Below are 44,769 nucleotides of genomic sequence, written 5' to 3' on the forward strand. Positions count from 1 at the left end.
TGACGCGGATGCCGTATCCACCCAGTTCGACCGCCAACGAGTTCGTCAGCCCGACCACGCCGAACTTGCTGGCGCAGTAGTGACCGCATCCCGGTACGGCCTTGATGCCCGCCGCCGAGCTGATGGTGATGATCGAGCCCCCGTTGCCCGCCTGAATCATCGCCGGCACGGTCGCTTTGATGGTGTTCCAAACTCCGGTCAGGTTGGTGTCGAGGACCTCTTGCCATTGCTGCGCCGAAATCTCCCACAGCCGGCCCCAATTGAGCACGCCGGCGTTGGCGACGACGATGTCCAGGCGGCCGAATTGGGTGATCGCGTCGTCGACGAGCCGTTGTTGGCCCGCGGCGTCGCGGACGTCGACCTGCGCGGCCAGCATCTTGCGGCCTTCGCTTTCCACCAGGCTCGTCGTTTCGGCCAGGTCCTCCGGCGTCGCGGCCGGGTAGCCGTTGTTCGCCGCCACCGGGCCGCACACGTCGATGGCCACGACGTCCGCCCCGGCCCGGGCCAGCCGCACGCAATGCGAACGGCCCTGTCCGCGCGCGGCGCCCGTGACGAATGCGACCCGGCCGGCCAACGGTTTGTCGTTGTCGCTCATGCTATCTGGGCCTTCCGGGTCGGGGCCGCCTCGCACGGCGCGGCGGCGCGGGAAAACTCGTAGTCGGACAGTGCCGACTTGCGCGCGAAGCGCCGCGAGGCGGCGATCGTTTGTGGCCGGTGATAGACGGTGTCGCGCTGGGAGTTGATGAAATACGTGGACAACCCCGGATTGCACTCGGTGAAGTACAGGTGGGCCGTTTTTGCGCGGCGCCGCATCAGCGCGTTCCACCGCTGGAACGCTTGGGGTTTGACGCGCACGACCTCGGTGCCCTGCCGGCGCGCGACGTCGATGATCCGGACCGCGTGGGCGGCCATCGTCTCGACGAAGTCCGGCCACGCGAAGCCGACGAAGCCCAGCGGCCCGACGATCTCCCACCGGTTGGGCAACTGCGGGTGCGCCGTGCCGGCATAGGCGTGCAGGCCGTGCGTGCGGTAATGCTCGCCGAGGTCGAATCCGGCTGTGCCCACCACGGTTCCGGGTCGATAGGTCTCCGGGTCCGTCCACAGCTCGTAACCGGTTGCCGCGACGATGAGGTCGGCGGGATGTTCGACTCCGTCGACGGTACGGATGCCGGTGGCGGTGATTCGATCGATGGCGGTGGTGATCAGGTGGGTGTTCGGATTGTTCAGTGCCGGCAGGAAGCTGCTGGAGATCACCGGCCGCTTGGCGAGGATCCCGTATCGCGGGACGAGCGCGGCGCGGGTGGCCGGGTCGTGCACCACCGCCCGCAGCAGCAGCCGGTACAAGGCGCGGCAGTACGCGTCGTACAACGGCATCGTGCGAACCAGGACGCGCTGCGGCAGCCGCGACAGCAGGTGGACGATGGGCGCGATCATCGCGATGTCCATTGCCCATCGTCCCGCCGAGTTGATGGCGCCGACCACGCCGGGCACCCGCAGGAACCGACGCATCAGCGGGGGAATGTCGAAGTCGATCTTCGGCAGCACCCAGGCCGGTGTGCGTTGGTACACCTCGAGATTGGCAGCCTGACCCGATAGGGCGGCGGCGATCTGCACACCGCTGGAGCCGGTGCCGATCACCGCGACGCGCTTGCCGCGCGGGTCGTAGCCGTCGTCCCAGGCGTTGGGCCGCAGGATGGTGCCGGCGAAGTCGTCGATTCCGTCGATGTCGACGCGCTGCTTGGCGTTGACATAGCCACCCACCGAGCTGATGACGAAACGCGCTGTGACGCAGGGCTTTCCATCGATGTCGAGGTGCCAACGCTGCGTCGTGTCATCCCAGGACTGGCGCAGCACGTTGCAGCCGGTCTGCAAATGGTCGTACAGATGCAGCGACCGGGCGGTGTCGCGGAAATAGTCGTAGAGTTCGCGGCCCGGGGCGAAGAAGCGTGACCAGTTGGGGTTCGGCGCGAACGAGAGCTGATACCACAGGCTGGGGATGTCCACGGCCAGGCCGGGGTAGTGGTTGTCGCGCCAGGTGCCGCCGACGTCGTCGCCGCGCTCCAGGATGACGAAGTCGAAAATCCCCTTCTGACGCAACAGGTGCCCGGCGGCGATGCCGCCCGGGCCGGCTCCGATGACGGCGACGTCGTAGTCAGCCATCTCGTCTCCTCTCGCTTCCGGTGAGTCCGGCCACGATGTGGTCGGAGACGAATTTGCCGACGGCGCGGGGGCTTTCCAGATTGACCACCATCGGCGGCAGCAGTTCGAAGCTGAGCAGCACGCGCACGATCCATTCCGCGGCGTGCCGGGGATTGACCGACTTGCCGACTTCGCCCCGGCGCTGGGCGGCCCGGACCAGCGGCGCCCAGAGTTCGATGGAGCGCTGCATGAGGTCCTCGCCCAGGTTGTCGAGCAGCAGGACGATGAGGCTCTGATTGAACCCCTTCGGGCCCAGCGGGTCTGAGGTCTGCCGGTGCTTGCAGATCACGTTGGCGGCCGCGGCCACCTGGCCGGCGAGGTTGTCTTGCCGCTGCACTTCGGCCGCCATGGTGGTGATGAAACCGGTGGCGAGTTCGTCGAGCGCGGTTTTCAGTGCGGTTTCGCGGTTTCCGAACGCGTTGTGCACGGTCCCGCGCGACACACCGGCGATCTCGGCGACGGCGGTCAGGTTGAACTGGCGGGGGCCCAGCCGGCGCAGCGTGCTGGTGGTGGCCGACAGCAGCGACGGTGAGACGGCGCGGATCGTCTCACGCGGCGTCGTCGTCGACATGTGAACACATTAACGAGATGTGTTCAATCCGGTCAACGATTCGTCAGATCCGCATCAATGCTGTGGCAGCGGACGGGGGCGTACCAGCGTCGGCCACCAGAACCACGGCCCCAGGATCCGCAGGATGGAGGGCACGACGAACGAGCGCACGATCAACGTGTCCAGCAGCAGGCCGATGCACACGGTCGATCCCACCTGACCGATGGTCCTCAGATCGCTGGTGAGCATGGCCAGCATGGTGAAGGCGAACACCAAACCGGCGGAGGTCACCACGCCGCCGGTGCTGCCCAGCGCGCGGATCAGGCCGGTGTGGATCCCGCCGTGCAGCTCCTCTTTGACCCGGTTGATCAGCAGCAGGTTGTAGTCCGATCCGACGGCCACCAGGATGATGAACGTCAACGGCAGCACGAGCCAGTGCAGGTGCAGGCCGACCAGGTGCTGCCAGAAAAGGATGGACAGGCCGAACGCCCCGGCGTAGGAGAAGGCCACGGTGCCGGGAATCACCAAGGCCGCCACCAGGCTTCGCGTGATGAACAACATGATCAGGAAGATCAGCACGAAGGCCGCGATCGCCGCGATCAACAGATCCGACATCGCGTATTGCTTGATGTCCTTGTCGTTGGATCCCGAGCCCCCGATATAGACCCGGGCGCCGGCCAGCGACGTCTCTTTGAGGATCGTCTTTATCGCGTCGGGGAACTGCTCGACGTGCTCGACCCCTTCGGGGCCCATCGCATCACCCTCGTGGGTGACGATGAAACGGGCGGCTTTGCCGTCCGGCGACATCATCAGCTTCATGCCTGCCTTGAGGTCCTCGTTGTCGAAGGCCTCGTGCGGGATATAGAAGTAGTCGTCGCTGCGGGACCTGTCGAAGTCGTTGCCGACGTTGATCGAATCGTCGAAGGTCTGCTCGGTCTGGATGGACTGCAGGTCGGCCGAGCCGTAACTGTTGACCAACTTCAGCTGCAGCGCCTCGGTGTCATCTGCGGTGGCCTTCAGTTGGGCGATGATCTGCGGGAAGGCCTTGTCCACCTCCGCGAGGGAGATTTCGGCCTTGTCGATATCTTCGGCCAAGTGGTCGATGTGATCGATGGTGTCCCACAGCGATCGGAACGCCCAGCAGATCGGGATGTCGAAACAGTGTTTCTCCCAATAGAAGTAGCTCTTGATGGGCCGGAAGAAATCGTCGAGGTTCGAGACTTCCTCGTTCATTTCGTTGCTGACCCGTTTGAGGTCCTCGACGGTGAGCACCGTCTGGTGCAGTTCGTCGGACACCTTCTGGAAGAAGCCGATCTCTTTGCGTAGCACCGCCACGGAGTGCGCCTGGATCTCGGCCTGCGCATCGGTGTTGGAGTTCTGCTCCCTGTTGAACGGGAGTTGTTGACCGTTGCCGCTGCCCTGCGTGGTGAACAGGTAGGGAATGCTGGCGTGTTCGAGCGCCCGGCCTAACGGCCGCGTCATGCCCTGCACCATCGCCACGCCGTGCAGCCGGATCAGCGCCCTGGCGACGCGGTCCAGCGAGATGAAGTCGGCCGAGTTGCGCATGTCGTGATCGGTCTCGACCATCAACATCTCGGAGAACAGCTTGCTCTTGGGGAAGTGCCGATCGGCGGCCTGGAAACCGAGATTCGCAGGCGCACTGGCAGGTTGGTACTGGCGATCGTCGTAGTTCTGCCGGTAGCTCGGCACGAAGATCGCGCCGAGCATGACGACGGCGGAACTGGCCACCAGGATCGGCACCGGCCAGCGCACCACGCTGGCACCGATGCGCCGATAAAGCCGCCCGTGGACGTTGGTTCTCGGGTCGAACATCCCGAACAGGCTGCCCACGGTCAGCACCGCCGGGCCCAGCGTCATCGCCGCCGCGATGGTGAACAGCATGGTGATCGCGACGGCCGGCCCCATGGTATGGAAGTAGTTGAGCCGCGCGAACGTCAGGCAGTAACAGGCGCCGGCGATCGTCAGTCCGGAGCCGATGATGATGGGTGCCACGCCCTTGTAGGCGATGTAGAAACTGTCCTCCCGGCTCTCACCGGCCTGGCGCGCCTCGTGATAGCGGCCCATCAGGAAGATGCCGTAGTCGGTTCCGGCCCCCAGGGTCAGCGCGATGACGATGTTCACCGCGAACGACGACAATTCGATGTATCCGTAATGCCCGAGGGTCGAGACGATGCCCTTGGCGACAAGCATTTCGATGAGGACGCCGAGCAGGGGCACCAGCAGGGTGGACGGGGTGCGGTACACCAGCAGCAACATCACGACGATGAGGATGATCGTCACGATGGTGACGTTGTTCAGGCTGGCGTTGGCGATGGTGAGCGTGTCGGAGGCCAGCGGAGCCGCCCCGCTGACGTAGACCTTGAGGCCCGGCGGAGGCGTGTCCTTCTTGATGATGTCGCGGACGGCGTCCACGGACTGGTTGGCCTGGATCTGGCCGATGTCACCGGCGAGACGAAGGAGCACATAGGTGCACTTGCCGTCGACGGATTGCGCCCCGGCCGCGGTGAACGGTTTGCCCCACAAGTCCATCACGTATTGGACGTGCTTGGTGTCGTTCTGCAGGCGGCGCATCAAATCGTCGTAGTACCGGTGATCCTGGTCGCCCAGTCGCCGGTTCGCCTCGAAGACCACCATGGTCAGGTTCGTGGAGTTGGATTCGTGGAACTTCTCGCCGATGTGCAGCAGCGCCCGCTGCGAGGGCGCGTAATGCGGGACCATCGGCCCGGCGAGCTCTTCGGCGACCCGTTCCACTTGGGGCATAAAGGTATTGGTGGTGACCGCGAGCAGGGCCCAGAACAAGATGATCGGAATCGCCAGGGCGCGCACCATTTTCGGGATGAACGGACGCTTGACCCTGGGATCCTCGAGGCGATGCTCGGTCATGCCGACTTCACCCTGCACTGGACGTCGGCGTCCTGATGATCGCCCGATTGTTCGTCGCGGATGACGCCGTCCACCAGCATTCGGCAACCGACCTGACCGCCGTGGACGTGCACCGAGATGCTGCCGGACGCCACCGTGAGCGTGGTGGTCTCCGTGTGGGACCACGGCAGGGTGGTGATGTCGACCTGATGCGGATGACCGTCGATGTCGACGTAGACCAGTTTCCCGCCCTGGCCGGCGTCGCCGAACACCTCGTAGGTGATCCGCTTGATGTTGAACTCCTCGGGTGCCTGCGGACCGTTGACGGTGATGACCGGCTCCGGTTCGGAGAACTGATGCACCTTGTACATGCAGAGCAGACCCACGCCGACCGCGACCACGGCGACCAACGGCATCCAGGTTCGCGCCAGGACGGTCCGACCGACGAAACGAGGGCTCATTCGATCACCTCTCGCGACCCGGTCCGGACATCGTGTTCGTGCCCCCCGCCCTCGCCCTCGTGCCCGCCAAATAGTAGACGGTCATGTGCTCAATTGACACATCATGGTGCAAAGACTCCGGACAGCGCAACCCGGACACGACCTCGAAGGCCGGCCGGCCCACCCGGGCGCCCGGTGGGCGCCGCACGTCCGGTCTCGTCGTGCGTCAGGCCAGCTTCTTCAGCCGCCGCCGCAACCGCGCGCTGCGGCGAATCTGAATGGCCAGGTTTGTCGAGGTCAACATGGGGATCACCCCGAGGAATGTGCGCTCCGAGGGCGTCGCTCCCTGCAGGTGGTAGAGACTGCCGAAGACGAAGAAGCAGCCGAGCATGAACAACGCGCCCGGGATGCACAGGGTCATCAACGAACCGCGATCGGCAACGACCTGCTTGGCGTAGTCCACCTCGTCGCGCGACATCGGTTCGCCCTTGCGGACCTTGTGCAAAACCGCTTTGGCGCTGCCGATTTCTTCACTGACCGGAGCAGTCGTTCGGCGCTCCAAGCGATTTACGTGCACGGCGGCGACGGCGGCCAGCGCCACGGCCAGGACGAGGGTGACCAGGGTCAGCAGACCGTAGAGATACGTGCTCATTTTCCAGTCCTTGCTCCGCTGTTGGACTTCCGAAGACTATTGCCGGTCCCTGATCACATCCCGGACGACGAGCCCGAGCAGGACGATCAGGCCGAGCGGCACCAGGAGCCTGAAGACGATCGAGGCGTGGCTGTACAGCAAGCAGTAGGCGACCGTCCCGATCACCACCATGGTGAGCAGGATCGCGCGATTGATCTTGTCCGTACTCATTGCAGGAACCTAACTTCTCGACGGCGAGACCTCAAAACCCGAAGTCGCCACCGCCGCCGGAATCGGAACCGCCGCCGCCGAAATCCGATCCGCCCCCGAAATCGGAGCCGCCGGAATCCCAGCCGCCGCCGGAGTCCCAGCCACCGTCGAAGCCCACGTCACCGCCGCCGGAGTAGGTGGCGTCGTTGCCCGCGAATCCGACGTCGGCGCCACCGGAGTCCTGGTAGCCGCCGGTGAACCCCACATCGGCCGGCGGGCTGTCGTAACCGGCTCCCTGTCCGCCGTCATAGCCGTAGCTGTTGGCATCGGCGAACGCGGAGTCGCGGCCGGCCTCGAAGCCGCGCTCGTAGCTGCCGCCCCAATGGTCGTCCAGCAACGCGTCCATCAGCAGCACGTCGGTCAGCGCCCACGTCCAGCCGGGACCCCAGAACGCGTACGGGTAATAGCCGGGGTAGAAGAACATTCCGTTGTGGTAGCCGCCGCCGTAGTAGTGCGGGTAACCCGGCTGCGCGGTGGTGCTGTAGTTGTTGTTGTTGATCGTCACCGTTTCGCCGGTGTCCGGATTCTTGGCCCGCACGGTGGCCTGCTTGCGGTCGTCGGCCGGGACAGAAGTCACGGCCGCGACGTCGGGTTGGCGCGGGTCGAGCTTCCGGTTGGCCTTGGCGACCGTGGACTCGACCACCCGCAGATGCGCCCGCGCGGAGCCGTAATCGCCCTTCTCGTAGGCCTTTCGGGCGTCGTACAGGCTGGCGTTGGCTTTCAGCGACTCGGCGCTGACATCGGCGCCGCCGGTGGTGAGCACCGCGTTGTCCAGGTCGCTGACGTTCGACGTGGCCGCGATCAATTCCTGCTTGATTTCCTCACGTGCCTCGGAGTCCTTGCGGTGCTTACGATTTCGGCCGATCGCGAACCAGAACAGGCCGGCCATGGCCAGCGCGATGCCGAAGATGACCAGCGTGACCTTCAGCCACGCCCACTCGTCGTGCTTTTGGTGCGCGACTTCAGAGGTGGTCGCCGGTCCGGTGGGGCTTGCATTGGCGCTCGCCAGCCTGGCGACGAACGCGCTCGTGGCGCCGTACGGGTCGTTGCGATGATCCCTCGCCGACTGATTCATGAATTGGTCGACGTTGTCGGCGATCGCCTTGGGCACGTTGTAGGCGCGCACGTGGTAGCCGCGAGCGTCGATGACGAGGATGACGCCGCTGAATCCGGCGTTGCGGCCCAGCATGGCGGTGTGTACGGCGTCGGCGGTGGTGACCCCGCTCTGGGCGGGCGACACCGCCGCCACCCAGACCGGTGGGCCCGCGCTCCACCGCCACGAGCTGGTGAGAATCTGCTGGTTCAGCTTGTCGGGATTCTGCAGCGGCGGTCTGGCGCCCGGATCGACCACCACATGCGTCTGGGCGTCGAACCTGCTCACCAGCTGGTCGGTGTAGGTGTCGGCCGAAGCGGTCGGCACCAGCAGCATGGCCAGTGCCACGGTCAACGGGACCAGGACAAGGCTGCGCAAGCGTGTGGTCACATCTCTCCTGCCACGAGTCGTTCTGTCGATCGCGGGGCCGCGACAACGTCCCAGTGCACCCTGCGCGTGAGCGCCCACCCTAGCCCGTTTCGGGCGGCGCTGCCGCGGGGCCGGTCGCGGCGGTGGTCGATGGCCCGCCGGGCGCGGCCGGACTACCCGGCCGGCGCTAGATCTTGACCGTCAGCGGCCAGACGTTCCAGATCTCGTCGCAGTACTCGGTGATGGCGCGATCCGACGAGAACTTGCCGCTGCGCGCGGTGTTGAGGATCGACATCTTGGTCCACGACTCGCGATCCTGCCACGCGGCGCCGACCCGCTCCTGACAGTCCACATACGACGCGTAGTCGGCGCACACCAGGAAGGGGTCGTCGTAACGCAGGTTGTCCACGACGGGCTTGAACACCTCGGTGTCCCCGCGCGAAAACGTCCCCGCGGCAATCAGATCCAGCACAGCGCGCAGCTCGTCGTTGCCGTCGATGTAATCGCCCGGGCGATACCCGTCGGCCTTGACCGCCCCGACTTGCTGCTCGGTGAGCCCGAACAGGAAAAAGTTCTCCGGCCCGACCTCGTCGCGCATCTCGACGTTCGCCCCGTCCAGGGTGCCGATGGTCAGGGCCCCGTTGATCATGAACTTCATGTTCCCGGTGCCCGAGGCCTCCTTGCCCGCGGTGGAGATCTGTTCGGACAGATCGGCCGCCGGGTAGATCAGATGGGCGTTTTGCACGTTGAAGTTCGGCACGAAGGCCACCTTGAGGAACCGGTTCACGTCCGGGTCGGCGTTCACGGTTTCGGCGACCGCGTTGATGAGCTTGATGATCCGCTTGGCCAGGAAGTATCCAGGCGCGGCCTTGCCGCCGAAGATGAAGGCCCGCGGCGGGATCGACAGGCCGGGGTCACACTTCAGGCGGTGATACAGTGCGACGACGTGCAGGACGTTCAGGTGCTGGCGCTTGTACTCGTGGATGCGCTTGACCTGGACGTCGAACATCCAGTCCGGGTTCAGTTCGACGCCGGCCACCGAGTGGACGTATCTGGCCAGGCGGGACTTGTTGTTGCGCTTGATGTCGCGCCACTCGCGCCGGAAGGCCGTGTCCTCGACGAACGGCTCGAGCCCGCGCAGCCGGCCCAGATCGGTCAACCAGCCGTCGCCGACCGTGCGGTCCAGCAGTTCGCGCAGCCCGGGGTTGGCCAGCGCGAGGAAGCGGCGCGGTGTCACGCCGTTCGTCTTGTTGCTGAACCGTTCCGGCCACATCTCGTAAAAGTCCTTCAGCACACTGCTTTTCAGCAGCTCCGAATGGAGGGCTGCGACGCCGTTGACGGCGTGGCTGCCGACGGTGGCCAGGTGCGCCATCCGGACATTCTTGCCGCCGTTCTCCCCGATCAACGACATCCGGGCGACCCGGTCCTCGTCGCCGGGGAAGCGGGCGCGCACCTCGTCGAGGAACCGGCGGTTGATCTCGTAGATGATCTCGAGGTGGCGCGGCAGCGACTCGGCGAACATCTCCAGCGGCCAGGTTTCCAGCGCCTCGGGCAGCAGGGTGTGGTTGGTGTATCCGAACGTCGCGACGGTGATGTCCCACGCCGCGTCCCAGTCCAGCTCGCGCTCGTCGACGAGCAGCCGCATCAGCTCGGCGACCCCGATGGACGGGTGAGTGTCGTTGAGCTGCAGGGCAAACCGCTGCGGAAGCTCCTTGACGGACACGTCGGCGAGATCGTCCATGATGTGCAGCACGTGTTGCAGCGAGCAGGACACGAAGAAGTACTGCTGCAGCAGGCGCAGCCGCTTGCCGGCCTCGGGTTCGTCGTTGGGGTAGAGCACCTTGGTAACGGTCTCGGATGTGACCTCGTCCTCCACCGCCTTGTAGTAGTCGCCGGTGTTGAAGGCCTCCAGGGCAAACGATTTGACGGCGCGCGCGCTCCACAGCGTCAGCACGTTGCAGGTGTTGACGCCGTAGCCCTGGATCGGCGTGTCATAAGCGGTGCCTTTGAGCAACCGGCCCGGCACCCAGCGGACCCGGTCGTGGCCGGCCCCCTTAGCTGGGTCGGTGTAGTGCTCGGCGTAGCCGCCCCACTTCACCAGGAAGCTGACGTCGGGTTTGGCGATCTCCCAGGGGTTTCCGTTGTCCAGCCAGTTGTCGGTCTGCTCGACCTGCCAGCCGTCGTGGATTTCCTGGTCGAAGATGCCGAATTCGTAGCGGATGCCGTAGCCGATCGCCGGGCGCTCCAGGGTGGCCAGCGAGTCCAGGTAGCACGCGGCCAGCCTGCCGAGGCCGCCGTTGCCGAGCCCGGGTTCCTCCTCGCAGGCCAGCACCGTGTCGAGGTTTTGGCCCATCGCCGCCAGCGCCTCGCGAGCCGCCCGCTCCATCTGGAGATTCAGCAGGTTGTTGCCCAATTGCGGGCCCATCAAGAACTCGGCCGACAGGTAGCAGGTCACCTTGCGACCGAGGTCCAGCGAGGTCTGCGTCGAGGCCACCCGGCGGTCCTGCATGCGATCACGGACCGCCAGGGCGAGCGCGCGGTAGTAGTGCTCGGGGCGCAGGGCCGCCGCCGGACGCCCGATCGAATAGCGCAGGTGGTCGTTGATCGCGCGCTGGAGTGCGGCCGCGCTCATCCCGGTGCGCGAGTGCTCGATCAGGTCGGCCCGGGTGGGGTTGCCGGGGGACAGGCCATCGGAGGGCGTCTGATCGACATCGGTCATGGTGAGTCCTACTCGCTAGGGGGTGGCGGGCAGCACCGCCCCGGGCCGCTGCAATGCCCGGTGGCGACAGACCGTCAGTCTTGCAGCGATATTTGCACACCAGGCCCGCAATAGAGGTCGGAAACGTGAACGGGAGTCCACCTGCCGGCGACGAAATGGCCCCGCGGTCAGTGCGCGCCGGCCAGATTCAGCGTGACCACCCCGGCGATGATCAGCCCGACACCGGCGACCTTCGTCAGCGATATCGGCGAACCCAAGAACAGCACCGCGATCAGCACGATCAGGGCCGTACCGATGGCCGACCACAGCGCGTAGGCGACGTCGGTCTGCATGCCGCGCGAGATCGACACCGCCAGCAGCGCGAAGGAGACGGCATAACCGGTAAGGCACACGACGGTCGGCCACAGCCGGCTGAAACCGTCGGTGCTCTTGAGCAGGCTGGTCGCTATCACCTCTGCGAATATGGCGCCGAGGAGAAAGAGATAGGTCAAAACGCCTCCTTGCATACCCCTGTACAGGTACGTGTTTACCTCCCAGGATTACGCCGTATGACCCGCACCCCGCGCTCATTGACGTTCGATGTCGGCGAGGTGGCCGGGCAGCCGGCGTCGCTGGCGGCGACGTACTACCCCGCGCGCGACGTCGCCGACGCGGCCGCGCTGCTGGTATGTCTGCCGGGCGGCACCTACAGCCGCGACTACTGGGACCTCACCATTCCCGGCCACCACGGGTACAGCTTCGCCGGCTTCGCCACCGAGAACGGCTACGCCGTCGTGACCATCGACCCGCTGGGGACCGGCGAAAGCTCGCAGCCCACAGGCGATTTCGGCTTCAGCGATATCGCCGGCGCGCTGGCGCGAGCCGTCAGCGCGTTGCCGGACACCATCGGCATCGAGGCGCCGGCGATCGCGGTCGGGCATTCGCTGGGCGGGTACCTGGCCATCACCCAGCAAGCGCTGTTTCCCGGCTATGCCGGGCTGGCGGTGCTGGGTTGCACCAACCAGCACGTCGCGCCGTTGAACCTGGACGCGGCGTTCATCGCGCGTTGCGCCACCCCGCAAGGCCGCGCCGAAGCGGCCGCCGAAATACTGTCCGCGCTCGACAGGCCGTATTTCGAGGGGCCACGCGAGTACCTGCAGAGCTGGTTCCATCTCCCCGACGTTCCCGCCGACGTCGTCGCGGCCGACGCCAGCGCCGCCAAGTCGGTGGTCCCGCGCGTGTTCGGCACGGCGATGGTCCCCGGCATCGTCGCCGAGCATGCGGCGCGCATCGACGTCCCGGTGCTGGTCGGCTACGGCGTCGTCGACGTCTCGCCGGACCCGCGCGCCGAGGCCGGGCTGTACCGGAGCAGCCCGGACATCACCACCCTGGTGGTGGCCGGCAGCGCGCACTGCCACAACATGGCGTCGAGCCGGCATCGGCTGTGGCGGCGCCTGCTCGCCTGGGCGGCGACCGTAGCCTGTCCCTCGTGAGGAATGGTCTCGACGCTCGCCTGGCCCGGCACGCTCCGGGGGTGCTGAGCCTGTTTCGCCTCGTCTACGGTTTGCTCTTCGCCGCGTACGGTTCGCGCAGTCTGTTCAATTGGCCCGTCCGCTCGCCGGTTGTCGTCGAGTTCGGATCCTGGCCCGGCTGGTATGCCGCACTGATCGAGATCGTCGCGGGCCTGCTGGTGGCCGCCGGGTTGTTCACCCGCGCCGCCGCGTTCGTCGCCTCGGGGGAGATGGCGGTCGCCTACTTCTCGGTCCACCAACCCCAGGCGCTGTGGCCGGTCGCCGATCCGCCGGCCGGCAACGGGGGCGCGTTGGCCGTTCTGTTCTGCTTCGCGTTTTTCCTGCTGGTCTTCACCGGCGGCGGCAGCTACTCCCTGGACGCGCGACGCCGAATGCTTCCCCTCCGCCGGCGATAATGGCATTCTCTGATACGGAGAAGCCATTTCCGCAGGGCCGGCAGGCCGAGGAGGACGACGATGAGCGCGCAGCGGTGCGACGGGATGGTGGCCCTGGTCACCGGCAGCAGCCGGGGCCTGGGCAGGGCGATCGCCACACGGCTGGCCGAGCACGGGGCCACGGTGGCCCTGACCGCCCGCACGATGGACCCCGACCCCCAGTATCAGGGGTCGCTGAGCCAGACCCGCGACGAGATCGTCGCCGCGGGCGGGAAAGCCATTGCGGTCCAGGCGGATCTGTCCCAGACCGAAGACCGTGAACGGCTTTTCGCCGAGGTGGCCGGCGCGGTCGGCGCACCCGACATCCTGGTCAACAACGCCGCGGTGACCTTCCTGCGGCCCCTCGACGGGTTTCCCGAGCGGCGAGCGCGGCTGATGATGGAGATGCATGTGCTCGGGCCCCTGCATCTGTGTCAGCTGGCGATACCCGCGATGCGCGAGCGCGGACGCGGCTGGATCCTGAACCTGACCTCGGTCGGCGGTGACCTGCCACCCGGGCCGCCGTTCTCCGAGTTCGACCGCACGGCGGGCTTCGGCATCTACGGCACGGCCAAGGCCGCCCTCAACCGATTGACGAAAAGCCTTGCGGCCGAGCTGTACGACGACGGAATCGCGGTCAACGCCGCCGCCCCGTCCAATCCCGTGGCCACGCCGGGCGCCGGCACGCTCGACCTGGCCAAGACCGACACCGAGGACATCGCGTTGATCACCGAGACGGCCTTGCGGCTCTGCACCGGCGATCCGAAGACCCTGACCGGGCGCATCGCGCACACCCAGCCCTTCCTCGCCGAGGTCGGCTGGACGAGGACCGGCCCGCTGACGGGATGAGCCGAGCCGAGCTCGATCCGACCGAGCTGCGCCGCCGACTCGACGGCGCGGGCGTCACCGACGTCGCCCCGCTGGCCGGCGGCGCCTCCAGCCTCACCTTCGCGGGCAGCAGGGATGGCCGGCGGGTGGTGATCAAGGTGGCTCCGCCCGGCGTCGCACCCGTCGCGCATCGCGACGTGCTCCGCCAGGCCCGCATCATCAAGGCGCTCAAGACAACTCACGTTCCGGTCCCGGAGGTGCTGTGGGAAGATGCGGGGGACCCGCCCGGCACACCGCCGCTGTATGTGATGAGCCATGTCGAAGGCGATTGTGTGGAACCGTTGTTCGACGGCTGCCCGCATGTCGGCGGGCTGAGCGATCGATACCGGAACGCGTGCCGCGCGATGGCCGCGCTGCACAGGCTCGCGCCGGCGGACCTCGGGCTGGGCGATGAGCGCGTGGTCGACCCGGTCGCCGAAGTCCACCGGTGGTCCGACACGCTGCGGACCGTCGACCCGGCGCTGGCCCCCGACTGGCCGAAAGTGTATGACGCGCTGCTCGATTGCGCGCCGCGTGCGATGGCGCCGCGTGTGGTGCACGGCGACTTCCGGCTGGGCAACCTGCTCGCCGCCGGATCGCGGGTCAACGCGATCATCGACTGGGAGATCTGGTCGATCGGCGATCCGCGCATCGATGCGGGCTGGTTTCTGATCAACTGCGACCCGGACACCTACCGGCGGGTCGACGCACCCGACGGTATGGTACCGCCGATCGACGAACTCACCGAGCTCTATGCATCCGAGTTAGGTTGCGAGATAACCGATTTGGCGTGGTTCACGGCGCTGGCGTGTTTCAAATCGACGGCGACCTGGTCGTTGATCGTCAAACACAATCGCCGCCGGGCGGCGCCGCGAGCCGAATTGGAAGCGATGGCAACGATTTTGCCGAGGCTGCTCGACCGCGCCCTGACGTCGCTAACTTAGTGCCCGCCGGAGCCTTACTGGCAGCGGACCAGAAGATTTTCGCAGATCATTCCGACATCGCCCGTATCGTTCACGGGCTGGCCTTCATTGGACGGATTGATCCAGGTGGTGGGGAACGGACTGTAGACGTCGTCCATGCCCGGCGGCTGGGGACGGGGATCGACGTTCGGGTCCGCGTGGGCCATGCCGGCGCCGCTCGCCAGGGCGATGGCCGTCGTCGCGCAGACCAGCATTGCGCGAGTCCGGGTGGAAACCGTCATCGCCGCCTCCTCGGTTTCTGGCCGAATTGCTGGCTGCTGAAACGCCGATTCTACCGTTGACCGCATATCGCGTAACAGTTACAAACCCACAACGACTTCGGTGGGCCGCCCAGCAAATCTCGTGACTCGAAACGCCGGGTGCGTACGGTGTCGCCCGTGAGGCCGATTGCCGTGGTCGTTCGTCGCGCCCTGGTGGCCGCCGCCTGCCTGGCCGTTTCGCTGCCTACGGCGCCGTCGACATGCGCGGATCCCGACGCCGCCCCGGTTGCTGCGGAAGCGGCGCCGGAGGCCCAGGGAGCGATTCCCTCGAATCCCCCCGCAGTCCTGCACACCCCCGACGGCTGGACCCTCGGTCTGGGCGCCCGCGACGAGCAGCAGGTTCCGGTGGCACCGTTGACCACCGCGGTGTCGTCCCGCGAATACGTCGCCAGCGGGATATTCGTCGGCTCCCTCATCGGGCCGGGACCGCCCCAGGGCGTCCTCGAGGTGGGCTATGAGATCGGCTGTGGCATCGACATGAGCACGTCGGACGGCGTCACGATCGGTGGCAGCGCCGGTATCACCCCGGGTGTGACCGGACCGGTGACCGGAGTGCCGGGAGACGTGCTTCCGTTGGTCGTCGCCCCGATCGCGGGCATCCTCAACGTGGGGCTCAAGCCGGGCCTGGTCGTCGTGGTGCCGGTGGTCAAGAAACAGTTCAGGGCACCGGATCCCTGGGTGATGGTCAGCAACTTCCACGTCAAGATCGACGGTTGCGTGGGTGAGTCGTTCATCCGCTCCTACGCGGTGCTCAATCGAGTGACCGACCAATCCGATGTGGTGCTGTCCTACGTCGGCGTCACCAAGAAAGTCTGAGCGGGCTCGCCGCTCAGCCCCGGGGGATGCCCGCCAGCTTGTCGGCGAACTTGGCCTCGGCGGCCGCCCGCAACCGCAGCAGATGTTCGGAGGGAAACAGATCCGGCGCGGGTTCACGGTCCTTCAGCAACAGCCGGGCCAGCGTGACCTTGTGCACTTCGGTCGGGCCGTCGGCCAGCCCGAGCACGAACGACTCGACCAGATACTGCACGAACGGCATCTCGTGGGTGGTGCCCAACGAGCCGTGCAACTGAAGCGCCCGCGATGACACGTCGTGCAGCACCTTCTGCATCATCGCCTTGACCGCCGAGATGTCGGCCCGGACGGCCTTGTAGTCGTTGAATTGGTCGATCTTCCAAGCTGTTTGGAGCGTCAGCAGCCGGAACGCCTCGATCTCCATCCAGGAGTCGGCGACCATCTCCTGCACCAGCTGCTTGTTGGCCAGCACCTCGCCCTGGGTGTAGCGCGACGCGGCCCGTTCGCAGATCATGTCGAAGATCCGCCGGACCAGTCCCACGGTGCGCATCGCGTGGTGAATCCGCCCGCCGCCCAGGCGGGTCTGCGCGACGACGAACGCCCCGCCGCGCGGCCCCAGCATGTTCTCGGCGGGCACCCGGACGTTGTCGTAGCGCACATAACCCTCACGCCCACCGCCGATCGGCTGGTATCCCAGCCCGACGTCGCGCAGCACGTTGATGCCGGGGGTGTCGCCGGGGACGACGAACATCGAGTAGCGCTCGTAGGGCGGCGCGTCGGGATCGGTCATCGCCATCACGATCAGGAACGACGCCATCGAGGCGAACGACGAAAACCACTTCTCCCCGTTGATGACCCAGTGATCACCGTCTTGTACGGCGGTGGTGCGGAACACCTTCGGGTCGGCGCCGCCCTGTGGCTCGGTCATCGAGAAACAGGAGATGATGCGGTTGTCCAGCAGCGGCTCCAGATAGCGCTCTTTGAGCTCGGGTGTGCCGTAGTGCGCCAGGATTTCGCTGTTGCCCGAATCGGGGGCCTGTGACCCGAAGACGATCGGCGCGCATTCCGAGCGCCCCAGAATCTCGTTGAGCAGCGCCAATTTCACCTGCCCATAGCCCGGACCGCCCAGGTGCGGGCCCAGGTGGGTCGCCCACAGCCCGCGCTTTTTCACGATGTCCTGCAGCGGCGGGATCAGCGCCTGACGCACCGGGTCATTGAGGTCGTGGGATTCGGTGACAATCAAGTCGATCGGCTCGCACTCCTCGCGCACGAAGCCTTCGACCCACTGCAGTTGTTCGGCCCACTCCGGGTCGGTGGAGAAGTCCCACGACATGTGTCGTCCTCTCTGGATCGGTCACTTTGCACTGCTCTGGGCCACCACGCCGGCATCCTCCAGCGCGGTGATGTCGTTGGCGGCCAGGCCCAGCTCGCGCAGCACCGCGCGGGTGTGATCGCCGGGTAGCGACGGAGGCGCGGGCGTGGCCGGACGGGTCCGGGAGAAGCGCGGGGCCGGTGCGGGCTGGGTGAGGCCGTCAAGCTCGACGAACGTGCGCCGCGCGACGTTGTGTGGATGCCGCGGCGCCTCGGTCAGCGAAAGCACCGGTGTCGCACAGCATCCCGGCGTGCCCAGCAGGCGCTCCCATTCGGCGCGGGACTTCTCGGCAAAGCGCGCGGCCAGTGCGGCCCGGTGGTCGGCCCACGCCGTCGGATCGTCGTCGTCGTGCGGCACGTTCACGCCGAGCCGATCGCACAGTTCGGCGTAGAACTTCGGCTCCATGGCGCCGACGGCCATGTGGCCCCCGTCGGCCGTGGCGTAGGTGCCGTAGAAGTGCGCGGCGCCGTCGAGCAGATTGTCCTGACGCCGGTCGCGCCACGTGCCCGCCGACAGCATGCCGAAATACGGTGCCAGCAGCGCGGCGACGCCGTCGACCATCGCCACGTCGAGGACCTGCCCCTGACCCGACTGGCGGGCCTCCAGGATCGCGCTGAGCAGACCGACCGCCAATAGCATTGCGCCGCCGCCGTAATCGCCGACGAGATTCAAGGGCGGCACCGGTGATTCGGCGGTGCCGATGGCGTGCAGGGCGCCCGTGAGCGCAAGGTAATTGATGTCATGCCCGGCGTGACCGGCCAAGGGCCCGTCCTGTCCGTAGCCGGTCATGCGGGCATAGACCAGCCGGGGGTTGCGCGTCCGCAACGCATCCGGGCCGATGCCCAGGCGCTCGGCCACCCCAGGCCGGTACACGTCCACGAAGGCATCGGCGTCGGCGGTCAGGCGGTGGACGAGGTCGCGCCCGCGTGGGTCCTTCACATCGGCGGCCAGTGACCGCTGGCTGCGGCGGACCGTGTGGTCGACGGGCGGCGGACCGTCGACACCGGCCAGCGCGTCGATGCGGATGACTTCGGCGCCCAAGTCGCCCAACAGCATTCCGCACAGCGGTGCGGGCCCCAGGCCGCCCATCATGACGATGCGCACACCGCGCAGCGGACCGGTCATGACGACCACTTCTTGCGGCGCTGCGCCGCCTCGTCGGTGGCGTGGGAAATCACCTGGTTGCGGTTTTCCAGTTCCATCGCCGACGCCAGGCTCGCGGCGTCGGTGTTGATTTGAAGGGCGCGCTTGGTCAGTTGCGCGCCCAGCGGGGCGTGGCCGGCGATCAGCGACGCCAGCTCGACCGCGCGGTCGGCCAGTCGGTCCGGCTCGACGACCTCACTGACCAGCCCGCGACGGTCGGCCTCGGTGGCCGAAACGGTGCGACCGGACAGCATCCAGTCGGCGGCCACGCTGGTGCCGACGATGCGCGGCAGGTGGTAGCTCATGCCCATCTCGGCACCCGAGAGCCCGAGCAGGATGGCGGCATTGGCGAAAGATGCTGCCGTCGAACAGATTCGGATGTCGGCGGCCAGGCACAGCGCGAGTCCGGCGCCAACGCAGGGGCCATTGACCGCGGCGATGACGGGCTGCGGCAACGCGCGCACCGCTTCGGCGAGGGCGGCCATCCTTTCCTGGAAGCGCATCCGGTCCAACGCGGGTGCGCTCGCTTCGAGCATCGAGGGGCCGAAGTCGCGCACGTCGATGCCCGCGCAGAACCCGCGTCCGGCGCCGGTCAGCACCACGGCGTGTACGGCCGGGTCGGCGGCCAGATCGCCGAGCCCGTTGCGCAATTCGGTCTGCATCGCCTCGTTGATGGCGTTGAGCCGCTGCGGGCGATTCAGCCGCAGGACGGCGACCCCGTCGCAGGGCCGTTCGAGGGACACGGTGTCCGCCATGTTCACACCCGCTCGATGATCGTCGCCGTGCCCATCCCGCCGCCGGTGCACATGGTGACCAGACCCGTTGTCAGGTCACGACGTTCGAGCTCGTCCAGGACGGTGCCGATCAGCATGGCGCCGGTGGCGCCGATGGGGTGCCCGAGCGCGATCGCCCCGCCGTTGACGTTGACCACCTCGGGGTCGATGTCGAGGTCGCGCATCGTCTTGAGCGGGACGGCGGCGAAGGCCTCGTTGATCTCCCACAGATCGATGTCGGCCACGGTCATGCCCGCCCGCTGAAGACATCGCTGGGCCGCGGGGCCGGGGGCGGTGAGCATGATGATGGGTTCGCTGCCGATGGCCGCGGTGGCCCTGATCTGCGCGCGCGGTGTGACCCGATGGGTGTGCAGCCAGTTCGACGAGGCCAGCGCAACCGCCGCGGCGCCATCGACGACACCGGACGAGTTGCCCGCATGGTGCACGTGATCGATGCGGTCGATGTCGGGGTAGCGCTGCAGGCAGATCTCGTCGAACGTGCGTTGCTCGCCGTCGGCGCACGCGGCGCCCAGCGCGGCGAAGGCCGGTTTGAGGCGGGCCAGCGACTCGGTGGTGGTACCGGGGCGGGGATGCTCGTCGCGTTCGACGCGACCGTGCGGAGTCGGCACGTCGATCAGCGACCGCTCGAAGCGGCCCTGCTCGATGGCCGCGCCGGCGCGGCACTGGCTCTGCGCGGCGTAGGCGTCGACGGTCTCCCGGTCGAATCCCTCCAGGGTGGCGATCAGGTCGGCCGAAATACCCTGCGGGACGGTCGGATACAGCGCACGAAGATCCGGGTTGTTGCCGTCGATGGTCGGGACTCCCGCGGTGATGTCCCAGCGTGACATGGATTCGACGCCGCCGGCGATCATCAGATTCTCGCTGCCGGCGGCGATGGCCGAGGCCGCCACGGTCACCGCCTGCTGACCCGACCCGCAGAATCGGCTCAGCGTCATCCCGGGCACGCTCTGCGGCCAGCCGGCCAGCAGCACCGACAGGCGGGCGATGTCGTCGCCGTGGTCTCCGGACAGGATGCCGTTGCCCGCGATCACGTCGTCGACGTCGGCCGGGTCGAAGCCGACCCGCTCGGCCAGTGCGGTCAGGCACCGCGCGAGCAGGGCCTGCGGGTGCACGCCGTGCAGTCCGCCGTCGGGGCGGCCGCGCCCGCGGGGCGTGCGGACCGCGTCGAGAATCCAGGCGTCGATGAGGGACTCCGATCGTTGTGGTTCGGACGAGACCGGCACAGGTCACCAGCGATCGTAATCCGTCTCTCGGCAGTGGAGAACCGCCTTCTCAAAATTAGCGAAGCTGTTCTCGTTCGGGGCCCCAGGTCGTCACGACTCCAGGTCGAGCGCCGCCCCGATCAACGCGAGGTGGCTGAGGCCCTGCGGCAGGTTGCCCATGAACGAGCGGTCGTCGGCATCGATCATTTCGGGCAACACGCCGACGTCGTTGGTCAGCTCGACGAGTTCGGCCATCAGGTCACGGGCCTCTGACGTGCGACCTACATGGTGCAGCGCCGAGACGGCCCAGAACGAGCATGCGACGAACGCCCCTTCGCGTTCCTCGTCACGCGCGCCACTGAACCGGAAAAGCAAAGGCCCGCAGCCTAACTCGCGACGTAGTGCGTCGATCGTGGCGGACATCCGTTCGCCACGGTCAAACCCGCTGCCGGCGTGCAGCAGAATCGACGCGTCCAGCTGACCGCTGCCCGGAAACCATTCGTAGCTGCCCAGCTCGTCATTCCAGCAGTGGCGCTGCACCCAATCGCTGATCCGCTCGGCCTCGCCGGCCCAGCGGCCGGGGTCGCCGGGAATCTGGCCCTGGTCGGCCAGGTAGACCGCGCACCGCAGCGCCTGCCAACAGCCGAGCTTGGACGTCGTGTAGTGCTCTTGCCGCGGCAATTCCCACATGCCGGCGTCGCGGTGGCGCCAGGCGTCGCACGCCCGATCTGCGAAATCCGCCAGCAGATGGCCGGTTTCGGTATCCAGGACGTGGCCGCTGTCAACGTAGAGCCGCACTGTGTCAAAGAGGTCGGCGAAGATGCTCAGCTGCAGCTGCCCGTCGGCGCGGTTACCGGTCACCACCGGGCCGATTCCGCGCCAGCCGGCCGCCTCGAACCGGCTCACCGGGGGAGGCGGTGAACCGTCGAGGCAGTAGAAGACACCCACATCGGGAATGTGCCGGCGGACGGTTCGCAGCAGCCAAGCCACGGCGGCGTGCGTCTCCTCGCGAATCCCGAAGCGGCGCAAGGCGGACAGCGTGTATGCGGTATCGCGGATCCATGCGAAGCGGTAGTCCCAATTCTTTCCGCCCGACATCCGTTCGGGCAGCGAGGTGGTCGCGGCCGCCGCGATGGCGCCGGTCGGACTGAAGATGAGCAGCTTGAGCAGCAACACACTGCGACGCACCGCCTCGGCCCACGACTCGGGGCATTCGAACTGCCCGGACCAGTTCCGCCAGAACGCGATGGTCTTGTCCAGCCCCTCGTCGATGTCGGACGCCGACGACAGCATCAGCGGTTCGGACTCCGAGGCGACCAGGCCGATCAGCCTCCGCAGGCCGGCCGTCGCGGTGAACGTTCCGGACGCCGTCTGGTCGGTCCACTCGACGTCGAGCTGCTCCGAGACACACACGCCCACGTTGAGCGACCCGGCTCGCAGCACCGCGCCGTGCGGGGTGCGCCGCGCCCACGGCGAGGAATGGTCGAAGCAGGTCCCCGGCGCGACCCGCCAGCGCATCGGCACCGTCCCGTCGAGGCCCTCCACGCGGCGGGCGAGTTCGGTCCACGGCAGCCGGCCACCGAAGCCGATGTTCAGCGCGTCGGTGACCCGGACCCGTCCCGACTCGGTGACGAAGGTCGTTTCCAGAACGTTGGTCTTCGGCAGGTAACGCCGCCGCGTGTGAAACGGGACGGTCGGCGTCAGGTCCAGGCGTCCGCCGTTGGGTTGGTCGAGCAGCGCGGCGAATACCGGGAGCGAATCCAAATCCGGAATCGGAAACCAATCAATGGCGCCGTCTTCGGCCACCAGCGCCACCGTGCGGCCGTCACCGATCGCCGCATAGCTGCTCAGCGCCGCGAAACCGGCTGTGCGGTAAGGAGATTCGGTCGGCGCCGAGGTCTCGGTATCAAGTTCTGGCGCCGGCACGTAGGAACGGGTTCCCCCACACGCCGCAGGTAAACGGCGCGGTGGGTGCATAACCGGGCGCGCAGCGGGTAGCCGGGCGCCATGACCAAGATCGGATACTTTCTCACCTGCGAGCAATTCGGCCCGAAGGAGCTCATCGACCAGGCCAAGCGGGCCGAGGACGCGGGATTCGACGCGCTGTGGATCTCCGACCACTATCACCCCTGGAATGACGAGCAGGGTCAGAGCCCGTTCGTGTGGGGAGTGATCGGTGCGTTGTCGGAGGCGACGTCGTTACCGGTCAGCACCGCCGTCACCTGCCCGACCATTCGGATCCACCCGGCGATCATCGCGCAGGCCGCGGCCACCGCGGCCGTGCAGCTAGACGGACGCTTCGTGCTGGGGGTCGGCAGCGGCGAGGCGCTCAACGAGCACATCCTGGGCGATCCCTGGCCGTCGGCCGGTGTGCGGCTCGAGATGCTCGAGGAGGCGATCGACGTCATTCGCAAGCTGCACAAGGGCGGCGAGGTCAGCCACCACGGCAAGCACTACGAGGTGCAGGAGGCCCAGGTCTACACCCGGCCCGAGCAGCCGGTGCCGATCTACGTCTCGGCATTCGGCCCGCAGGCCGTGGAGCTGGCCGCCCGCATCGGCGACGGCTACAGCATCGCCATGCCCGACGGCGACCTGGTCAAGCAGTTCCGCGAGGCCGGGGGCGGCAACAAGCCGGTGCAGGGCGGAACGAAGGTGTGCTGGGACGCCGACGCCGACGCCGCGCTGAAAACCGCGCACCGGTTGTGGGCCAACGAGGGGTTGCCCGGCCAGACGTCCCAAATCCTGCCCCGGCCCAAGGATTTCGCCGCGCTGCAGTCGCTGGTGCCTACGGATACCGTCGGCGAGAGCGTGGCCTGTGGCCCGGACCCCGACAAGCACGTCGCGCAGGTGCGCGAGTACATCGACGCCGACGTCGACGAGATCTACGTGCAGCAGATCGGTCCCGACATGGACGGGTTCTTCGCGGCGTGGCAGCGTGACGTGCTGCCCCAGGTGCGCGGGTAGGGCTCAGCCGATCACCCGCACCACGCCGGGCCGTCGAATCGATCACGAGTGATGAACTCCGCGACCGGCCGCCGGCGCAGCTTGGTCAACTGCCGCACCGGTTTTCCCAGCGGCACGACCGCGGCCACCGCATGCTGGCCGGGGATGCCCAGCAGGCGACGGACTTGATCTTCGGACGCGATGGCCATCGTCGTGATGGTGCCGCCGTAACCCTCGCCGCGCGCGGCGAGCAAGATGTTCCAGATCAGCGGGTAAACCGACGCGCCCCCGGCGATGCCGACGCGGTCCAGATCCTGATCGACGGCCGCGACGACGGCCAAGTCCACCGAAACCACAAGGACGACAGGCGCTTTGGCGATCGGTGCCACGAACGTGTCGGGGACCTCGGTTGCGTCGACGACGTCTTGCGGCACGCCGCTGGGATGCACCGAGTTCCAAGGGTTTTCGCCCGCCTGCAGCTGGGCGAAGTAACGGCGGGCGGCGGGCTTGCCGAGCTCGGCCAGCCGCCGGCGGATCGCCTCGTCGCGCACCACGGTGACGTGGGCGCCCTGCCGGTTGCCACCGCTGGGAGCGAACCGGGCGTGCTCGAAGATGCGGCTCAGCACCTCGTCGGGCAGCGGGTCGTCGGTGAATTCCCGTGCCGCGAAGGTCGTTCGCATCACGTCGTACAGCTGCATGGCGGGATGGCTCATCAACTCGCGGACGCGCGCCGCTCCAGGCGGAAGGTGCGCTCGAACCCCGCCGGGTGCGTCGTCAGCGTCACCTCCACGGCACCGCTGGGGGCGATGACGTAGCGTTCCTCCACGTCGGGTCCGTCGGTCCAGCGGCCGACCGGCTGACGCCGGAGGTCGTCGCGGTCGTGCAGGGCCGGGTCGAATGGAAACAGCACCGGGTCATACGGCGTGACGTCGCCGTCCGGCCGCCCGTTGACCAGCCGGCTGCACTCCACGAAGCGGAAGTGCCCGATGTTGTGCGCCGCTCGGTATTTGCGCTTCACCACCAGCGGGGAACGCCCGTCGGCCGGCAGCGAAACGTCCTTGCACACGATGGGGTCGAAGACGACCCCGGCACCCGCCTCGGCCTCCCGGAACACCCCGAAATTCCTCGAAAAGCGTTCGGACAGTGCGAAACCGGACTCCTTGTCGAGGAAGACGGCAAGGCCGATGGCCGTGGCGGCGAAGGGATGCGGCGAGCGTTTCACCCGCTTCTCGCCGAAGGTGCTGCGCAGCATGCGCGACACCAGCGGGAAACCGCCTGCCCCGCCGACGACGTAGATGCCCGCCACCTCCGACCAGTCCACGTCCGTGCGTCCGCGCGCCGGATCGTGCAGGACGCGGCGCAGCAGCGCCATCGTCTGGTCGACCAGCGGTGCGCACACGCCGTAGACGTCGTCGATGGGGCAGGAGAAGGGAGGCCGATCGAGCGGGGACAGGTCCACCAGGAAGCGGCGCGTCTGCGGCCCGACGGCCTCCTTGCGGGTGGCGCACTCCTCGGCCAACAGGTCGCGCTGGGCCGGGTCGAGGCCGGGCAGGCCGGCGCCGGCCAGCACGAGCTCGACGATCGCGTCGTCGAAGTCGTCACCGCCGAGGCGCTGGATGCCCTCGCTGACCACCACCTCGTTGGCGTGTCCGGTCATCTTCAGCAGCGACGCGTCGAACGTGCCGCCCCCGAGGTCGTAGATGAGCACGTATTCGCGTTTGGCGGTGATGGTCGAGCGGTACCGGTGGGCGTATTCCAGGCTGGCGGCCGACGGTTCGTTGAGCAGCGCGACGACCCGGAAACCGGCGGCCACGTAGGCGTCCAGGGTAAGCAGGCGCTGGGCGCTCGAGGCGTTGGCCGGCACGCTGATCGCGGCCTCGATGGGTTCGCCCGGGGACGGGGTGACGTTCGAGTTGCGCTGCAGATCGGTTTTCAGCTGAGACAGGAAGCCGGTGAGCAGGTCGGCCAGCCGATAGGCGCGCCCGGCCAGGCTGACTTCGGTCTGCGGTCCGGCGTCGTTGAGCAGGCGCTTGAACGAGCGCAGCACCGACCATGCCGGGTCGTGGCGAACGGCGGCCGCGTCCGGGCCGAAGCGCAACTGCCCGGCGGCGTTGGCGGCGATCAGCGACGGCCACGCATCGTCGCCCTCGAAGGAGACGACGGGATAGTTGCCGCGATCGACGGCCGCGACGACGGTGTGGGTGGTGCCGAAGTCGATACCGACTCTCATCGCGCAAGTTTAGGACCGCGACGCGGGCTTGGGCACAACCTTTTTGCCCGGCGTGCCGTCCGCGTTGGAGTCAGTCCTCGAAATGGCGCTCGTAGTCGTTGCGCTCGAGCCACCACTGCAGGTTGTAGGTCCCCATCGCCAGCAGCACCATCAACCCGGCGCAGACGACGCTGATGGTTGCGTTCACAGCCGGTCCATCGCGCGCGCCATGCGGGCGTCCTCGATGTAGCCGTAGTACCTCGGGGGGTGGGGATGGCGCGGCGTGTTCGCGTTCGCGGCCATCCGCCGCAGCGCGGCGCCGATGCGGCGGGCGAGGGGGGCACGACGCGCCCCCTGGACAACGGCGGCGCCGAAGAGCACCTGCTGGGTGGTGATCAGTACCTCGGCGGGGGCCGCCTCGACCGAGGGCGCCGCCGAGGACGGTGGTGCGGTGGGCTCGTTGGCAGTGCGGGGTGAGGTCCGCAGTCCCGTTGGCGTGACCAGCATTTCGTTCACCTTCTTCGCGTGCGGCCGCGTTGACCAGGTAGTTCGGCCGCTGATGCGGTTAACGTACGGTCGGTGCCCACCGGTACGCACGCGTAGTCGACTACCTATCTGTGCGCGACTCGCTCCCGCGCTTCGGCAGCTCGTCCCATTGCCGCTGTAATTCGCGCTCGGCGGCGGTGGGGATCAGACCCGAGGGGGCGAAGAACTTCGAGGGCACCGGGTCGTCCTCGGTCAGCGGCCGGCCGGGCCCGCGGATCGCCCCGAGAGCGACGACGGCCCCGGCGATCACGACGATGACGACGGCCACCGCGAACAGGATGGACAGCGTGCCCTGGATGAAGGTGTTGCGGATGACGTCGTCGAGCTGGTGCGCGTTCTTGGCCGAACCGAACACCGTCTTGCCCGCCTGCCTGGCCGCCAGGTACGCCGAGTGCTGCGTCCAGTAGCCGACGGCCGGGTCGGGAGAGAAGATCTTCTGCCACGACGCCGTCAGCGTGACCGCGAGATCCCACAGCAACGGGATACCGGGGATCCACACCCACTTCAGCAGGCCCTTCTTGATGACGATGACCGTGATGACGGTCAGCGCGATCGCGGCGAGCAACTGATTGGCGATGCCGAACAGCGGAAACAGCGTGTTGATGCCGCCCAGCGGATCGGTCACCCCCATCAGCAGGATGCTGCCCCAGGCCGTGGCCACCGCCAGGCTGCACAGCCACACGCCCGGGCGCCAGCTCGGGTTGCGCAGCTTGGTCAGGGGTCCGCCGAGGTTTCCGAGGGTGTCGGAGAGCATGAAGCGGGCGACGCGGGTGCCGGCGTCGACGGCGGTGAGGATGAACAGCGCCTCGAACATGATCGCGAAGTGGTACCAGAACGCCTTGAGGCCGGCACCACCGAACACCCGGTAGAGCACCTCGGACATGCCGACCGCCAGCGTCGGTGCCCCGCCGGTGCGCGACACGATCGACTTCTCGCCCACCCCGGCGGCGGCCGCGGTGAGCTGGTCCGCGGTCGCCGGGGCGCCGCGCAACCCGAGGCCGTTGACGTAGTGCGCGGCGGTGGCCGCGGTGCCGCCGGTCTGCGCGGCCGGCGCATTGAGCGCGAAGTACACGTGCTGGTCCAGGACCGCCGCGCTGATCAGCGCCATGACCGCGACGAACGATTCGGTCAGCATGCCGCCGTAACCGATCAGCCGCATTTGGCTTTCCTTCTCCAGCAGCTTGGGCGTGGTCCCCGACGAGATCAGAGCGTGAAATCCGGACAGCGCCCCACAGGCGATGGTGATGAACAGGAACGGGAACAGCGCGCCGGGGAACACCGGCCCGTCGCCGCGGGACGCGAACTGCGACACCGCGGGCGCCTGCATGACCGGGCGGGCGATGCAGATGCCGACCGCGAGCAACGCGATGGCGCCGACCTTCATGAACGTCGACAGGTAGTCGCGCGGGGCGAGCAGCAACCACACCGGCAGCACCGACGCGACGAACCCGTAGCCGATGATCAGCCAGGACACCGTGACCGCCGACAGGTTCAACCACGATGCACCCCAAGGGGTTTCGCCGATCCAGGCACCGCCGGCCACGGCCAGCAGCAGCAGCGCCACACCGATGAGCGAAACCTCGGCGACCCGGCCGGGGCGCAGGAACCGCAGGTAGCAGCCCATGAACACAGCGATGGGAACGGTCATGGCGATGGAGAACACGCCCCAGGGGCTCTGGGCCAGCCCCCGCACCACCACCAGCGCCAGCACCGCGATGATGATCACCATGATGACGAACGCGCCGAGCAGCGCGGCCACCCCGCCGGTGGCGCCGAGTTCGTCGCGGGCCATCTGTCCCAGCGAGCGCCCGCGCCGCCGGGTGGAGATCCACAACACCAGGTAGTCCTGCACCGCGCCGGCGAACACCGCGCCGATGACGATCCAGATGCTGCACGGCAGGTAGCCCATCTGGGTGGCCAGCACCGGGCCGACGAGCGGTCCGGCCCCCGCGATGGCCGCGAAGTGGTGGCCGAACAACACCCGGCGATCCGTCGGCACGTAATCGGTGCCGTCATCGAGAACCTCGGCCGGCGTGGCGTGGTCGTCGCGCGGGCGGACGATCTTCATCTCGATCAGGCGGGCGTAGAACCGGAACCCGATGAGGTAGGTGCAGATCGCCGCGACCACGAACCACACCGCGTTGACCGTCTCGCCTCGCGTGAAGGCGATGATCGCCCAGGCGACCGCGCCGAGCACCGCGATGATCGCGAACACGATCTTGTGCCGCGCGGTGATGGGGGAGCGGTCGACGATGGCGACGGGTGGCAGGTCTGCGCCGGTGTGGATGTAGCTGACGTCGCTGTCGTGCCCTGTGATCGCCACGGACGGAAACCCTACGCGCGCAAAACGAACTGCGCCTGTCGGAAAGCGGCTCGTTCAGTACAGCGCGCGCACGGCGTCGATGGTGTCGGCCTCGGCGGGGCTTTTGTCGTCGCGATAGCGCACCACGCGGGCGAACCGCAGCGCCAGGCCGCCGGGGTAGCGCGACGACTTCTGCACGCCGTCCAGGGCGATCTCGACGACCTGCTCGGGCCGGACCTCGACGGCGTAACCGTCCGTACCGTCGATGGCCAGTTCGCTGAACCGGGCGGTCTGCCACTCCAGCATGGCGTCGGTCATGCCCTTGAAAGTCTTTCCCACCATGATGAATTCGCCGCTGCCCGGATCGCGGGCGCCCAGGTGGATGTTGGAGAGTTTGCCGCGGCGGCGCCCCGAGCCCCACTCCACCGCGAGCACCACCAGATCCAGCGTGTGCACCGGCTTGACCTTCAGCCAGCCGGCGCCGCGGCGCCCCGCCTGATACGGCGCGTCGGGCGCCTTGGCCATCACGCCCTCGTGCCCAGCGGCCAGCGTCGCGTCCAGGAAGGCGCCCGCCGCCGCGGGGTCGGCGGTGAGCAGCCGGTCGACCCGCTGCGCCGGTGGCACCAACGCGTCCAGGGCGGCCAGCCGGTCGGCGGTCGGGGCGTCGAGCAGGTCGACGCCGTCGCGATGCAGGACGTCGAAGAAGAACACCGAAAGTCGTTGTGCGGCAAGGGCTGCGGCGATGTCGACGGAGCGGCCGAAGCGTGAGGCGGTGACCTGGAAGCGCTGCGGTGAGTTGTCGGGCCGCAGCGCGATCGCCTCGGCGTCGGCGATCAGGTGATCGACCGGCAGTGCCAGCGTGGCCTCCACCACTTCGGGCAGCCGGGCGGTGACGTCGTCCAGGCTCCTGGTGTAGACGGTGACCTCGTCACCGGCGCGGTGGATCTGCACCCGCGCCCCGTCCAGCTTGGCTTCGAAAATGGTTGGGCCGCCGTGGCGTTCGATCGCGTCGGCCACGCTCGTCGCGGTCTGCGCCAGCATCGGGCCGACCGGGCGGCCGACCCGCAGGGTGAACTGGTCCAGCGCCGCGGGTGCACCGGACAGGGCGGCCGCCGCCACCGCAGGCAGGTCTCCGCCCAGCATCGCGGCGCGCTGCACCGCGGCGGCCGGCAGGCCCGCGGCCCTGGCGACCGCGTCGGCCATGATCCCGGCCAGCGCGCCCTGGCGCAGCTCGCCGCCGAGCAGCCGCAGCAGGAAGGCCTGCTCGGTGTCGGTGGCAGCGGCGAACAACGCGTTCAGCAGGGCGGCGCGCCGGGCCTGCGCGCCCTTGCCGGACACGGCGCCGATGTGGGAGAAGGTGGCGTCGACCCCGCCGACGGTCAGCGAGGCGTGCGTGGCCGCGGGCGGGCGCGAGCGCAGCGCCGCCCAGCCCACGCCGATCTGGCGCTGCCGCAACTCGCCGGACAGCCACGACACGATGACGGCGACCAGCGCGCCATCCGGCGCGGCGCGGCGCAGCAGGTCGGCGATGTGGGCGACTTTGGTCAGCCGCGACGACGTGCTCGAGACGTCGGATGACGTCGTGGCCACGTCGAGAAGGAGCACGGTTGCCAGCTTGGCACGGCTCGGTGACAGGCCTGGAGTGCGGACACGCTAGCGTGCCTACGTAACGTTACAGATTGCACAGGATCTGACAACCCAAGAAGGAGACGTCCGGATGGAGATCAACGGGAAGAAGGTCGTCGTCATCGGCGGCGCATCGGGAATGGGGCGTGCCAGCGCCGAGCTGCTGCATGAACGCGGCGCGGATGTCGCCATCCTCGATCGCGAGGGCTCCGACGGCAAGACGGTCGCCGAGGGCGTCGGCGGTACCTTCTATCCCGTCGACGTCACCGACTTCACCGGCACCGAGGAGACGCTGCAGGCCGCGGTCGACAAGCTCGGCGGATTGCACGTCGTGATCACCACCGCGGGCGGCGGCATCGCCAAGCGGACGCTGACCAAGTCCGGTCCGCACGACCTCGAATCATTCCAGTCCGTGATCGACCTCAACCTGATCGCCACGTTCAACATCAGCCGGCTGGCCGCCGCGCACATGGCCAAGAACGAGCCCGAGGACCCCGACACCGGTGAGCGCGGCGTCATCATCAACACCGCCTCCATCGCGGCCTACGAGGGCCAGATCGGCCAGGTCGCCTACACCGCCGCCAAGGCGGGCATCGCCGGCATGTGCCTGACCATGGCCCGCGACCTGGGCTCGGTGGGCATCCGGGTGCTGGCCATCGCCCCGAGCCTGTTCGCGACCGGTCTGACGCAGGGCATTCCGGACGAGTTCGCCACGCAGCTCACCAAGGACGCGGCGTTCCCCAAGCGCCTCGGCCGTCCCGAGGAGTACGCGAAGCTGGCCGCCGCCATCGTGGACAATCCGATGCTCAACGGACAGTGCCTGCGCCTGGACGCCGGGCAGCGGTTCGCACCCAAGTAACCCCCCGTCGGGGCCCTCCCCGCATTAAGTACACTCTTTAGGCAGCCGCCCCGCTTCCCCTCGAAGCGGGGCAGGCCACCCAGCTTCTGGGGCGATCACACCCGGCCGGCATGCTGCGCGAGGAGGGCCCTGATGGGTATCGCAATAACCGACGACCATCGTGAACTGGCCGAGGTGGCCCGCGGGTTCTTGACCTCGCAGAAGGCGCGGTGGGCGGCCCGATCGCTGCTCGACGCCTCGGACGAGCCGCGGCCCGGGTTCTGGGCGAACCTGGTCGAGCTGGGGTGGCTCGGCCTGCACGTCGAGGAAGAGTACGGCGGCTCCGGGTACGGGCTGCCCGAACTGGTCGTGGTCATCGAAGAGCTCGGCCGCGCGGTGGCGCCGGGACCGTTCGTGCCCACCGTCATCGCGTCCGCGGTGATCGCCAAAGACGGTACCGCCGAACAGAAGTCGCGGCTGTTATCCGGCCTGATCGACGGGACGGTCACCGCGGGCATCGGGCTGGACAGCCAGGTGCGGATCAACGACGGCTCGAACGGTCGGACAGCCGACGGTGACGCCGGAATCGTGTTGGGCGCCGGGCTGGCCGACCTGTTGCTGATCGCCGCGGGCGACGACGTGCTGGTGCTCGAGCGCGGCCGCGACGGTGTCTCGGTCGAGGTGCCGGAGAACTTCGATCCGACGCGGCGATCCGGACGCGTCCGCCTGCGCGACGTGCGCGTCGGCGACGACGACATCCTGACGGGGGCAAGGCAATCGGCGCTGGCCCGCGCCCGCACCCTGCTGGCCGCCGAGGCCGTGGGTGGGGCATCGGACTGCGTCGACGCCGCCGTCGACTACGCCAAGGTGCGCCAGCAATTCGGCCGCACCATCGCCACCTTCCAAGCGGTCAAGCATCACTGCGCCAACATGCTGGTCGGTGCGGAATCCGGGATCGCCGCCGTCTGGGACGCCGCCCGGGCGGCATCCGAGGACTCATCCGAGGACGAAGCGCAGTTCCGCCTGATCGCCGCGGTGGCCGCGACGCTGGCCTTTCCCGCCTACGTCCGCAACGCCGAACTCAACATCCAGGTGCACGGCGGCATCGGCTTCACCTGGGAACACGACGCGCATCTGCATCTGCGCCGGGCGGTGGTGAGCGCGGCGCTGTTCGGCGGTGACGCGCCCGCGGCCGACGTGTTCGAGCGCACCGCCGCCGGCGCTGTCCGGGAGAACAGCCTCGACCTGCCGCCCGAAGCCGAGGAATTGCGCGCCGGCATCCGCGCCGACGCCGCCGAGATCGCCGGGCTAAGCAAGGAGGCCCAGCGCGACAAGCTGATCGAGACCGGCTACGTGATGCCGCACTGGCCCAAGCCGTGGGGACGTGCGGCCGACGCGGTCGCGCAGCTGGTGATCGAGGAGGAGTTCCGCGCGGCCGGCATCAAGCGTCCCGACTACGGGATCACCGGTTGGGTGATCCTGACCCTGATCCAGCACGGAACGCCTTGGCAGATCGAAAGATTCGTGGAGAAGGCGCTGCGCAAGGACGAGATCTGGTGCCAGCTGTTCTCCGAGCCCGACGCCGGCTCGGACGCCGCGTCGATCAAAACGCGGGCCACCCGGGTGGACGGCGGCTGGAAGATCAACGGCCAGAAGGTGTGGACCAGCGGGGCGCACTACTGTGCGCGCGGCCTGGCCACGGTGCGCACCGACCCCGACGCCCCGAAGCACGCCGGCATCACCACGGTGATCGTGGACATGAAGGCGCCCGAGGTCGAGGTGCGGCCGCTGCGCCAGATCACCGGCGGTTCGGACTTCAACGAGGTCTTCTTCAACGACCTGTTCGTCCCCGACGAAGACGTCGTCGGGACGCCCAATTCCGGATGGACCGTCGCGCGGGCGACGCTGGGCAACGAGCGAGTCAGCATCGGCGGCAGCGGATCGTTCTACGAGGGGCTGGCCGACCAACTGGTGCAGCTGACCGAGCAGCGCCCGGATCGGTTGGCGGGCGGGCGGATTCGGGTCGGCTCGTACCTCGCCGAGGAAACCGCGTTGCGGCTGCTGAACCTGCGGCGCGCCGCGCGCAGCGTGGAAGGCGCGGGCCCCGGACCGGAAGGCAACGTCACCAAGCTGAAGCTGGCCGAGCACATGGTGGAAGGCGCCGCGATCATGGCGGCGCTGCTGGGTCCCGAGGTCGCCCTGACCGACGGTCCCGGCGCCCTGGCCGGCCGGCTGATGATGGGAGCCCGCGGCATGGCGATCGCGGGCGGCACGTCGGAGGTGACGCGCAATCAGATCGCCGAGCGGATCCTCGGCATGCCCCGCGACCCGCTGATCAACTAGGGGTCACGCCGGCGCGAACTGCGCCGCGCCACCGCTGCCACGCTTTGGCCGCAGGTCGACGGGCATGCCGCAGGTCACCGAATCCGGTTCGCAGTCAACGATATTGGCGGCGACCCGCAGACCGCTCTGTTCGGCGAGCTCGACAATGGCGATGACGTAGGGGGTGGGGATCTCCGGGTTGTAGGGGTGATGGTTGACCGTGTAGGTGAACACGGTGCCCCGCCCGGAAACCGGCCGCGCCTGCAGCGAACCCCCGCACTCGCGGCATACGCCGCTGCCCGGATGCACCCAGCGCGCACAGTCGTCGCAGTACTCGATGAGCAGCGGCCCGTCTGACACGACGAATACAGTACACTCTATTGATTCGATGCGGTGTGGTCTGACGGGCGGTGTGCATGACGCATTTCGAGAAAGACGCGATCCTGTCCGGCATCGGGATCTCCCGGATCGGCCGCCGCACCGGTATCCCCGGCCTGGACTTGACCATGGAGGCGGTGCGCGCCGCCATCGAGGACGCCGGACTTGCGGCGACCGACATCGACGGCATCGCGACCCTCGGCGACACGCCCGCCGCGGACGTCAACGCCCAGCTGCATATCGACGCCGCGGACTGCGGGGCGGGCTTCGGCACCGGCGGGCTGCTCTCGCCGGTGATGTCGGCCTGCCGCGCGGTCGCCGAACGCCGGGCCCGCCACGTCGTCGTGTACCGGACGATACAAATGCTCGGCGGCACGGTGCCGGTCAAGCAGGAGGAGAACGCCGCGGCCCCGCCGCTGGCGCGGATGTTCGAAACCCCCGAGGGCGAGCCGAAGCCGGCCGTCGGTGCGATGGACGACGTCAACGATCTGGTTGCCGCGCATGCCTATTCGGCCGCCAACTGGCTGGCGCTCAACTGCCGCCGTCACATGGAGCTGTACGGGACCACCAAAGAACAGCTGGGCTGGATCGCGCTCAACGGCAGGCGCAACGCCGCGTTGAATTCCCGTGCGGTGTACCGGGATCCGATGACGATGGCCGACTACCTGGGCGCGCGATTGGTGTCCACCCCACTCGGGCTGCTGGACTGTGACGTCCCGATCGACGGCTCGATCGCGGTGGTGGTGTCGCACGCGGAGTACGCCGCCGACTGTCCGCACCGCGCGGTGAAGGTGGAGGCGATCGGCGGGTCCGACGGCGCCGGTGGCTGGTTTCACCGCGCCGACTACCCCAAGATGGCGATGTCGGATGCCGCGGCCCAGATGTGGTCGCGCACGACGTTGACACCCGCCGACCTCCAGGTCGCCCAGCTCTACGACGGATTCACCTACCTCACCCTGGCCTGGCTGGAAGCGCTCGGCATCTGCGGTGACGGCGAGGGTGGCCCGTTCGTCGAGGGTGGGGAGCGGATCGCCCGGGACGGGCAGCTGCCGCTGAACACCTACGGCGGCCAACTGTCGGCCGGCCGCATGCACGGCTACTGGGCGCTGCACGAAGGGTGTCTGCAGTTGCGCGGCGACGCGGGGGAGCGGCAGGTCGCCCGCCGCCCCGAGGTGGGCGTGGTCTCCGTCGGCGGTGGGCCCGTCGCCGGGTGCATGCTGCTGACCTGTTGAGCGCGAGCGTGATCGAGCCCGGATGACTGAGGAGCCCGCGACCGGCCAGGCGAACAAACTCGCTTCGCTGGTGGCCCGCGACATCGAGGCCGACATCGTCCGCCGCGGCTGGGCGGTCGGCGAATCGCTGGGATCCGAACATGCCCTGCAGCAGCGCTTCGGGGTGAGCCGGTCGGTGCTGCGCGAGGCCGTGCGGCTGGTCGAACACCATCAGGTCGCGCGGATGCGCCGCGGACCCAATGGCGGCCTGTACATCTGCGAGCCCGACGCGGGACCGGCCACCCGCGCGGTCGTCATCTATCTCGAATACCTCGGCACGACGCTGGGCGACTTGCTCAATGCGCGTCTGGTGCTCGAGCCGTTGGCGGCCTCGCTCGCCGCCGAGCGCATCGACGAGGCCGGGATCGCGCGGCTGCGTGCGGTGCTGCACGCCGAGCAGCAGTGGCGGCCCGGCTTACCGGCGCCGCGCGACGAGTTCCACATCGCGCTGGCCGAGCAATCCAAAAACCCGGTGCTGCAGCTGTTTATCGACGTCCTGATGCGGCTCACCACCCGCTACGCCCTGGCGTCGCGAACGGATTCGGCAACCGAGGCCAGCGAGGCGGTCGACCATCTGCACGCCCACCACTCCGCGATCGTCGCCGCCGTCACGACCGGCGATTCGGCGCGCGCCAAGACGCTGTCGGAGCGACACGTCGAGGCCGTGACCGGCTGGCTGCAGCGGCATCACGCCGGCGACGGCGGCCCGGGGCGTGCGACGCGCCGGCGGCTCGATTCCGAGGCGCCCCGGGGCAAACTGGCCGAGTTGCTCGCGGCCACCATTGGTGACGACATCGCCGCCAGCGGTTGGCAGGTGGGTTCGGTCTTCGGCACCGAGACGGCTCTGCTGGAGCGCTACCGGGTGAGCCGCGCGGTGCTGCGCGAAGCGGTACGGCTGCTCGAATACCACTCGATAGCCCACATGCGCCGCGGCCCCGGCGGCGGGCTCGTCGTCGCCGAACCCGCGGCACAGGCCAGCATCGACACGATTGCGCTGTACCTGCAATACCGCGATCCGAGCCGCGAAGACCTGCGCTGCGTCCGCGACGCCATCGAGATCGACAACGTCACCAAGGTCGTCAAGCGGCTCGGCGAATCCGACGTCGCGGCGTTTCTGGCAACCCACCGGCACGGGTTGCCGGAAAACTCCCGACAGACGGCCGACGAGGTGCGCCGGGCGATCGCGGAGGAGTTCGACTTCCACGTCGGCCTCGCGCAACTCGCCGGCAACGCAATGCTGGATCTGTTCCTGCGGATCATCGTCGAGTTGTTCCGGCGGCACTGGTCGAGCACCGGACAGGCGCTGCCGACCTGGTCCGACGTGCTCGCCGTGCACCACGCCCACCTGCGGATCGTCGAGGCGGTCGAGGCCGCCGACGACAGCGTCGCCTGCTATCGCCTCCGTCGTCATCTCGACGCCGCCGCCTCCTGGTGGCTGTAGCCGCCGCGGCGGCGGCCGTCGAAACGGCCCCGCCATATGAGGTGAACCTAAATGTGATCCGTTGCGCGGTATAGCGAAGGCCCGACTTGGGTACTGACACGGGGGAAAGGCGTCAGCCGATCCAGCAGGGGGTTGGCGTAAGTGATCGAAAGCGAGAGCGCTGAAGTGACGGCGGGTAACGAAACCAGGCAATACGGTTTCGTCCACACCGCAGGGATTTACCACTCTCAGCAGGAGTTTGTGGACTTGGTGGGCCGGTTCGTCGGCGACGGTTTGGCGTTGGACGAGGCGGTGTTGCTTGCCGTGCCGCCCGAGCCGCTCGAGGTGCTGCGCGATGCGTTGTACGGCGGCGACCAGCTGCCCGCCGGCGTGCGCATGGTCGACGTCACCGAGGTGGCACGCAATCCGAGCCGGTTCATGGCGACGGAGGGCGCGTTCATCGACGAGCACCCGGAGCAGCGCGTGCGGATCGTCAGCCAGCTCGCGTGGCCCGGCCGCAGCGATGAGGAGTTCGTCGCCTGTATCGAGCACGAGGCTCTGGTCAACGAAGCCATGGACGGCTACCCGGCGACCAGCCTGTGCCTGTACGACGCCAGCCAGCTCGACGATGAGGTGCTGGCGGACGCGCGCGCGACCCATCCGCTGCTGTGGGAATCCGGTGCGCTGCAGCACAGCCCGGCGTATGCCCCCGGCGACGTCCTGGAACGCTGCAACCGGCCGCTGGCCGCCGGTCCCGGGGCCGTCACGTACATGGTCCGCAAATCGGCGGACCTTCGGCCCGCCCGGTCCTTTGCCGTCGACTACGCGGGCTGGATGGGGCTGTCCCAGGAAAGCATCGAAGATCTGCAACTGGTCGCCACCGAGTTGGCCACCAACAGCCTGATGTACACCGGGGGCGCCTGTCGGTTGGCCTTCTGGAAAGACGACGGCCATCTGGTCTGCGAGGCGCGCGACTCCGGACGACTCGACGACCCGCTGGTGGGCCGCCTGGACCCGGGCCCCTGCGGTCCCGCGAGTCGCGGTCTGTACCTCGTCAACGCCATATCGGATCTGGTGCGCACCCACACCACCCGGACCGGTACGACGATCCAGGCGTATCTGCGGTTCGAGCCCGCCGCAGGGCCGGCCGGCTAGCCGTAAGGGTCCAGGCAAAAACCGACCCGCCGAGACGTCAGTCCCAGCGGGTCGCTCGTTTTTCGGTCAGAGGCCGCCGAGCGCCCCGGTGATACCGCCCACCACGCCGCCGATGGTGCCGCCGATCGTGCCGCCGACCGTCCCGCCGGTGGTGCCGCCCAGCGTGCCGCCGGTGGTGGCACCGGTCGTCCCCGTCACCAAACATCCGGTCGGTGCGAACAACACCACGACAAATCCCGCGGCGGCCGCGGCAACTTTGAGGGCCTTCTTTGTCCCCGTTGAATTCATCGACACATCCTTTCGTCTGGAGGGCATAGCCCCGCAGGTGAACCGCCCGACTGATCGGATGTTATAACGACTATTCAACACGCGTAAAGAGGCAATCAGCAATCAATTTTGTCATGCGGGGCGGGTGCCGGCGCGCGGCAAACACTAACTAAGGCAACATGATTGACAGGAGCTGCCGGCGGGCGCGAAAGGACGCGGTGACGTACGCCGCGCGACGAATTACCGGCTGAATTGCAGCATCGATAAAGCATTCATCAATGCGCGGAATCGCAATTGCTACCCGGTCGAACGCGGGTCAGTGCGGAAATAGCGCCCCGCCGAGAACGGCGGTCCCCGGCGGGACGCTAGCTCAATCGGATTAAAGGCCGAGGCTGCCTAGAATGCCACCAATGGTGCCGACGCCGCCGCCGGCGCCGCCGATGAGGCCCGAGCCCCCGGCGCCCCCGGTAACCGTTGTCGCGCACCCCGGTACTGCTAACACCACGGCCACCCCGAGGGCCGCGACGGCAGCTTTGAGGGTTTTCTTGGTGCTCTTCGCCTTCATGATCGTGCCTTCCATGTGAGGGGTAGTTGAACAGCCGTCTAATTGACTGTCGATCGCCGTCATACCCCCTGTTAAACATGGGTAAACCAAACTTTTAGGATTAGTTTCTATATTTTTTTGTACGGTGCGTTTGTGGTCGGGCGGGAGTTGCAGCTGCGGTGCCCGGAGGTCTAATGTCAACGCTCGTGCGTCTTTTCGAGCGTTTCGTAGTAGCTAGCACCCGCAGCGGGGTCTGATCCTGACCGACCCCCCGCTGTGGGTCGGAAGCTACTGTCGTCGGTCGCTCCAGCAGACCAGAGAAGACCGGCACGATGACTTTTCCCGAGCGCCATCAGCTCCACTCTTTCCACCCCGCCAGCGCGTGGTTCGGCGAACGCTTCGGCGTCGCGTTGCCCCGCGGCCTGCGCGAACAGGCCGACACCATGTCCTGGGAGGGCTTCGTCGCGACCTACGGACGCAACACCGGCCCACTGCGGCTCGGCCACTGGGAATGCGCCGACGCAGGTCGCGTCGCGACCCGGCTGGGCCCGCAGGCCCGCGACTTCCGGGCGGTGATCGCGATGGGCGATCGCATCAGCACGCTCACCGCCGCCGCCGGTGGGCCGATCGCGGCGCTGACCGCGATGCTGCATGAGTGCGGGACGACGGTCGAGATCGTCCGATTTCATCAGATGCGGTCGGCGACCGGCATCGCCACGTTCATCCGCGGTGGCGACGGCGCGCGCACCGAATGGGCGATGGGCTGGTCGGACGATGCGACGCAGTCCGCGCTGCGTGCGGTGATCGCTTGCGCCAACCGGCTTTTCGCTCTCGAGTGAGGCGGCCGCTCTCGGCGATCACGGGGTGAGTTTCATGTGCGCTAGCGCCGGTGATAGCGCACATGAAACTCCGTCCCTACCCCGACGGCGGCCACCGCCGGGGATGCTCTACAGCGGGCGCAGCACAATCGGCATGCCGTCCATCGGAATCGGCATGCCGCCGTAATCCCAGTGCGGCTGGTAGCCGGGCCGGGCCAGCTCCATGCGGTAGCGGCGCAGCAGCCGGTGCACGACGGTCTTGACCTCCAGCTGACCGAACACCATGCCGATGCACTTGTGCGCGCCGCCGCCGAACGGCGCGAACGCATACCGGTGCCTCTTGTGCTCCGAGCGCGGTTCGGCGAACCTCTCCGGGTCGAATTTGTCTGGCTCCGTCCACAATTCGGACAGCCGGTGGTTCATGCCGGGCCAGATGGTGATGTTCGTTCCGGCCGGGATGTAGTGTCCCAGCAACTCGGTGTCGCGCACCGCCATCCGCATGTTGAACGGCAGCGGAGTCACCATGCGCAGCGACTCGTTCATGATGAGTTCGAGCGTTTCCAGCTTCTCCAGCGACTCGATGTCCAGCGGCCCGTCGCCGAGGCGGGCCGACTCCTCGCGCGCCCGCTCCTGCCACTGCGGATTGGCGGCCATGTTGTAGACCATCGTGGTGGTCGTCGAGGTGGACGTGTCGTGGGCGGCCATCATCAAGAAGATCATGTGGTTGACGATGTCGGAGTCGGTGAAGCTGTTGCCGTCGTCGTCCTCGGTGTGGCACAGCACCGTGAGCATGTCGTTGCCGGTGGCGTTGCGGCGATCTCGGACCCGCTCGACGAAGTAGTCCTCCAGCAACTTGCGGGCCTTCAGGCCCCGCCACCATTTGAACGGCGGGATCGGCTGGCGGATGATGGCGCCGCCGGCGCGCGTCGTCGTGGTGAACGCCTGGTTGACCTTGGTGACCAGGTCGTGGTCGGACCCCGGCTCGTGACCCATGAACACCAGCGACGCGATGTCGAGGGTGAGCTCCTTCATCGCCGGGTGGAACAGGAACCGCGCGTCATTGGTCGGCCAGTTGGCGACGATGTCGGTCGCCACCCGATCGATGTGCTCGACATATCCGGTCAGCCGGCTGCGGGTGAAGGCCTCCTGCATGATCCGGCGGTGGTACATGTGCTCATCGAAGTCGAGCATCATCAGGCCGCGGTTGAAGAACGGCCCGATCACCGGGTGCCAGCCCTTCTGCGAGAAGTCCTTGTTCCTGTTGGAGAAGACGGCCTGGGTGGCGTCGGGTCCCAGCGCGGTGACCGCCGGCATGATCGGCGAGTCCAGATAGATCAGCGGGCCGTGGTTTCGATAGAGGTGCAACGCATAGTCCGGGCCGCCGCGGAACAGCTCGATGATGTGGCCGAGGATCGGCAGCCCGGCGTCGCCCAGCACGGGTTTGAGGTCGCTGCCGGCCGGCGGTTCCGCCAGGATCTTGGTCTGCCACTCGTGGGCCAGCAGACGCTTCTCGATCGCCCCCATCCCCGGGATGGTCTGCAGTGTCGGGGTGAACCGGCGCCGCGCCTGATCCAACAGGTACTGCGGGGTGCTGATGGTGGCGGTCATAAACGCTCCTTTGCGTGCCCTCCCGGTGACGGCCGTCACTGATTCATAACCTTCGCTGAAAAACTTGACGGCTGTCAAGTTTGCTTTTCGGGCGGCGTGGTGCAAGGTCAGGGAGTGACCAGCGACCCCGCCACTCCCGAGCCGGGCGCCCGACGGCGTGGCGACAAGCAACGCCAGGCGATCGTGGCTGCGGTGCGTGAATTGCTGCAGGAAAAGCCTTTTGCGGAGCTGTCGGTCAGCACCATCAGCCTGCGGGCCGGGGTGGCCCGGTCCGGCTTCTATTTCTATTTCGACTCCAAATACGCGGTGCTGGCGCAACTGATGGCCGAGGCCACCGAGGAACTCGAAGAGCTCACGCAGTACTTCGCGCCACGCCAGCCGGGGGAGTCGCCCGAGGAGTTCGCCAAGCGGATGGTCGGCAGCGCGGCCGTGGTGTACGCGCACAACGACCCGCTGATGACCGCCTGCAACGAGGCCCGCCACACCGACGTCGAGATCCGCGACCTGCTGGACCAGCAGTTCGAGGTGGTGTTGGGCCAGATCGTCGCGATTGTGGAGGCCGAGATGAAGGCCGGAACCGCCAATCCGATCAGCGACGACCTGCCGACCCTGATCCGCACCCTGGCCGGCACCACCGCGCTGATGTTGACCGGCGACCCGGTGCTGGCCGGAGCCGACAGCGATCGGGACCGGCGGGTGCGCGTGCTCGAGCGGCTGTGGTTGCACGCGCTGTGGGCGGGCCGTCCCTAGCGCGGTGGTACCGCCGGTATCGTCACCGCCATGGCGCAGAGGGGATCCGGGCGGTCTTTCGCGGGGAAGCGGTGCCTGGTCACCGGTGCGGCCAGCGGCATCGGGCGTGCCACGGCGTTACGGCTGGCCGCGCAGGGCGCCGAACTTTATCTGACCGACCGGGATCGCGACGGCCTGGAGCAGACGGTCGCCGACGCGCGCGCACTGGGCGCTCAGGTCCCCAAGCATCGGGCCCTGGACATCGCCGACTACCAGCAGGTGGCGGCGTTCGCCGCCGACATCCACGCCGCACATCCCAGCATGGACGTCGTGCTGAACATCGCCGGCGTCTCGGCGTGGGGCACGGTCGACCGGCTCACCCACGAGCAGTGGAGCAAGATGATCGCCATCAACCTGATGGGCCCGATCCACGTCATCGAGACGTTCGTCCCGCCGATGGTGGCGGCCAAGCGCGGCGGGCATCTGGTCAACGTGTCCTCGGCGGCCGGGCTGGTGGCCCTGCCCTGGCATGCCGCCTACAGCGCCAGCAAGTACGGGCTGCGCGGCCTGTCGGAGGTGCTGCGCTTCGACCTGGCCCGCCACCGGATAGGCGTGTCGGTGGTGGTGCCCGGCGCGGTGAACACCCCGCTGGTGAACACCGTGGAGATCGCGGGCGTGGACCGCGAAGACCCCAACGTCGCGCGGTGGGTGCGCCGATTCGCCGGCCATGCCGTGTCGCCGGAGAAGGCCGCCGACAAGATCCTGGCCGGGGTGGCCAAGAACCGATACCTGATCTACACCTCGGCCGACATCCGCGCGTTCTACGCCTTCAAAAGGCTTGCGTGGTGGCCCTATAGCGTGGCGATGCGCCAGGTGAATGTGATCTTCACCAAGGCGCTGCGGCCCGGCCCGCCGCTAGTCCCCCATGACCAGCTCGAGGCGCACCCCCAGCAAGCGGACCGGCCGGTCGAGCTCGAATAGGTCGAGCACCCGCAGGGCCGCGGCCACGATGACGTCGCGGTCGGTGCTGGGCGCGTCGAGCTTGCGAATCTTGGTGCGCGTGTAGAAGGTCGCGGTCCGTACGGTGACCGCCACCCGGGTCACGACCCGGCCCGCCGCCAGCACGTCCGTCAGCGCCTGTTCGGCCAAATCCGTTACGGCCGTGTCCATTTCGGAGCGATCGGTGAGATCGCGCGGGAAGGTGACGACGTGGCTGCGCGAGCGCGGCACCCATGGCTCGGCGCTGACGTGGCTGTCGCCACCGCCCTTGGCCAACAGCAGCAGCCACAGCCCGGTGCGCGGGCCGAACGTCGCCGTCAGCAGCTCGGCGTCGCAGTGGGCCAGTTGCCGGACCGTCGTGATGTCAAGTTCGGCAAGCTTTTTCGCCGTCTTGGGGCCCACGCCCCATAGCGCGTCGACGGGGCGCTCGGCCATCACCGGCAGCCAGTTCGCATCGGTCAGCACAAAAATGCCGCCCGGTTTCGCGAATCCGGTGGCGACCTTGGCGCGCTGCTTGTTGTCGCTGATGCCGACCGAGCAGGACAGCCCGGTTTCCGAGGAGATGACGCTGCGGATCTGCTCGGCGACCTCGGCGGGGTCCTGTGCCGTCACCGCGACATAGGCCTCGTCCCAGCCCCACACTTCGACCGGATGGCCCAGATCGCGCAGCACCCCCATCACCTGATCGGAGGCCGCGTCGTAGGCGGCCGGATCCGAGGGTAGGAAGGTGGCCTCGGGGCAGCGGCGGGCGGCCACGCGCAGCGGCATGCCCGCCCGCACACCGAACTCCCGGGCCTCGTACGAGGCGCAGGTGACGACCTTGCGCGGTTCGTTCGGGTCGCCGCTGCCGCCGACGATGACCGGCAGCCCGGCCAATTCGGGGTGGCGGCGCAACTCGACCGAGGCCAGGAACTGATCGAGGTCGACGTGCAGGACCCAATCCGTGGCGTTCACCGCCCGCACAGCTTGCGTGCCAGGCTCTCCCACGCGTCGCCCAACGTCGCCAGCGTGTGACCGCCCTCGGCCAGTTGATGTTCGACGTAATCGACGTCCAGCAGCGCGAGCAATGCGTCGGTCTGGGCATCGAGGTCGCCGGTGGAATCGGCCGCCTTGAGCAGCATCCGCACGTGCGTGCGTAACACCATCGCCGGTGCGTTGTGCCGGTTCTGCGGGTCGCGATTGGCGGCGGACAGCAGTTCGCAGTGGTCGTGAGCGAAACGGATCCGCTCGCGGCCGAACGCGACCAGCCGGTCCGCCGGGGGCGCGCCGGGGCCCAGGGGCGGCGGACCGAACAGGAACGCCTGCTGAACGGCCTGTTCGTCCTCGTCGAGCAGCACCATCATCAGACCGGCCCGGCTGCCGAAGCGGCGGAACAGCGTGCCCTTGCCCACCCCGGCGGCCGCGGCGATGTCGTCGGTGGTGACGGCGTCGGCGCCGCGCTCGGCGACCAGGTTTCGGGCAGCCTGGAGGAGCAGGGCGCGGTTGCGCGCCGCGTCGCCCCGTTCCTGGTGCACCACCTGGGGCGCGCACACGTGCAACTCACCGGACCGCTCGCTCACCCCTGCACTTTAACGCCGCCGGAATAAAGTGGACTACAGTCCGGTTAGGCCGTGCGAGGATGTACGCAACGATCGAAGGGAACCTGGGAACAGTGGCAATCAAAATCTTGGCGTTAGTGGGAAGTCTGCGGGCCGCGTCGATCAACCGCCAGATCGCCGAACTGGCGCGGGAGGTCGCCGCCGACGACGTGACCGTCACGATCTTCGAAGGCCTCGCGGAACTGCCCTTCTATAACGAAGAGATCGACGACGCGATGAACACCGGCGCGCCGCCGCTGGCCCCGGTGACCGCGCTGCGCGCCGCGGCCGCCGATGCCGACGCCGCCCTGGTGGTGACTCCCGAGTACAACGGCAGCTACCCGGCCGTCGTCAAGAACGCGATCGACTGGCTGTCGCGCCCGTTCGGCGACGGCGCGCTGAAAGGCAAGCCCCTGGCGGTCATCGGGGGATCCTTCGGCCAGTACGGCGGGGTGTGGGCACACGACGACACCCGCAAGTCCTTCGGCATCGCCGGCGCACGGGTGGTCGAGGCGATCAAACTGTCGGTGCCGTTCAAGACCTTGGCGGGCAAGGCGCCCGGCGAGCACCCCGAGGTGACGGCGAACGTGCGCGACGTGGTCGGCAAGCTGGCCGCCGAAGTCGACTGATTGGCAGAAGTCAACAAGCCGCTCGCCGGGCGACCAGCGCGGTTGCCCTAACCGAATAGCAGAAGCCGCCAGGTCCGCCTGGCGGCTTTGCTGGCTG

At 68.0% G+C, this 44,769-nt stretch carries 42 protein-coding genes; 15 read left to right on the top strand and 27 right to left on the bottom strand.

The genetic code is table 11. The features are described 5' to 3' along the window. The 10 genes from A5646_RS09925 to A5646_RS09965 form a co-directional block, all read right to left on the bottom strand. On the bottom strand, positions 1-595 hold a 595-nt coding region (locus tag A5646_RS09925), incomplete at its 3' end, for a mycofactocin-coupled SDR family oxidoreductase (RefSeq protein WP_067021469.1). Further along, entirely contained in the window at positions 592-2,160 is a 1,569-nt protein-coding gene (locus A5646_RS09930; RefSeq protein WP_067021470.1) for an NAD(P)/FAD-dependent oxidoreductase, read from the bottom strand. The genes A5646_RS09925 and A5646_RS09930, both read right to left, overlap by 4 nt. After that, the gene (locus A5646_RS09935) at positions 2,153-2,770 is read right to left on the bottom strand and encodes a TetR/AcrR family transcriptional regulator (protein ID WP_067021471.1); all 618 of its coding nucleotides are present in this window, start codon (positions 2,768-2,770) and stop codon (positions 2,153-2,155) included. The genes A5646_RS09930 and A5646_RS09935 overlap by 8 nt, the downstream gene beginning before the upstream one ends. Positions 2,771-2,824: 54 nt before the next feature. Next, positions 2,825-5,653, bottom strand: coding sequence for an RND family transporter (locus A5646_RS09940; RefSeq protein WP_066864837.1), 2,829 nt, complete (start codon positions 5,651-5,653; stop codon positions 2,825-2,827). Next, positions 5,650-6,093 (bottom strand): MmpS family transport accessory protein, encoded by a 444-nt coding sequence (locus tag A5646_RS09945; RefSeq protein WP_197497969.1) that lies wholly within the window; start codon positions 6,091-6,093, stop codon positions 5,650-5,652. The genes A5646_RS09940 and A5646_RS09945 overlap by 4 nt, the downstream gene beginning before the upstream one ends. A gap of 205 nt (positions 6,094-6,298) precedes the next feature. After that, positions 6,299-6,724 (bottom strand): hypothetical protein, encoded by a 426-nt coding sequence (locus tag A5646_RS09950; protein WP_066881300.1) that lies wholly within the window; start codon positions 6,722-6,724, stop codon positions 6,299-6,301. Between the two features lie 36 nt (positions 6,725-6,760). After that, positions 6,761-6,934, bottom strand: coding sequence for a hypothetical protein (locus tag A5646_RS29400; RefSeq protein ID WP_197497970.1), 174 nt, complete (start codon positions 6,932-6,934; stop codon positions 6,761-6,763). A gap of 31 nt (positions 6,935-6,965) precedes the next feature. Beyond that, entirely contained in the window at positions 6,966-8,456 is a 1,491-nt protein-coding gene (locus A5646_RS09955) for a hypothetical protein (protein ID WP_067021472.1), read from the bottom strand. Positions 8,457-8,622: 166 nt separating this feature from the next. Next, complete coding sequence (locus tag A5646_RS09960) at positions 8,623-11,067, bottom strand: glycogen/starch/alpha-glucan phosphorylase (protein ID WP_067021502.1); 2,445 nt, start codon at positions 11,065-11,067, stop codon at positions 8,623-8,625. Between the two features lie 254 nt (positions 11,068-11,321). Next, on the bottom strand, positions 11,322-11,645 hold the full coding sequence (locus A5646_RS09965; RefSeq protein ID WP_082972124.1) for a multidrug efflux SMR transporter: 324 nt from the start codon (positions 11,643-11,645) through the stop codon (positions 11,322-11,324). 57 nt (positions 11,646-11,702) lie between these two features. On the opposite strand from A5646_RS09965, the gene A5646_RS09970 reads away from it, so the two are divergent. The 4 genes from A5646_RS09970 to A5646_RS09985 are packed head-to-tail and all read left to right on the top strand — an operon-like array spanning position 11,703 to position 14,889. Next, positions 11,703-12,626, top strand: coding sequence for an alpha/beta fold hydrolase (locus tag A5646_RS09970; protein ID WP_067021473.1), 924 nt, complete (start codon positions 11,703-11,705; stop codon positions 12,624-12,626). Continuing rightward, complete coding sequence (locus A5646_RS09975) at positions 12,623-13,060, top strand: DoxX family protein (protein WP_156753053.1); 438 nt, start codon at positions 12,623-12,625, stop codon at positions 13,058-13,060. Before A5646_RS09970 ends, A5646_RS09975 begins: the two co-directional genes overlap by 4 nt. Before the next feature lie 60 nt (positions 13,061-13,120). Then, a complete protein-coding gene (locus tag A5646_RS09980) occupies positions 13,121-13,927 on the top strand; it encodes an SDR family NAD(P)-dependent oxidoreductase (protein ID WP_067021474.1) in 807 nt (268 codons plus the stop codon). Next, complete coding sequence (locus A5646_RS09985; RefSeq protein ID WP_067021475.1) at positions 13,924-14,889, top strand: phosphotransferase family protein; 966 nt, start codon at positions 13,924-13,926, stop codon at positions 14,887-14,889. The genes A5646_RS09980 and A5646_RS09985 overlap by 4 nt, the downstream gene beginning before the upstream one ends. A gap of 14 nt (positions 14,890-14,903) precedes the next feature. Here the strand turns inward: A5646_RS09985 and A5646_RS09990 are convergent, their stop codons facing one another. After that, the gene (locus tag A5646_RS09990; protein WP_067021477.1) at positions 14,904-15,149 is read right to left on the bottom strand and encodes a hypothetical protein; all 246 of its coding nucleotides are present in this window, start codon (positions 15,147-15,149) and stop codon (positions 14,904-14,906) included. Positions 15,150-15,320: 171 nt separating this feature from the next. Between A5646_RS09990 and A5646_RS09995 the strand changes: the two genes are divergently transcribed. Further along, positions 15,321-16,004, top strand: a complete 684-nt coding sequence (locus A5646_RS09995; protein WP_067021479.1) for an MspA family porin — start codon at positions 15,321-15,323, stop codon at positions 16,002-16,004. A gap of 13 nt (positions 16,005-16,017) precedes the next feature. On the opposite strand, the gene A5646_RS10000 is transcribed toward A5646_RS09995, so the two are convergent. The 5 genes from A5646_RS10000 to A5646_RS10020 form a co-directional block, all read right to left on the bottom strand. Then, a complete protein-coding gene (locus tag A5646_RS10000; RefSeq protein WP_066881287.1) occupies positions 16,018-17,313 on the bottom strand; it encodes an acyl-CoA dehydrogenase family protein in 1,296 nt (431 codons plus the stop codon). Between the two features lie 21 nt (positions 17,314-17,334). Next, positions 17,335-18,477, bottom strand: coding sequence for a CaiB/BaiF CoA-transferase family protein (locus A5646_RS10005; RefSeq protein ID WP_067021506.1), 1,143 nt, complete (start codon positions 18,475-18,477; stop codon positions 17,335-17,337). After that, positions 18,474-19,250 carry an enoyl-CoA hydratase/isomerase family protein gene (locus A5646_RS10010; RefSeq protein ID WP_067021482.1) on the bottom strand — a complete coding sequence of 259 codons (777 nt, stop codon included), beginning with the start codon at positions 19,248-19,250 and terminating at the stop codon, positions 18,474-18,476. Before A5646_RS10010 ends, A5646_RS10005 begins: the two co-directional genes overlap by 4 nt. 2 nt (positions 19,251-19,252) lie before the next feature. After that, a complete protein-coding gene (locus A5646_RS10015; protein ID WP_156765571.1) occupies positions 19,253-20,461 on the bottom strand; it encodes an acetyl-CoA C-acetyltransferase in 1,209 nt (402 codons plus the stop codon). Positions 20,462-20,602: 141 nt separating this feature from the next. Beyond that, positions 20,603-22,417: a glycoside hydrolase family 15 protein gene (locus A5646_RS10020; protein ID WP_231998278.1), complete on the bottom strand. Its 1,815-nt coding sequence runs from the start codon at positions 22,415-22,417 to the stop codon at positions 20,603-20,605. An 81-nt stretch (positions 22,418-22,498) separates the two neighbouring features. Between A5646_RS10020 and A5646_RS10025 the strand changes: the two genes are divergently transcribed. Then, on the top strand, positions 22,499-23,455 hold the full coding sequence (locus tag A5646_RS10025) for an LLM class F420-dependent oxidoreductase (RefSeq protein ID WP_066881283.1): 957 nt from the start codon (positions 22,499-22,501) through the stop codon (positions 23,453-23,455). An 11-nt stretch (positions 23,456-23,466) separates the two neighbouring features. Here the strand turns inward: A5646_RS10025 and A5646_RS10030 are convergent, their stop codons facing one another. The 5 genes from A5646_RS10030 to A5646_RS10050 form a co-directional block, all read right to left on the bottom strand. After that, complete coding sequence (locus A5646_RS10030) at positions 23,467-24,132, bottom strand: nitroreductase family protein (RefSeq protein ID WP_067021484.1); 666 nt, start codon at positions 24,130-24,132, stop codon at positions 23,467-23,469. 14 nt (positions 24,133-24,146) lie between these two features. Beyond that, positions 24,147-25,664, bottom strand: a complete 1,518-nt coding sequence (locus A5646_RS10035) for an Hsp70 family protein (RefSeq protein WP_066881279.1) — start codon at positions 25,662-25,664, stop codon at positions 24,147-24,149. Positions 25,665-25,847: 183 nt separating this feature from the next. Then, positions 25,848-26,150: a hypothetical protein gene (locus tag A5646_RS10040; protein ID WP_156765570.1), complete on the bottom strand. Its 303-nt coding sequence runs from the start codon at positions 26,148-26,150 to the stop codon at positions 25,848-25,850. Between the two features lie 100 nt (positions 26,151-26,250). After that, complete coding sequence (locus tag A5646_RS10045; RefSeq protein WP_067021488.1) at positions 26,251-28,512, bottom strand: carbon starvation CstA family protein; 2,262 nt, start codon at positions 28,510-28,512, stop codon at positions 26,251-26,253. A gap of 54 nt (positions 28,513-28,566) precedes the next feature. Further along, complete coding sequence (locus tag A5646_RS10050; protein ID WP_067021489.1) at positions 28,567-30,096, bottom strand: ATP-dependent DNA ligase; 1,530 nt, start codon at positions 30,094-30,096, stop codon at positions 28,567-28,569. A 112-nt stretch (positions 30,097-30,208) separates the two neighbouring features. On the opposite strand from A5646_RS10050, the gene A5646_RS10055 reads away from it, so the two are divergent. Continuing rightward, a complete protein-coding gene (locus tag A5646_RS10055; RefSeq protein ID WP_066864782.1) occupies positions 30,209-30,976 on the top strand; it encodes an SDR family NAD(P)-dependent oxidoreductase in 768 nt (255 codons plus the stop codon). Between the two features lie 132 nt (positions 30,977-31,108). Then, a complete protein-coding gene (locus A5646_RS10060; protein WP_067021490.1) occupies positions 31,109-33,298 on the top strand; it encodes an acyl-CoA dehydrogenase in 2,190 nt (729 codons plus the stop codon). 3 nt (positions 33,299-33,301) lie between these two features. Here the strand turns inward: A5646_RS10060 and A5646_RS10065 are convergent, their stop codons facing one another. Further along, on the bottom strand, positions 33,302-33,637 hold the full coding sequence (locus A5646_RS10065; protein ID WP_067021492.1) for a Zn-ribbon domain-containing OB-fold protein: 336 nt from the start codon (positions 33,635-33,637) through the stop codon (positions 33,302-33,304). A gap of 56 nt (positions 33,638-33,693) precedes the next feature. On the opposite strand from A5646_RS10065, the gene A5646_RS10070 reads away from it, so the two are divergent. The 3 genes from A5646_RS10070 (at position 33,694) to A5646_RS10080 (ending at position 37,501) form a co-directional block, all read left to right on the top strand. Then, positions 33,694-34,887, top strand: coding sequence for a thiolase family protein (locus A5646_RS10070; protein WP_066881269.1), 1,194 nt, complete (start codon positions 33,694-33,696; stop codon positions 34,885-34,887). Between the two features lie 22 nt (positions 34,888-34,909). Next, complete coding sequence (locus A5646_RS10075; RefSeq protein WP_067021494.1) at positions 34,910-36,367, top strand: FadR/GntR family transcriptional regulator; 1,458 nt, start codon at positions 34,910-34,912, stop codon at positions 36,365-36,367. 141 nt (positions 36,368-36,508) lie between these two features. Then, positions 36,509-37,501: a sensor histidine kinase gene (locus A5646_RS10080; protein WP_066881265.1), complete on the top strand. Its 993-nt coding sequence runs from the start codon at positions 36,509-36,511 to the stop codon at positions 37,499-37,501. A 66-nt stretch (positions 37,502-37,567) separates the two neighbouring features. Here the strand turns inward: A5646_RS10080 and A5646_RS10085 are convergent, their stop codons facing one another. Next, complete coding sequence (locus tag A5646_RS10085; RefSeq protein WP_066864764.1) at positions 37,568-37,789, bottom strand: hypothetical protein; 222 nt, start codon at positions 37,787-37,789, stop codon at positions 37,568-37,570. 358 nt (positions 37,790-38,147) lie between these two features. Next, positions 38,148-38,396, bottom strand: coding sequence for a hypothetical protein (locus A5646_RS10090; protein WP_156748952.1), 249 nt, complete (start codon positions 38,394-38,396; stop codon positions 38,148-38,150). A 248-nt stretch (positions 38,397-38,644) separates the two neighbouring features. Between A5646_RS10090 and A5646_RS10095 the strand changes: the two genes are divergently transcribed. Further along, a complete protein-coding gene (locus A5646_RS10095) occupies positions 38,645-39,151 on the top strand; it encodes a homocitrate synthase (RefSeq protein ID WP_067021496.1) in 507 nt (168 codons plus the stop codon). Between the two features lie 108 nt (positions 39,152-39,259). Here the strand turns inward: A5646_RS10095 and A5646_RS10100 are convergent, their stop codons facing one another. Continuing rightward, on the bottom strand, positions 39,260-40,738 hold the full coding sequence (locus tag A5646_RS10100; protein ID WP_066864755.1) for a cytochrome P450: 1,479 nt from the start codon (positions 40,736-40,738) through the stop codon (positions 39,260-39,262). Between the two features lie 114 nt (positions 40,739-40,852). Between A5646_RS10100 and A5646_RS10105 the strand changes: the two genes are divergently transcribed. Next, complete coding sequence (locus A5646_RS10105) at positions 40,853-41,488, top strand: TetR/AcrR family transcriptional regulator (RefSeq protein WP_066864752.1); 636 nt, start codon at positions 40,853-40,855, stop codon at positions 41,486-41,488. 30 nt (positions 41,489-41,518) lie between these two features. Continuing rightward, positions 41,519-42,448, top strand: a complete 930-nt coding sequence (locus A5646_RS10110; protein ID WP_067021498.1) for an SDR family oxidoreductase — start codon at positions 41,519-41,521, stop codon at positions 42,446-42,448. Here A5646_RS10110 and A5646_RS10115 read toward each other — a convergent pair. Both A5646_RS10115 and A5646_RS10120 read right to left on the bottom strand, forming a co-directional pair. Beyond that, positions 42,383-43,420 (bottom strand): DNA polymerase IV, encoded by a 1,038-nt coding sequence (locus A5646_RS10115; protein ID WP_067021510.1) that lies wholly within the window; start codon positions 43,418-43,420, stop codon positions 42,383-42,385. The genes A5646_RS10110 and A5646_RS10115 overlap by 66 nt on opposite strands. After that, positions 43,417-44,025, bottom strand: coding sequence for a TetR/AcrR family transcriptional regulator (locus tag A5646_RS10120; protein WP_067021500.1), 609 nt, complete (start codon positions 44,023-44,025; stop codon positions 43,417-43,419). Before A5646_RS10120 ends, A5646_RS10115 begins: the two co-directional genes overlap by 4 nt. A gap of 59 nt (positions 44,026-44,084) precedes the next feature. Here A5646_RS10120 and A5646_RS10125 point away from each other — a divergent pair, with 59 nt between their 5' ends. Next, positions 44,085-44,672, top strand: a complete 588-nt coding sequence (locus tag A5646_RS10125; protein WP_066864743.1) for an NAD(P)H-dependent oxidoreductase — start codon at positions 44,085-44,087, stop codon at positions 44,670-44,672. The last annotated feature ends 97 nt before the right edge of the window (positions 44,673-44,769 follow it).

This window comes from Mycobacterium sp. 1245499.0 (assembly GCF_001673615.1).
Lineage (GTDB): Bacteria > Actinomycetota > Actinomycetes > Mycobacteriales > Mycobacteriaceae > Mycobacterium > Mycobacterium europaeum_A.

Coding starts and splice junctions, on each gene's coding strand:
- A5646_RS09930 (WP_067021470.1), bottom strand. CDS start 2,160: ATGGCTGACTACGACGTCGCCGTCATCGGAGCCGGCCCGGGCGGCATC.
- A5646_RS09935 (WP_067021471.1), bottom strand. CDS start 2,770: ATGTCGACGACGACGCCGCGTGAGACGATCCGCGCCGTCTCACCGTCG.
- A5646_RS09940 (WP_066864837.1), bottom strand. CDS start 5,653: ATGACCGAGCATCGCCTCGAGGATCCCAGGGTCAAGCGTCCGTTCATC.
- A5646_RS09945 (WP_197497969.1), bottom strand. CDS start 6,093: ATGAGCCCTCGTTTCGTCGGTCGGACCGTCCTGGCGCGAACCTGGATG.
- A5646_RS09950 (WP_066881300.1), bottom strand. CDS start 6,724: ATGAGCACGTATCTCTACGGTCTGCTGACCCTGGTCACCCTCGTCCTG.
- A5646_RS29400 (WP_197497970.1), bottom strand. CDS start 6,934: ATGAGTACGGACAAGATCAATCGCGCGATCCTGCTCACCATGGTGGTG.
- A5646_RS09960 (WP_067021502.1), bottom strand. CDS start 11,067: ATGAGCGCGGCCGCACTCCAGCGCGCGATCAACGACCACCTGCGCTAT.
- A5646_RS09970 (WP_067021473.1), top strand. CDS start 11,703: ATGACCCGCACCCCGCGCTCATTGACGTTCGATGTCGGCGAGGTGGCC.
- A5646_RS09980 (WP_067021474.1), top strand. CDS start 13,121: ATGAGCGCGCAGCGGTGCGACGGGATGGTGGCCCTGGTCACCGGCAGC.
- A5646_RS09985 (WP_067021475.1), top strand. CDS start 13,924: ATGAGCCGAGCCGAGCTCGATCCGACCGAGCTGCGCCGCCGACTCGAC.
- A5646_RS09990 (WP_067021477.1), bottom strand. CDS start 15,149: ATGACGGTTTCCACCCGGACTCGCGCAATGCTGGTCTGCGCGACGACG.
- A5646_RS10000 (WP_066881287.1), bottom strand. CDS start 17,313: ATGTCGTGGGACTTCTCCACCGACCCGGAGTGGGCCGAACAACTGCAG.
- A5646_RS10005 (WP_067021506.1), bottom strand. CDS start 18,477: ATGACCGGTCCGCTGCGCGGTGTGCGCATCGTCATGATGGGCGGCCTG.
- A5646_RS10010 (WP_067021482.1), bottom strand. CDS start 19,250: ATGGCGGACACCGTGTCCCTCGAACGGCCCTGCGACGGGGTCGCCGTC.
- A5646_RS10025 (WP_066881283.1), top strand. CDS start 22,499: ATGACCAAGATCGGATACTTTCTCACCTGCGAGCAATTCGGCCCGAAG.
- A5646_RS10030 (WP_067021484.1), bottom strand. CDS start 24,132: ATGCAGCTGTACGACGTGATGCGAACGACCTTCGCGGCACGGGAATTC.
- A5646_RS10035 (WP_066881279.1), bottom strand. CDS start 25,664: ATGAGAGTCGGTATCGACTTCGGCACCACCCACACCGTCGTCGCGGCC.
- A5646_RS10040 (WP_156765570.1), bottom strand. CDS start 26,150: ATGCTGGTCACGCCAACGGGACTGCGGACCTCACCCCGCACTGCCAAC.
- A5646_RS10055 (WP_066864782.1), top strand. CDS start 30,209: ATGGAGATCAACGGGAAGAAGGTCGTCGTCATCGGCGGCGCATCGGGA.
- A5646_RS10060 (WP_067021490.1), top strand. CDS start 31,109: ATGGGTATCGCAATAACCGACGACCATCGTGAACTGGCCGAGGTGGCC.
- A5646_RS10070 (WP_066881269.1), top strand. CDS start 33,694: ATGACGCATTTCGAGAAAGACGCGATCCTGTCCGGCATCGGGATCTCC.
- A5646_RS10075 (WP_067021494.1), top strand. CDS start 34,910: ATGACTGAGGAGCCCGCGACCGGCCAGGCGAACAAACTCGCTTCGCTG.
- A5646_RS10085 (WP_066864764.1), bottom strand. CDS start 37,789: ATGAATTCAACGGGGACAAAGAAGGCCCTCAAAGTTGCCGCGGCCGCC.
- A5646_RS10090 (WP_156748952.1), bottom strand. CDS start 38,396: ATGACGGCGATCGACAGTCAATTAGACGGCTGTTCAACTACCCCTCAC.
- A5646_RS10095 (WP_067021496.1), top strand. CDS start 38,645: ATGACTTTTCCCGAGCGCCATCAGCTCCACTCTTTCCACCCCGCCAGC.
- A5646_RS10100 (WP_066864755.1), bottom strand. CDS start 40,738: ATGACCGCCACCATCAGCACCCCGCAGTACCTGTTGGATCAGGCGCGG.
- A5646_RS10110 (WP_067021498.1), top strand. CDS start 41,519: ATGGCGCAGAGGGGATCCGGGCGGTCTTTCGCGGGGAAGCGGTGCCTG.
- A5646_RS10125 (WP_066864743.1), top strand. CDS start 44,085: ATGTACGCAACGATCGAAGGGAACCTGGGAACAGTGGCAATCAAAATC.